This is a genomic window from Reyranella massiliensis 521 (assembly GCF_000312425.1).
In the GTDB taxonomy this organism is placed as follows: domain Bacteria; phylum Pseudomonadota; class Alphaproteobacteria; order Reyranellales; family Reyranellaceae; genus Reyranella; species Reyranella massiliensis.
This window is the reverse complement of the sequence record NZ_HE997181.1, coordinates 4771092-4828762: the sequence shown is the minus strand read 5'-3', so window position 1 is coordinate 4828762 and position 57671 is coordinate 4771092. Positions and strand designations below refer to the sequence as shown.

The following is a 57671-nucleotide window of genomic DNA, read 5'->3' as shown; positions in this document are numbered from 1 at the left end:
AGGTCCTGGTCAAGATCGACGACAGGGTCGCCAAGCTTCGGGTCGGCGCGCTGCAGTCGCAGGTTCAGGAGGTTCAGGCCGAACGCGCCAAGCTGCGGGCCGAATGGCGCCTGAGCGAGAGCCAGATGGATGCCCTCACCCGCACGCGCACGTCGGCTGTGGTGGTGCGCGAGAAGGCTCTGGCGGCGCTGCGGTCGGATCTCGACCTGGCCCGCCTGGAGCTGGAGCGCAGCACCACCCTGTTCAGCAGCCGCGTCATCAACGAGCGCCAGCTTCAAGTGTCGCAGGCGGCGGTGTCGAAGCTCGAAAGCCAGATCCAGCAGCTCCAGGCCGAGCACGAGCAGGCGACGGGCAGCCTCGAGGAAGCCAAGAGCGAGAGCTACAAGCTCGGCGTCATCGACGCCCAGATCGCCGCGCTTGCCCATCAGGAGGCCAACCTCGAAGCGCAGCTTTCCCAGCAGCTCGTCGATGTCGAGGATCGCACCATCAAGAGCCCGGTGCCGGCCGTGATCGACCGCACCTTCGTGCTGCCGGGCGAATACGTCGCCTCGGGCCAGCGCATTCTGCTGCTGCACAATCCCGACGAGGTCTGGGTCGAGGCCAACATCAAGGAGACGCAGGTCGGCAAATTGAAGCTCGGCCAGTATGTACGCGTCTCGGTCGACGCCTATCCCAGCGACACTTTCGAGGGCAAGGTCGCGCGCATCGGCAGCGCCACGACGGCCCGCTTCGCCCTGCTGCCGACGCCCAATCCCTCGGGCAATTTCACCAAGATCACCCAGCGTGTCCCGGTCAAGGTCGACATGGTCAAGATGCCGAAGCCACTGACGCCCGGCATGATGGTCGAAGTCGAAATTGACATCCGATAGCCCCCTCCAGACGGCGGCGGCGCTCTCGGAACGTTACGGGCCGGCCTATCGCTGGCTGGTCACCGTCACCGGCATGGTCGGCGTCGTCTCGATGGTGCTGGCGATGACCACGGTCAACGTGGCGGTGCCCGACGTCATGGGCGCCTTCGGCATCGGCCAGGACAAGGCGCAGTGGATGTCGTCGGCCTACATGGCGACGATGACCGCCGGCATGCTGATCAACGCCTGGCTGACCGGCGTGCTGGGCGAACGCCGCACTTTTGTCGGTGCGCTCTTCTTTTTTTCGCTGGGCGCCGTGATGGGCGGCAGCGCGCCGACCGAGGATGCGCTGATCTTCGCCCGTGTTCTCCAAGGCTTCAGCGCCGGGGTGGCGCAGCCTCTGGTCATGGCCACGATCTTCACGGTCTTTCCCGCGGACCGCCGTGGCATGGCGATGGGCGTGTTCGGCCTCGGCGTCGTCTTCGCACCGGCCATCGGCCCGACCCTGGGCGGCCTGATGATCGAATACTTTTCCTGGCGCTACGTCTTCTTCATCTCGCTGCCCTTCTGCGTGATCGCCGCCGTCATGGGGCTGGTCTTCATGCCGACGCGACCGATCCCGCGGGTCATCCCGCCGTTCGACTGGCTGGGCTTCGTTCTGCTGTGCCTGGCGCTGTTCGGGCTGATGACCGGCATTGCCGACGGCCAGCGCGAGGGCTGGGCTTCCGACGCGATCGTCCTGCGTCTGGTCGGCGGCGCCGTGGCGACGGTGGCCTTCGTCGCCTGGGAGCTCTACACGCCGCGCGCGCTGCTCGACGTGCGAATCTTTGGCAACGTCGAGTTCTCGGCGGCGGCGCTGATCGCCTTCATCTTCGGCGCCGGCATGATGGGCTCGACCTACATCGTGCCGGTGTTCGTCCAGACCATCATCGGCTTCACGCCCCTGCTGGCGGGCCTGATGATGATGCCGGCCGGCATCATGCTGGCCTTCATCTTTCCGCTGGCCGGCCGCCTGTCGGACGCCATGCCCGCCTCGACCATGATCATCGGTGGGCTGCTGCTCTTCTCCCTGGGCTTCGTCTGGATGGCAGCGGCCGACATCGACACCACCTTCTGGACGCTGGTCGCCATGGTGATGGTCTCGCGCCTGGGGCTGGGCTTCATCAACCCCAGCCTCAACGCCTCCTCGCTGAAGGCGCTGCCGGCCGACAAGGTGCGGCAGGGTGCCGGCGTCGCCAACTTCATGCGGCAGCTCGGCGGCGCCTTCGGCATCAACCTGATGGTGGCCTTCTTCGAGGTCCGCACCCGCTTCCACGCCGACGCGCTGACCGGCACGCAGGATTGGGGCAACCGCACCACCGAACATCTCCTTACCCAGCTTGAGAAGCTGATGCAGAAGAGCGGCCTGCCCTTCCAACAGCAGAAGGCCGGTGCGCTGGAATATCTTGGCGCCATCGTGCACGGCAAAGCCCAGATGTTGGCATTCTCCGATACCTTCATCATTGTAGGTGTCGTGGCCCTCGTCGCTCTCGTCCCGGCGGCCATGCTGTCGCGCTCGCAACGGCGTGCGCGCAAGCTGGCTTGGAACTGAGGGCTCGTTTCTGGAGTTGAGTGATGCTCGATGCTGCCGTGAAGACGAAGATCATGAACGAGGTCGATCGTCGGTTCGACGATCAGACCAAAGTGCTGGCCGATCTGGTGAAGATCCCGTCGACGCGGTTTCGCGAGGCGCCGGCGCAGGACATGATGGCGCGCCTGTTTAAGGAAGACGGGCTCGGCATAGACCGCTGGCAGATCAAGATCGATGATCTCAAGCACCTGCCGGGCTACTCGCCGCACAGCCAGGATTACGACGATGCGTGGAACGTGGTCGGCGCCTGGCGGCCGTCTTCGCCCAAGGGCCGCTCGCTGATCCTCAACGGCCATATCGACGTGGTGCCCGAGGGGCCGCACGAGATGTGGAGCCGCAATCCCTTCGAGCCCGCGGTGAAGGACGGCTGGCTGTACGGCCGCGGTTCGGGCGACATGAAGGCGGGCCTGATCCTCAACGTCTTTGCTTTGCGCGCGCTGAAGGCTCTGGGCTGGCAGCCGGCGGCCGACGTCTACCAGCAGTCGGTGGTCGAGGAGGAATGCACCGGCAACGGCGCACTGGCCTGCCTGCAGCGCGGCTACCGCGCCGACGCCGCGTTGATCCCCGAACCCTCGTCGGGCGTGCTCACCATCGCGCAGGTTGGCGTGATGTGGTTCCAGGTCAAGGTCACCGGCCATCCGGTGCACGTCTACAAGGCCGATGCCGGTTCCAACGCCATCGAATCGGCGTTCCGCCTGATCCAGCAGCTGCGCGAGCTGGAGAAGAAGTGGAACGCCAGGAAGGCGCATGACAAGCACTTCTGCGACCACCATCACCCGGTCAACTTCAACGTCGGCAAGATCGCGGGTGGCGACTGGGCGAGCTCGGTGCCGGCCTGGTGCACCTTCGACATGCGCGTGGGCGTGCTGCCGTCCCAGAACCTCAAGGAGTGCCGGCAGGAGATCGAGGACCTGATCCGCCATGCCGCGGCCAACGATCCGTTCCTCGGCAACAACCCGCCGAGCGTGACCTGGGAGGGCTTCCAGGCCGAGCCTTTCGTGCTGAAGGGCCACGAGCAGGTGCGCGACGTGCTGGCAGAGGCGCACAAGACGGTGTTCGGCGCGGCACTGGAGGACAAGACCTCGACCGGCACGGCCGACAACCGCTTCTTCGGCCTCTATGCCGGCATCCCCGCCCTGGTCTACGGCCCGCAGTCCGACGACATCCACGGCTTCGACGAACGCGTGAATCTGGAATCGGTGCGCAAGATCACCCAGGCGACGGCCCTGTTCATCGCCGAGTGGTGCGGCCTGCAGAAGGCTTAGCGGAGGGCCTTTTCTGTCATTCTGAGCGCAGCGAAGGATCTCATGCCGGTGGCAAGCGGCGATGAGGTCCTTCGCTTACGCTCAGGACGACAGGGATTGCTGCCCTGATATAGAGCCTCCTCCCTCTCGCGAAGCGCGGGGGAGGAAGAGGACTACGCCGCGATTGCTTCGTCCGCCGGCGAGAAGGGCAGGCCGAGACTCTCGGCCGCCGCCCTGTGCGTGAAGCGGCCGCGATGGATGTTGAGGCCGGCGCGGAGATGCGGATTCTCGGCGACCGCAGCGAGGCCCTTGCGTGCCAGGGCGAGGCCGAAGGGCAGCGTGGCGTTGTTCAGCGCCTCGCTCGACGTCAGAGGTACGGCGCCGGGCATGTTGGCGACGCAGTAGTGGATCACGCCATCGACCTCGAACGTCGGAGCGGCGTGGGTCGTCGGATGCGAGGTCTCGAAGCAGCCGCCCTGGTCGATGGCCACGTCGACGATCACCGCGCCGCGCTTCATCGACTTCAGCATCGCCCGCGTCACCAGCTTCGGCGCGCTGGCGCCGGCGATCAGCACGGCGCCGATCACGACATCGGCCGAGAACACTTCGGCCTCGACGGCTTCGAGAGTCGAATAGCGGGTGCGCACGCGGCCCTCGAACAGCTCGTCCAGCTCGCGCAGGCGCGGCAGCGAGCGGTCGAGGACGGAAACATCGGCGCCGAGGCCCGCGGCCATGCGGGCGGCATGGGTGCCGACCACGCCGCCGCCCAGTACCACGACCTTGGCTGGCGCCACGCCGGGCACGCCGCCCAGCAAGAGCCCGCGTCCGCCTCGGTGACGTTGCAGCGCATTGCCGGCGGCTTCGATGGAGAGTCGGCCGGCGACCTCGCTCATCGGCGCCAGCAGTGGCAGGCCGCCATGGGCGTCGGTCACGGTTTCATAGGCGATAGCCGTGCAGCCCGACGCAAGAAGGCCGCGTGCCTGTTCAGGGTCCGCGGCCAAATGCAGGTAGGTGAACAGGATCTGGCCCGGCCGCAGGCGGACCCATTCGTTGGGTTGCGGTTCCTTCACCTTCACGATCATGTCGGCGGCGGCGAAGACCTCAGCGGCCGTGCCGGCGATCGTGGCGCCGGCCCTGCGGTAGACTTCGTCGTCGGCGCCGATGCCGGAACCGGCCGTCGTCTCCACGACCACCTCGTGGCCCGCATGGACATATTCTCTGACCGCGCCGGGCGTCAGCCCGACGCGATATTCATGCGTTTTGATCTCCTTCGGCACTCCGACGCGCATCGAATGGGTCCTTCTGTGTCAGTGTGCCAATTTATCAAGGGCTCTGGTTTGAGTTTCTGCAATCTGGCGGTGAAATGATAGGATTACACCAGATATCCGCGGCCAGGAGGCAAATGGCGCAGAATTCAAAACGAGTCGACATGGACCGGGTCGACGGCCTCATCCTGTCGGAACTGACGGCCAACGCGCGCGTAAGCCAAGTCGATCTTTCCGCCCGCATCGGTCTGTCGAGCACGGCGATCGCCCGTCGACAGCGGGCGCTGGAAGAGGATGGGATCATTCGGGGCTATCAGGCGGTGCTCGACCTTGGTCGGTTTGGTCTTGCGGTCACGGTGATTGTCAGGATCACGCTGGAAAGCCAGAGCGACGACGCCCTCAAGGCATTCGAGGCGGGCGTCATCGATTGCCCGTCGGTCGTGCGCTGTTTCCTGATGTCGGGCAGCGACGACTACATCGTTACCGTGCTGGCGCGCGACATCGAGGATTTCGAACATATCCATCGCACCGAGCTGTCGCGGCTGCCGCGCGTTGCCCGCATCGAATCGAGCTTTGCCTTGCGCGAGGTGGTCAGCCGCGCGGTGCCGCCGGTGGTCTTCAGCGCATCCGCCGCGCCGAAGCATAAACCCCCGTCGCCACGCCGCCCAACACGACGATAATGCCCAGCAGACGCACGCCTCCCACCGGCTCGCCGACCAGCAGGGCGGCGAAGGTCAGCGCGGCACAGGGCACGAGGAGCGATACGGGGCCGATCTTCGCGGCGGGATAAGTGCGCAGCAGCGTGCCCCAGATCAGGTAACCCAGCCACATCGCCGGCACGACCGTATAGAAAAGCACGAACCAGCCGCGCCAGGTCGGCGCCAGCAGCGGCGAGAGCAGCGCCGTCGGCCCGTCGATCACCAGGGCGGCAATACCGAGTGGCAGGGGCGGCAGGACGCTTGCCCAGACCGTCACCGCGAACATCGACACGCCGCGGGCCGAGCGAAAGAAAAGATTGCCGGTTGCCCAGGTGAGCGCCGACAGCAGCGCAAGCCCGATGGCGAAGAGACTGGCCGAACCCTCGACCGTCCGGGCGATCAGCGCGATGCCCGCGACCGCGATGGCAAGCCCCAGCCACTGGCCGCGCGTCGCGTGCTCGCGCAGGAAGAGGGCAGCCAGCACGACCGTGAGCGGTCCCTGCATCTGCACCAGCACGGAGGCGAGGCCGGGCGGCAGACCTGCTTCCATGGCGAAGAACAGGAAGACGAACTGGCCGGTGAACATGAAGCCGCCGATCCCGGCCAGGGTGCCCCAGGAGATCGCGGGCTTCGGGACGAACAGGATCGGCAGCGCGCCCAGCACGAAGCGCCAGGTCGCGAACGTAAAGGGTGTGAACTCGTCGAGGCCGAAGCGGATGACCGTGAAGTTCAGCCCCCACATCGCCACGATGAGGAGGGCCGCAGCGACGTGGAGAGGCGTCAAGCGACTAGAGCCAAACCCAGGGCCGTACCGTCTTGTCCTGCGCCTGCCACGCAGCGATCTCGTCCTTGCGCGCCATGGTCTGGGCGATGTCGTCCAGACCGTTCAGCATCGCATGCTGGCGCCGCGCGTCGATCTGGAAGGGAATGACGCGCCCGGTGGGCGAGACGACCTGGCAGTTCTCGAGATCGATCGTCACGCGGGCATTGCCGGGCGAGGCCTTCATCTCGTCGGCGAGCTGCTCGATCTCGTGGATCGGTAACGCCACCGGCAGCAGGCCGTTCTGGAAGCAGTTGTTGTTGAAGATGTCGCCGAAGTAGGGCGCGATCACCGCGCGGATGCCCATACCCTTCAGCGCCCATACCGCACCCTCGCGGCTCGATCCACAGCCGAAATTCTCGCGGCTCAGGATGATGGGCGCGTCTCGATAGGGTTGCTGGTTGAAGATGCAGTCGGGGTCTTCGCTGCCGTCCGGCTTGAAGCGAAGCTGCTCGAAGCAATACGGCCCGAGACCGTCGCGGGTCACATTGTCTACCAGCCGTTCGATGCGGATGATCAGGTCGGTATCGACGTTCTGGCGCATCAACGGCGTCGCGACGCCGGTCACCTTGGTGAATTTGTCCATGATCAGATCTTCCTGACGTCGGCGATGGTGCCCTTGATGGCGGCCGCCGCCGCCATGGCCGGGCTCGCGAGATGGGTGCGCGCGCCGGGGCCCTGACGGCCGACGAAGTTGCGGTTGGACGTCGAGACGCTGCGCTTCCCGGGCGGCACGCGTTCGCCGTTGGAGGCAAGGCACATCGAGCAACCGGGCTCGCGCCATTCGAAGCCGGCGTCGAGGAACACGCGGTCCAGCCCTTCGGCCTCGGCCTCCTGCTTGATGCGGACGGACCCGGGCACGACCCAGGCCGTAACGTGATCCGCCTTGTGTCGTCCTTTCACGATGGAGGCCGCAGCGCGCAGGTCGGAGATGCGGGAGTTGGTGCACGAGCCGATGAACACCCAGTCGACCTTGGTGCCCTCGATGGGCTTGCCGGGTTCGAGGCCCTGATACTTGAGCGCCGCTTCCCAGGCCCCGCGCTTTTCCTCAGGGCCGGTCCTGGGATCGGGAATGGCGCGGTCGACGACGATGACATGTTCGGGGCTGGTGCCCCAGGTGATCTGTGGCGCGACATGCTGCATGTCGACCGTGTGCTCGCGATCGAACTCGGCGTCGGGATCGGATGGCAGCGTGCGCCAGTGCGCCACGGCGCGCTCCCACATCGCGCCCTTCGGCGCATAGTCGCGGCCGTTCAGGTATTCGTAGGTCGTGTCGTCCGGCGCCACCATGCCGGTGCGTGCGCCCATCTCGATGGTGAGGTTGCAGAGCGTGAGGCGCGCCTCGACCGGCAGGGCGCGTACGGCCGAGCCGGCATACTCGACCGAGTAGCCCGTGCCGGCGGCGGTGCCGAGTTCGCCGATCAGGTGGAGGATCATGTCCTTGGCGGTGACGCCGGGCATCAGCTGGCCCTCGAAGCTGGCGCGCATGCGCTTGGGCTTCCGCTGCACCATCGTTTGCGTGGCGATCACATGCACCAGTTCGGAAGAACCGATACCGAAGGCGAGCGAGCCCATGCCGCCATGGGTGGAAGTGTGGCTGTCGCCGCAGACGAGCGTGGTGCCGGGCAGGGTCAGCCCTTGCTCGGGCCCCATGACATGTACGATGCCCTGTCCGTCCTGGCCGAGATCGAACAGCTTGATGCCGTAGGCGCGGGTGGTCTCGCGCATCGACAGGATCAGCGGCTCGCCCGGCGGATGCGTCTTCTCGGTCCGGCCCGGCTGCGTCGACATGGTGTGGTCGGGCGTGCCGTAGGCCAGGCGCGGCTGTGCCGGCGGATAGCCCTTGTCGATCGCTTCCTTCAGCGCCTTGCCGCCGGACATGTCGTGAAGCAATAGCCGGTCGATGTGCAACAGCACGAAGCCGTTGCCGAGGTCGGTGATGACGTGGCTGTCCCAGATCTTGTCGAACAGGGTCTTGCCCATGGGGTTGGCCTTTGGGTTGAGTTTCCGCCGCAGGAGGCGGATATCAGCACCCGGCGAGCCGCGCCGCCAGTCCCTCGCTGTCCTCGTCATGCAGCAGTTCGGCAGACGCATACCAGGATGTTGTTCCGAGCCTCGGTCCCCAGAGCCAGTCTGCGATACGCGGCACAAGAAACAGCGTCCTGATTCCGAGCGATGCCGCAAGATGCGTGGGCCAGGTGTCGTCTCCGACCACGAGGCGACAGCTCGCCACGCGCGCCGCATCACGCTCCACGTGAAGGCCGGCCGGTGGCTCGTGGTGGCTGAACCAGCCGATGCGCGACGACGGGTCGGCCTGCCTCTTCAACGCGACGGGCGGCGGTAACGTGTCGAGCGACCAGCCCAGCAGATGCGGCAGGCTGCGCAACGGCGCTGCGGCGGCAAAGCTGTCCAGCGGCTCGCCGCGCGAGATCGTCGGCGCGGCGACAAATCCGGTGAGGGCGGGCGCACATTGAACGACGCCCTCGACGCGCGCGAGCATCAGCACGTCACGCAGCGCCCCCTCGCTCTCGATATCGGCCTGTTCGGGATAGATCAGGAGGCGGCCATCGAGCGGTTCGCCCTGCCAACTTGGCAATTCGGGGGTGTAGCGTTCGCCAGGAATTTCCAGCCGGGCTTCGTGATCGGCAAGGCCGCGCCACCAGTCGCCCTGGCGCAACAGCAGTTCGCCGCGCCGCAGCCGCAATTGCGGATCGCTCGGCCGGCTGACCAGTGCGGTATCGAGATCTGCCAGGGCGCCAGCCCATTCGCCGCGCGCCGCCAGCAGGGCCGCGCGGGCGCTGAGGCTCGGCAACAGGCGGTTATCGAGGGAAAGCGCGAGATCGTAGGCGCGCTCGGCCTCCTCGGCACGGCCCAGCGCTTCGAGTGCGCGGCCGGTATTGTGGGCGATCGCGGGATCGTTCGGCTTCAGCCGCGCGGCCCGCGCCAATGCCTCCAGCGCCGGCTCGTACTGGCCAAGCTGCATCAGGCAGCCGGCGAGATTGGTCTGCGCCGTCGCTTCGCGCGGCAGGAACTTGGCGGCACGCTCCAGCGGCTCGCGCGCATCGGCGAAGCGGCCGAGCTTCAGCCGGATCTGCCCCAGGAGATGGAGGGCCTGGCCGCCATTGGGCCGTTCGTCGACGATGCGGGCAAAGCCTGCTTCGGCGCCGGCAAAGTCGCCCGCCGCGGCTCGTTGCAGGGCCTCGCGGCCCAGGGTCTGTATTTGTTGTTCGGAAAGCGCCACGCGCGGGCTCTAGCAGAGGCCGGGGCGCGGTCAAAGAGAAAGCGGCGGTAAAGAAAAAGCCGGCGGTCGACAGGGAGGCAGAAGATCGACCGCCGGCCAGTGTCCGGAGAGGGAGGGCCCGCGCAGGGTAAAGACGGGCCCGCTCCGGATTTCGATATCAGCCGCGCCAGAAAGGCTTGTTCACCTCGAACTGGATTTCCGTCGGGCTGATCCCCAGATCACGCGCGATGCGCGGGTCGATCTGCGCGAGTTCGCGGCGCTCCTTGGTGCGCTGGCGCCAGGTGGCGAGGATCATGCCAAAGGCCGCGAAGGTGCCGGCAAGCGGGGCGTTCGAACTGTAGTGAAGCGAGATGTTGGCCATGGGACTTCTCCCAAAAATGTTGTCGTGTGCTGGGCGTGATGTGCGCTTCGTGGCCCCCCTTTACAAATGACCCTTTGTCCTGTTTTGATTAAAATACCTCATGCGATAGGAACCCCATGAAGCGAAGCCTTCCGCCGCTCAACGGCTTGCGTGCTTTCGAAGCCGCTGCCCGTCACATGAGTTTCACAGATGCCGCTCACGAATTGAGCGTTACCCAGGCGGCTATCAGCCACCAGGTGAGGGGCCTCGAGCAGCGTCTCGGATTAAAATTATTCGTGCGGCGCAATCGCTCGCTTCTACTGTCGGAAGCGGGCCAAGCCTATCTGCCGGCCGTGCGGTCGGCATTCGACCAGCTCAACGAGGCCACCGAGAAGCTTCTGCAGAAGGATCGCGGCGGTCACCTCACGGTAACGACTACCTCCTCCTTCGCCATGAAGTGGCTGGTCCCGAGGCTGGGCGGCTTCCAGCGCGCCAATCCGGAGATCGACGTCCGGATCTCCACCGGAACGTCGCTGGTCGAGTTTTCTCGCGAGGATGTCGATATCGGCATCCGCTACGGCCGCGGGCAGTGGCCGAATCTGGTGGCGGAACGGCTGGTCGACGAAGACGTGATGCCGGTCTGCGCGCCGTCGCTGGTCAAGGGACCGAACGGGCTCAAGAAGCCTGCCGACCTCAAGCGCTTCACGCTCCTGCACAGCATCAACTTCCCCGACGACTGGCAGGTCTGGTTGACTGCGGCCGGTGTGAAGGGCGTCGATGCCTCGCGCGGCCTCTCCTTCGACTTTGCGCTCGCGACCTATCAGGCCGCCATGGACGGGCTGGGCGTCGCGCTCGGCCGAAACCCGCTGGTCGAGCCCGATCTCAAGGCCGGCCGCCTCGTCGTGCCGTTCGAGTTCAAGCGGTCTTCCGACTTCGCCTACTATCTCGTCTACCCGCCCGAGGCGATCCGGCGTCGCAAGATCAAGGCTTTCCGCGACTGGGTCGTGTCGCTCTCGGAGGTCGCGTCGCCGGTCGCCGGGTCCTGATCACTTAAATGAGAACAAGTTATTTGCATTTGCAAGTAACATGAGAGGAGTGGATGATCGCCGAAAAGGGAGGCGATCATGCAATTCGGCTACTTCACGCTGAGTGACAACCGCTATCCGGGAAATACGCGCTCGGCCGAGGACTTCCTCAAGGACATCTTTGCCGAGGCGCTGTGGGCGGAGAAGGTCGGGCTGAACTCGGCCTGGATCGGCGAACATCACTTCAACCTGCTGGGCGTCAACGCCTCGCCGCTGGCCATGCTGGCGCAGCTCGCCGGCGCCACCACGAAACTGCGCCTGGCGCCGGCCGTTACGCTCCTGCCGGTCCACCATCCGCTGCACGTCGCCGAGGAATGGGCGACGCTCGATCTTCTTTCCGGCGGGCGCGTCGATTTCGCCGCCGGCCGCGGCTACGACCGCAAGGAGTACGAGCCGTTCCAGGCGCCGTTTGAAGAATCCGCCGAGCTGTTCGCCGAGGGGCTCGAGATCGTGTGGCGGGCCTGGACCGAAACCGGCAAGTGGTCGCACAAGGGCAAGTTCTACGAATTCAAGGATGTCGAGGTGCGGCCGAAGCCGGCGCAAAATCCGCTTCGGCCCTACGTCGCCTGCTTCTCGCGGCCTTCGATGGAACTGGCGGCAAAGAACGACTGGAACGTGATCTATGCGCCCTTCGCCGCGGCCATGGTCTACGGCTCGCTGGCGGACGCCGTACGCGTCTATCGCGAGACCTGTGAGACGAGATTCAAGCGGCCGATGCGGCGAGCCATGTGCTCCTACTTCGTGCACATCGCCGCGACCCCGGAAGAGGAGCAGTACGGCAAGGAAGCGCTGGTGCGCTATTTTCAGGACGCGCTGATTGCAGCCTTCCCCTCGTCGTCGGGCGAGAAGGTGCCGCCGACCTACAAGTACTTCGTCGATATCGTGAACATCCTGCGCGACATGCGGCCGGAGAAGCTGACCGACAAGTCGATCCTGTGCGGCAGCCCGCAGCACATCGTCGACACTCTTAAACAGGTCGAGGCGGCCGGCGTCGCCGAGGTGATCCTTTATTTCAACTACGGGCAGAAGCCGCACGCGCTGGTGAAGGAGCAGATGGAGCGCTTCATGCTCGAGATCGCGCCGCATTTTGCGAGCTGAGCCGATGGGGCCGCTCGATTCCTATCTGCCCTATTTGCTCAATCGCGCCGGCGCGCGGATTGCGACTGCTTTCGGCGAGGAGGTTCGCCCGCTGGGCGGCACCTTGCAGATCTGGCGCGTTCTGGCCGCTCTGCGTGAAAGCGATGGCCGGCGCATGGGCGATCTCTCGGCGACGACGTCGATCGATGTATCGACGCTGACGCGGCTGGTCGACAGCATGGAGAAGAAGAGGCTGGTGGCCCGCCGCCGCGATTCCGCCGACGCTCGCGTCGTCGTCCTGCATGTCACGGCAGAGGGCCGCCGCCTGACCCGGCGCCTCCTGCCCATCGCCGAACGCTACGAGAAGGTGGCGCTGCAAGGTTTCGCGGCCGCGGAAGCGGCGCAGCTCAAGGAGGCGCTGCGCCGCCTCTACGCCAACATGGATGCGCTGGAGAGGCCCCATAAGGCGCGCGGTTGAAACCCGGCGCCTTGTAGTCGATTGTGCTGCAAACGATTCTTAAAGGGAGCCCTGCCTCATGGCGCGCCTGAGTTCTACGGACGATCTTCGCCGCATCATTGCCGAGCCGCGACCCGCGACGCGCAGCAAGATTCTCGATGCGCTGGACGAGCAGTCGATCGACTTCCTGAAACGGTGCCCGTTCGCCCTGGTCGGCACGACGGCGGCCGACGGTACGATCGAGGTCTCGCCCAAGGGCGACGAGCCGGGCTTCATCCGCATCGAGGACTCGCGGACCCTGCTGATCCCAGAGCGGGTCGGCAACAATCTGGCCTTCGGCCTCAGCAACATCCTGGCGACCGGCAAGGTCGGCATCATTGCGCTGGTTCCGGCGACCGGCGAGACGCTGCGCATCTCCGGGACGGCCGAACTCTACGACGATGCCGACCTGCTGGCGTCGCTGAGCTCGCTCGGCAAACCGGCGCTGCTGGCGACCCGCGTGCACATCAAGCACTGCTATTTCCACTGTGCCCGCTCGATCGTGCGCGCCAAGCTCTGGGATCCCAAGGCGTGGCCGGCGCCGGGCCGCATCTCCTTCGGAAAGATCATCGCCCCGCGCATCGGCGAAAGCGCCGAGGTGGCCGCCCAGATCGACGCCAACGTCGAGAGCGCCTATACGACGAGGCTCTGGCAGAATAGCTAGAAGCGCTAAAGGAGGCGCGCTCGCGTCGGGATGAAGCGCAAGGCCGGTTTGTTCCTGCTCGCGGTGCTGGTGATCGCGAGCTTCGCGACGATGATCGTGGCGTCGCTGGCCATGTACCGGCTGGTCGCGGACGCGCAGGCCGAAGAACTGCGCAAGATCGAAGCGAGCCTCAGCGAGCGGTTCGCCGTGTTCGAGCGCATGCTCCAGAGCGAGAACCGGCGCAATCATCGGCATATGGAGACGGTGCTGCCGCAGATTGCAGCGGACGTCGAACGGGCCGGCCGCGATCCGCGCACTTTGTCGTCGGCCGAGATGGACGCGCTGGCGACCCGATACGGCATCGGCCACCTCTACTTCATCGACCGCGACCACCGGGTGTTCCAGACCAACCTGCCCTCGGATCTCGGCATGGTTTTTCCCAAGGGGCGGCTCACGGACTTTCTCGACAGGGTGATGGGCAGTGGCAGGGTATGGAGCGCCGGTATCGATCTGTCGGCGTTGACCCACACGCTCAAGACTTACAGCTACTTCGGTCCGGCCGACCGCGACTACATTATCGAAGCCTCGACCGATGTCCGCGAGACGCTGCAGCAGAGCGATTTCGCCTGGATGGCCCGGTACTTCTTCGAGGAACTCTTCGCCGACGCCATGGACTCCAATCCCTATGTCCGAGACGTCGATGTCTACCTGGTCAGCAGCACAGGCGCCTGGTCTCTGATCCATATCGGCGAGCAACTCGATCCCGTCATCGCCGAGAGGGTCCTTGATGCCGGCCACTACCTGCCATCCGATGCGCCCACTCGGCTGGCAACCCGGTACAGTGTCTTCAAGGCCGCCGGGCCGGATGGCAAAGGCGATGGGCCTGGGGCGATGGTGATGATCCGCAAGGTGGTCTTCGATCTCGGCCTTGCGCGCCAGGCAGTCGTCCACGTGTTCGTGAGCTCCATGGTCGTGCTGGCCCTGATGCTGCCGCTCATCTATTGGCTCGCCGCGCGGCTGCTGCAGCGGCAGGTTCTCGATCCGCTGTTCACCTTGCGGCGCGAAGCCGGCGCCATTGCGGAGGGCGATCTCGAGCAGCAGATCGCCAATGTCGCGCGGCGCGACGAGATCGGGCAGCTGGCGCGCAGCTTCACGTCCATGCGCGACGCCGTGCGGACAACCATCACGGATCTCAAGGAAACCAATCTGTCGATCGAGCGATTCGTGCCGCGCGCCTTTCTCGCCAAGATCGGCCGGCCGAACATCCGGTCGGTCGTGCTGGGCGACAACAAACGTCAGGACATGACCATCCTGTTCGCCGACATCCGCAACTTCACTGCCCTGTCCGAGCGGATGTCGCCGGACGACAACTTCGCCTTCATCAATGCCTATCTGGCGGAGATGGGGCCGGTGATCGCCCGGCATGGCGGCTTCATCGACAAGTATATCGGCGACGGCATCATGGCGCTGTTCGAGAAAGCCGATGACGGCGTGCACGCGGGCCTCGCGATGCTGGAGACCCTCGAGCGTTTCAACGCGGCGCGGCGGGCGGCCGGCGCCGAGCCGGTCGCCGTCGGGATCGGCCTCAATTCCGGCTCCCTGATGATGGGCACGATCGGCGAGCAGCACCGCATGGACGGCACGGTGATCTCGGATGCCGTCAATCTTGCAGCAAGGCTGGAGAGCCTGACCAAGGACTATCGTGTGCCCTTGCTGGTCTCGCAGTTCGCTGTGGACCGGCTGGACGACGCCCGGGCCTATGCCTTGCGCCCTGTCGACACTGTGGTGGTGAGGGGCAGGACGCAGCCGGTGGCGATCTTCGAAGTGCAGGCCCGCCGGCCTTCTGTTCGTCAGCCGCCCACTGACCTGGCGTAGATCGCGTCGACATGGATGTCGGCGCAGTCGATGATGGGAAAGCCGGGGTCATGACCGGCGAAGGCCAGGAAGAGGTCGGTGCCGCCCAGCACGATTGCCTCGGCACCATGGTTGCGGCAAAGCTCCGCACCGATCTCGAAGAACAGGCTGCGCTGCGCCTCCGTCACATGGCCGGGAACTGCCATGGCCACGTAGGCATCGTGAACCTGTCCCAGCTTCTCGCCCTCGGGACGGATGACCTCGACCGAGGTAATGCCGCCATAGAGGCCGCTTTCCATGACGTTGCGCGTACCGATGATGCCGATCCGCTTGAGGCCACGCGCGCGCAGCGCCTCGTTCACCACGGGAATGGCGTTGACGAGAGGCAGCGGCGAGATCGCTTCCAGGTCCTTGACGCAAAAGTGCCCGCCCATCGAGGTTACCGCGGCCGCTTCGGCGCCGGCCGCGGCCATTCGGTGAACGAGCCGCGCGAAGATGTCGGCCTGGGTCTTGGTGTCGTTGATCGCCAGATTGCCCGTCATCTGGCGTGCATCGGCATGCGCGATGGTGAGGTCGAGTGTGGTGCCGGCTTTGGTGTGCCGGTCGATCAGGCCGCGATAGTAGAAATCCGTTGCGGCGGGACCGATGCCGCCGATCAAGCCGATGTGCATTTCTGGCGACTTTCCTCGATGGGGAGGGACGGCAATCCTACCGCAACATTGCGAAGCGTGGCGAAAAGCGTTCCTACGGGTGGACAGTTGCAGGCGCAGCCGGTCCATCTTGGTGATGGCGCACTTTCCAGCACCTCGATGGCCATGCCTGCGGCAACGCAGTGCGTCTGGTGACGGGCGGATGACTTCTGTCGACGACCGGCACCCATTCGCTCACAGGGTCCAGGTCAACCGGCGCGTCATGCCCCTCCCCATATGAATGGAGAGGCGGCAATCAGTCCGCGGCCTTCACGGTCGGCGCGGGAGCACGCACACCACCGCGCGCCAGCATGGCGTCGACGTCGCCGGCGCTGTAGCCCAGCTCGCGCAGGATATCGGGGCCGTCCTCGCCGATATGCGGCGCGTGCTGCTGCGGCGCATGCTGCGAGGCCGGCGGCAGGCCCGCTATGTTGGCGACCGGCATACGGCCGAAGCCGTCCTGGTCGATCCAGTCGAGCGCGCCCGACTCCTTGACGTGCGGATGGTCGAGGTAATCCTGGTAGTTGTTCACCCGCTCGCAGAACACGTCCTTGGGCTGCAGGATCGCGATCCACTCCTCGGTGGTCTTGCTGGGCATCGTCTCGTTCAGCGCCTTGATGATCTTGGGCGCGTTCTTGATGCGATCCTCGTGGCTCTGCAGGTCGGGATCGTTGGCGATGTCGTCGCGGCCGATCAGCTCGAACAGCAGGCGGAAATGGTGCGGCCGCATGGCGCTTACCATGATGTAGCCGTTGCTGGTCTTGTAGCTGCCGGCCGGCATGTAGAGCACCGGCGGCGCGCCTTTGGAGAACACCCATTCCATCAGCTTGGCGCCCTGGAAGGCGGCGGCAGCCTTCATCAGGCTGGAATCGATGTAGGAGCCCTCGTTGTAGCGGAACTGGCGCATCAGGGCGGTCGACAGGGCCTGGAAGGTATAGAGGCCGGTGGTCACGTCGACGGCGATCATGCCCTGACGCCACGGCGTGCCGTCGGGCATCTTGTTCATCACCATCATGCCGCTGAAGGCCTGGATCAGCCCGTCGACCGTGGGACGCTTGCTGTAGGGGCCGGTCTGGCCGAAGCCCGATACCGAGCAGTAGATCACGCTCGGGTTCAGCTTCTTCATCTGTTCGTAGCCGAAGCCCAGCCGCGAGATCACGCCGGGCCGGAAGCTTTCCATGACCACATGGGCCTTGGCAGCAATCTTCTGCACGACGGCCGCACCATCCGGCGACTTGAGGTCGAGGGCGATCGAGCGCTTGCCGCGGTTGAACGCGACGGAATGGGCGCAGTGGTCGCCCTTCAACTCGCCCAGAGCGCGACCCCAGTCGCCTTCCGGCGGTTCGATCTTGATGACGTCCGCGCCATGCAAGGCGAGCAGCATGGAGGCGTGCGGTCCCGCAATGCCCTGCGTGAAGTCGAGTACGGTAATGCCGTCGAAAGCGCCCTTGATCGTCACTGAATCCTCCCGAGGGCGCTGAACGTACGTTTACCAGTGCCGATCGTGCAAGGCCGCGTCTGCAGACAAGCCATGCATGAAGAAAAGTTACGTAAATTCGCAGGCAAGTTCGTTTGAGACGTGCGGCGCGGGAGCGCAGATAAGTGCAGTTGCACTTATCGGGAGTTTGCCATGGCGACGCTTCCCCTGCCCATCGCGGCCCTGGCTGCCGCAAGCTATGTCGTACCCGGCCTGGTCGCGCCGTTCTTCCGGCGGATGATGCTGACGCCGCGGCGCCATGTGCGGCCGCCGCCGGTGCTGGCCGTCCCCGACGCTGACGAGCGCATCGATCTCGGCGACGGGCTGGTGGCGTGGCGCTGGGGCGACAATGATCCGGCAATCTCCCCTGTCCTGCTGGTCCATGGCTTCGAGGGCAATCGCGCCCAGTTCGGCGCAATTCTCGAGGCGTTGCGGGCGCGCGGCCTGTCCGTCGTGGCGCTCGACGTGCCGGCTCACGGTGACTCGCTGGGCGACGAGCTGACAGCCGTGAAGTTCATCGCCGCCATCGAACGCACGCTCGACCGGATCGGGCCGGTCCATGCGGTCGTCGGCCACTCGATGGGAGGCGCCATGAGCCTGTTCTCCATCGCCCGTCGCGGCGGGGCGCGTCGCGTGGCTCTGGTCTCGGCGCCGTCGTCGCTGAAGCGCGAGCTGCAGCGGTTCGCCAAGGCCGTCGGCCTGTCGAAGCGCGGGGCGCGGGCCTTCATCGCTTCCGTCGAGAAGCATGTCGGCCGGCCCGCTGCCGATTTCGACGTTCGCCACGTCGCTGGCAAAGTGAAGATGCCCGTGTTGATGATCCACGATCAGACCGACCGGCAGGTGCCGGTGGCCGAAGCGGCGCGGTCGGCGCACATGCTGCCGGCTGCGCAGCTGATCGTGACACGCGGGCTCGGACACAATCGGCTTCTGGCCGACCCCGCGGTCGTGGCAGCCATCGTCGACTTCGTCTCCGATCAGGAGATGACCGGCAGCGCCTCGATCTCGTAGGCGTGGCTGATCTTGCGGCCGAGGACGGGGTCGTCGAGTTCCATCTCGAAGCGCGGCGAGGGCCGGATGGCGCCGATGGCCGGCATGGTGCCGCAGAACATTACGGCGCCCATCGGTAGGCGCTTTTCGTCCTTCCAGCCGAAGATCAGCTCGCGAGGATCGCGGATCTTGGCGAGCGTACCTTCCTGGTAGAGGACTTTCCTGCCGTCTTCCTGGATGAAGCTGCGCAGCATCAACCTGTCCCAGTGTGGCTCGACTTCCTCGAAACGCCAGGCGGTACGGCCAATCGGCTTGGCGCACATCTGCTTTGAGACGGCGATGCCGTAGCTCTCGACCTTGCGGTCCGTATGATCGGCGCCGACCGTGACCCAGAGGCGATTGTCGGCGCCCACCAGCACGGGCTCGACCTCGCCGGAGCTGTCGTCGCCCAGCACCTGGATGCGGTCGGCCTGCGTCAGCATCTGCGCGGAGGCCCGATAGTAGATCGGCACGCGCGACGGCGGCTGCACGCCGATCGCTTTCAGCTCTTCGATATGATGATTGAGCGCCGTCACGTCGCGGCCAGTCCAGCCGGCGATCACCAGATCCTTGATGTCGACCGCGACCTTCTCGATCGCACCCTTGGCGTAGCCGTCGAATTCCAGCCGCGCCATCGTCAGAGAACGGCGAGGCGCGAGTTCAGCAGGTCGGTCACCAGCATGTGGCCTGGGGCGTGGGTGATGCAGAACTCTGGCTTCACCGTCGCCACGACCGACTGCGGAGTGACACCGCAGGCCCAGAAGACCGGCAGCTCGTCGTCGTGCACCGGCACGCCGTCGCCGTAGTCGGGCTTGGCGATGTCCTTGATGCCGATCATCTCGGGCTTGCCGAGATGCACGGGCGCGCCGTGTACCGAGGGAAAGCGCGTCGTCACTTGCACCGCGCGGATCGCATCCGCCGGCTTGAAGGGCCGCATGGAGACGACCATCGGCCCGTGGAACGGTCCGGCCGGCGCGCATTCGATGTTGGTGCGGAACATCGGGACGTTGCTGTTGCAGGACTGGTGCCGCAGCTCCAGCCCGTTCTCGATCAGCGCTTCCTCGAAGGAGAAGGAGCAGCCCAGCACGAAGGAGACGAGATCGTCGCGCCACACCTTCTTGAGATCGGTCACTTCCTCGATCAGCTCGCCCTTCTTCCAGACGCGGTAGAGCGGGATGTCGGTACGGATGTCGAGATCTTCGCCGAGCATCGGCAGGCGCCAGTCGCCGGGCTCGGACTGGCCGAGCAGGGGACAGGGCTTGGGGTTGAGCATGCAGAAGCGCGTAAAATCCGCGGCAAGCTCCTTCGGGAGAATTGCGAGGTTGCCCTGCACGTAGCCCGGCGCCATGCCCGATGTCGGCAGTCGGTGACCGCCAGCGCGGATGCGGCGCCGTGCGTCGCGGCCGGTTTCGCCTTTGAGAGTGGTCATCGTGTCCATGGCGAACTCCTAAACGTGCTGGCCGCCGTTGATCTGGATCTCGGCGCCGGAAACGTAGCTCGATCCCTTTTCGCAGAGGAAGTGGATCACGTCGGCGACTTCGTCCGGTGTGCCGAGGCGGCGCATCGGGATCTGCTCCTCGACGATCTTCTCGGTGCCTGGCGACAGGATCGCCGTGTCGATCTCGCCCGGCGCGATCGCATTCACGCGAATGCCGCGCGGCCCGAAATCGTGGCTCATCTCGCGGGTGAGTGCCGCAAGCGCCGCCTTCGACGTGGCATAAGCCGAACCCGCGAAGGGATGCACGCGGCTGCCGGCAATCGACGTGACGTTGACCACGCAGCCCTTTGCGGCCGACAGCTCGTTCATCAGGCCGCGCGCCAGAGCGACGGGCGCGAAGAAATTGACGTTGAAGACCTGGCGCCAGAGATCGAACGGCGTGTCGATGGCGCCGAGCCGCGAGCCGCCCGGCCCCTTGGGCGAGATCGCTGCATTGTTCACGAGCGCATCGAGCTTTCCACCGGCAAGCCGCGTGCGGATCTGCTCGATGCCGCGGCCGATATCGACCGGATCGGCGAGATCGAGCTGGACATGGTTCTCGCCGCCGCTCGGCCAGGGGCAGAGCGCGCTGAAGGGCTGGCGCGAAATGGTGATGACCCGCCAGCCGTTGGCGCTGAACTTCTTCACCGTTGCGTGGCCGATGCCGCGGCTCGCGCCGGTCAGTACCAGGGTCCGAACATTGTCGCGAGAAAGAGGTGCATTCATGCCGGCGATCCTACTCTGCCTTGCGCGTCAGTTCGCGGTCGATGTTTCGACCTCGCGGTTTCGCTGCGAGCCACGATCTATGGTGTGTTCGTCTGAAATCATCACATGATCTATTAAGTTATTGTGATTAAAAGATTTTTATTGAGATTTCGCCATATTTAAGCCTATATTTCCGCAGGTTTGGTCCAATTTTCGGGCCGCCCGGTCATCCGGGTTCCAACCGCGCTGTTTTGTTGAAGCAATAATGGAGTGGTCCGCCATGCCGGACGAACGTCGGGCGCCTGCGCCTAGCCCCTTTCTACACACCAGACCCGCGACCATGCTGACGGCGATCTGCCTCTGTTTGCTGGTCATGATCATGCAATTCGTGCCGGAAACCCGCGATTCGGTCATGCGTGTGTCCGCGGTTGGATCGGTCAGCACACAGTAGTCGCAGCCGCACCTGCTGAGGGCGCTTGTGTATGAGCTCGGGAACGCGCATCTAGAGGCTAAGGTTGCGCGTGCCCATGACAGCAGAACATGAACAAGCCCTGCCGGTCGGCACGCGACTTGGTGATTATCGCCTGGATGCGGTGATCGGCCACGGCGGCTTCGGCATTACTTATCGTGCGTTCGACACGCAGCTCGCGAAGTTCGTCGCCATCAAGGAATACCTGCCGGTCGAGTTCGCCACGCGCCGCCCCGACGGGCAGGTCGTGCCGCGTGGGTCACGTTTCGCCGACGACTTTGCCTGGGGCCGCGAGCGCTTCCTCGACGAGGCGCGAGCATTGGCGCGCTTCCGTCATGTCCATATCGTGCCGGTGCTGCGCTACTTCGAAGCCAACGGCACGGCCTATACCGTCATGGAGTTCGAGGACGGCAGCAGCGTCGCGCAGCTCCTGCGCCAGCCGAACCGCCGGATGCAGCCCGACGAAGTTCGCCGCTTGGCAGACGGCTTGCTGGCGGGCCTCGGTGCCGTCCATGCTCAGGGTTTTCTCCATCGCGACATCAAGCCGTCGAACATCATCGTGCGGCGCGACGGCGTGCCGATCCTGATCGACTTCGGCGCGGCCCGGCATGCAATCGGCGGCCGTACGCGTACCCTCACGGGAATTCTGACGCCGCAATACGCACCGATCGAGCAGTATGCGCTCGACGGCAAGCAGGGCGCGTGGAGCGACATCTATTCGGCAGCCGCCGTGCTGCATCACGCTATTGCGGGCTTCCCGCCACCCGATGCGGCGAGCCGGGTCGGCACAGATCCGTACCGGCCGCTCGCCGTGACCCAGGCTGACCGCTTCGATTCGTCTCTTCTGGCGGCGGTTGATCGCGGACTGGCCTTCGCACCGGACCAGCGGCCGCAGACGATCGAAGCCTGGCGTGTTCTGTTCGGCACCGCGCTGCCCATCGTCGAAGATGCACCGACCGAGCGCTTGCCTGGCGCCGTTCAAGCGGCCCAATCGAATGGACCCCGCCTCGGCGGCGTCAGCCGCAACAACGATGAACTTCTTCCTCTTCCGAGCGCAGGCACTGTGAGCACGGAGCCGCCGGCGCGACGGTCGCGTGTCGGCATGGGGCTCACCCTGGCCTTCCTTGCGATTGCTGCGGTGGGATTGTGGAACTTCCAGCCTCAGATTCGCGAGCTGGTTGCCGGCGCCCCCAAGGTCGAGCCGCAAGCCGAGCAGCCGGCTCCAATTCCCATCGGCCAGTCGAGCGAAGCGGCTCAACCCGTTATGCCGGCACCGGCGCCAACACCCACTCCCACACCTACACCGACGCCAGCGACTCCGCAGACCAACCCTGCCAGTTCGGCGCAGAAGGCGCTGACCGACCAGGCGCAGCGGGCAGCTACCGAGGCTCGGGCGCAGTTCGAGCGTGCCGACGAAGCCGCCAAGGCTGCCCGTGCAATGGCCGGCGAAGCGCGCATCGCGGCTGCTCGTGCGGCGCGGCCCGATCTCGAGAACAGCGAGCGCCTGACCTACGATGGCGGGGCGAGTTATGTCGGCCAGGTCGCGAACGGCAAGCGCCAGGGGTTGGGTGTCGCCGAACTCGGCAACGGCGAACGGCAGGCCGGCGAATGGGCCGACGACCGCCTGAACGGTCTCGGCACCGTGCGACTTGCCGACGACACGCGTTACTCCGGCCAATGGCGCGATGGCCAGTCGACGGGCCTTGGCTTGCGCGAAAAGCCGGGCACCGAACGTGCGGAGGGCAACTTCGTCGCGGGCCGCCTCGAAGGGCTGGCCATCCGTCGCACACTTACCGATCCGAACACTGTCCAGGGCGGCGAGTTTCATGCCGACCTGCTCGAAGGTCCGGGCGTCGAGCGTGTCGGCGAGCGCGAGCGCTATGAAGGCGGCTTCAAGGGCGGCAAGCGCAACGGCTACGGCCAGGTTACCGATGCAGCCGGCAAGATGCAGTCGGGCCGGTGGACCGACGGAAAGCTCGTCGAATCGGCGCCTTAGTCGCGAGGACAATCACACCCGCAACTCGTCGAGGCGGGACGCGTCGTGCGCCTGAAAGGCGGCGACCCCCCTTGTGCTCGGCCACGGCAGACGGTCGTCATTTACACGGGCGTAAATACGCTTAGTATGATTCCAAGCCAGCTTGTCGCACGTGGCCTGTCGTTTTCGGCGCCGGTTGCCTCGCTCGAGAAGGGGACCATGATCGGCAGCATCGCATGGTCGGTGCGTTGGCGAACATAGAACGCCAGGCAAATAAGGCAGACTGCAACGGTCCCACACTTTGCGTGATAGGTGAGGTTGTTGGTCTAGCCCTTTCCAGAAACCGAGAAATTCGCTTTGAGTCGGGAATGAGTCTCTGATATCTATGTCTGTGACATAAATGCAACAACTTCGGGGCAGGGATGCGCAGCGTAGTGTTGAGCTTGGCGGCGTTACTGGCATTTGCCGGAACCGCCGCCGCCCAGACCAAGCCCGCAGACACACATCGCGGGACTACAGCCACCTCTAAGAAGACGCCCGTCGGCGCCAAGGCGCCGGCTCCTACCAGGGCGACCAGTACGAACGTGCAGAGGGCCGCGGCGCAGCAGAAGCCGGCTGCCCAGCAGAAACGCACGGTCACGCCACAACAGCTTCGGGCGTCCCGATACGGCGGCTTCGCGCCGCAACAGGAGCTGCCGCCGCCGGAACTCGACCTTGCAAGCCCGCGCAGTCTCAGCCTGGTAAACTACAACACCAAGGAAGAGATTTCGGTCACCTATTGGTCGAACGGTGCCTATCACCGCGACGCGCTGAACCAACTCAATCACTTCCTGCGCGACAGCCGCGAAGGCGCAGAAACCGAGATGGACCCGCTGCTGTTCGACGTGCTGTGGCACACGACGCGAATCGTGGGCTTCGGCGGCTCGATCGAGGTTCTGTCGGCCTATCGCTCGCCCACGAGCAATGCCTGGCTGGCCAGCGTCAGCCGCGGCGTGGCGCGCGACAGCCAGCACATGAACGGCAATGCCATGGATATCCGCTTCCCCGGCGTCCCCGTCTTCCAGATCCGCCAGGCCGCGCGTTCGCTGAACATGGGCGGCGTCGGCTTCTATCCGCGCTCCGGCTTCGTCCATCTCGATACCGGCCCCGTTCGCTACTGGTAAGAAATGAGCGGCATCGAAATCATCGAGGGCGACATCACGCGCCTCGATGTCGATGCCATCGTGAACGCCGCCAACGAGAGCCTGCTGGGCGGCGGTGGCGTCGATGGCGCGATTCACCGCGCCGCCGGGCCCGAGCTTCTCGCCGAATGCCGTACGCTGGGTGGCTGCCCTACGGGCGAAGCCAAGATCACGAGCGGCTATCGGCTGAAGGCGCGGCACGTGATCCACACGGTCGGTCCGATCTGGCGCGGCGGCACCGCTGCCGAAGCCGACCTGTTGGCGCGTTGCTATCGCAACAGCCTCGCTCTCGCGATGACGCACGGACTCGCGAGCATTGCCTTTCCCGCCATTTCCACGGGCGTCTATGGCTACCCAAAGGAAGCGGCGACGGCGATCGCCGTTCGCGAGGTGATGGCGGTGGCGGCGCCGGAGCGCGTGATCTTCTGCTGTTTCGGCGCGGAGATGGCGGAGATCTACCGCGCCGTCATTGCCCGAATCGATCGGCTGTCTTGAGATAGTCCAGCTCGTACTCCGTGCACGCGCGGCCCAACACCTCGTTGCGGTGCGGGAAGCGACCGAAGCGGACAATGATGTCGCGGTGGGAGATCGCGTACTTGTCGTAGTCCTCCCGGCCCAGGGTCGCGAAAAGGGCGCAGCTCAGCTCCTGGTCGGCCAGTTGTTCACTGTGCTCGAACGGCACGTAGAAGAAGACGCGCATCGGGATCGGGTAGGCCGCGGGATAGCAGCGAGCCAGCGCGATCCGCGCCGTTTCGATCGCCTTGGCATCGCCTGAAAAAGCGCGGGCCGAGCGCCGGAACATGTTCCGTGGGAACTGATCGCAGAGCAGGGCAAGCGCCAGTGCGCCGTCCGGCGACTCGCGCCAGTGATCGAGGGCGCCGGCGCATGCCGGTTCCAGGAGGCTGCTGAAACGCTCGGCGATCTCGGCGTCGAAGGCGGGCGTGCTGTCGAACCAGATGTCGCGTTCCTTGCCATGGTCGGGATGGCCAAGGGGCAGAAACCAGAAATCGAGGATGTCGCGGATGGAGGAGATTGCAGTCATGTCCTCCAGTCTAGCACGCACTTTCTGCTAAGCTTGGCGAAACGGCGGGAGGAACTGGTCGCGTGGGCAAAGTCCGTAACGTTCTCTTCATCATGTGCGACCAGTTGCGCGCGGATCATCTCTCCTGCGCCGGCCATCCGCATCTGAAGACGCCGGCCATCGATTCGCTGGCCAGGCGCGGCGTCCGTTTCCCGCGGGCCTATGTTCAGTCCGGCGTCTGCGGCCCCTCGCGCATGAGCTACTACACCGGCCGCTACGTGACGAGCCACGGCGCCACCTGGAACCGCGTGCCGCTCTCCCTGCGCGAGAAGACCCTGGGCGACTATCTTGCGCCCGCCGGCGTCAAGGTCGCGCTGGCCGGCAAGACCCATGTGCTGCCCGACCTCGAAGCGTTGGAACGCTACGGCATCGAAGGTGGTTCCGCGCTCGACGCACTGCTGCGCGCCGGCCGCTTCGAGGAGGTCGACCGCTATGACGGCCATTCGCCGCCGGGCAAAGAGAGCGGCTATGGCGATTATCTTCGCCAGCAAGGTTACAACTCCGACGATCCCTGGACGGATTACGTCATCGCCGCCGACGGCCCCGACGGCACCACGCTCTCGGGCTGGCACATGCGCAATGTCCATCTGCCGGCCAAGGTTGCCGAGGAGCATTCCGAGACCGCCTACATGACGCGCGAAGCCATGCGCTTCATGGACGATATGGGCGACAAGCCCTGGTGCCTGCATCTGAGCTACGTGAAGCCGCATTGGCCCTACATGGCGCCCGCGCCCTATCACAATATGTACGGTGCCAAGGATTGCCTGCCGCTGAATCGCGACGAGCAGGAGCGGGTCGGCGAACATCCCGTGCTGGCCGCCTATCGCGAGCACGAAGAGTCGGTTTCCTTCAGCCGCCCCGACGCGCCCGGCATCGTGCGGCCGGCCTATATGGGCCTGATCCGGCAGCTCGACGATTGGCTGGGTCGCCTGTTTGCACACATGAAGACCTCGGGCCGGCTCGACGATACCTTGATCATATTCACGTCGGATCACGGCGATTTCCTGGGCGACCACTGGCTGGGCGAGAAAGAGATGTTCTACGAGGAGGCGCTGCGCGTGCCCTTCATCGTGGTCGACCCCGATCCTGCCGCCGATGCGACGCGCGGCACGGTCGACGAGCGCTTTGTCGAGGCCATCGACGTCGTGCCCACCATTCTCGCCGCGCTCGACCAGCCGCCCAACGACCATCTCGTCGAGGGCCGCTCGCTTCTGCCCCTGCTGCGTGGCGTGAAGACCGAGACGTGGCGCGACGCCGTCTTCTCGGAACTCGACTATTCCTTCCGCGAGGCGCGCAAGATCCTGAACCGGCGGCCTTCCGAGTGCCGCGCCATCATGGTCCGCACCGACCGCTGGAAGTATGTCTGGTGGCAGGATTTCCGGCCCATGCTGTTCGACCTGGCGAACGATCCGAAGGAGCGCCGCGACCTCGGCGCCAACGGCAACTATGCCCATGTCTTTGCCGAGATGGAGGCGCGGCTGGCGGCCTGGCTGAAGGCCCGCAAGACACGGGTGACGGTCGACGATGCCTATGTCGATGCCCGCACGGCCAAGCATCGCCAGCACGGCATCTTCTTCGGCCAGTGGTGAGCTGGGGCGTGATCACGCTCTATTCCTATCCCGGGCTGTTCGGCGTTGCCGACAACAACGGCTACGGTCTCAAGGTCTATGCCTGGCTCAGGCTGGCCGGCATCGCCTTCACCCACCGGCATCTGTTCGACGCGTCCGCCGCGCCGCGCGGCCAGCTCCCCTACATCGTCGACGGGGACGAGACGATCGGCGACAGCGACGCCATCATCGCCCATCTCGCGCACAAGTATCGTCCCGCGATCGACGAGGGCCTGACGGCACAGCAGCGCGACACCAACCTCCTGGTCTCCCGTCTGCTCGACGATCTCTATTGGGTGATGTCCTATTCGCGCTGGAAGGACGAGCGCTGCTGGCCGGCCTTCCTCGCCGCCTTTCGCCGCGAGCACCCGCAGATGACCGAAGCGGCCCTCCTCAAGGCGAAGGAGTTCAACGCTCAGCGTTATCATTTCCAGGGTATCGGCCGCTACACGCCGGAGGCAGCCTATGCCCGCGGCCTTGACGACCTGCGGGTGCTGGCCGACCTTGTTCCCGCCGACGGGTTTGTGCATGGCGCGAAAGCCGGCAGCGTCGATTGCGCGATCTATGGCTTCGTCGCCAACATCTGGTTCTACGACATCGACACGCCGCTGAAGCGGTTCGTCGCCGCGCATCCCACCTTGGTGCAGCATTGCACGGTCCTGCATGCCATGGCGATGGGACGGGGCTAGCGGCGGCAAGGGAGGCTGACCATGAGCAGGACTTACGACCGCACCGCCGAGGATGTCGGCAACATCGTCGCCCTCGAGCACGTCAATCTCCGGGTCGAGGATCAGGGGCTGGCGACGCTGTTCTATATCAGCGGGCTTGGCCTCACGCGCGACCCCTACATGATGACCAGCACCGACAATATGTGGGTCAATGTCGGGCGCAGCCAGTTCCACCTGCCGACGGGCGGGCCGGCGCAACGCCTGCGCGGCCGCGTCGGCCTGGTGATCGACGATCGCGAGTCGCTGGTGCGGCGCCTCGGCAATATGCGCAAGGCGCTGGGCGACACGCGCTTCGACTTCGTCGAGCAGGCCGATCATGTCGAGACGACCTGTCCCTGGGGCAACACGATCCTCTGTCACGATCCGAAGCCCGGCGACGCGATGGTCCTCGGCATGGCCTATGTCGAGTTCGACGTGCCGGTGGGGGCCGCCGGACCCATCGCCGAATTCTACCGCCGCACCTTCGGCACCATGGCGCGCGTCGACGAAGCAGGTGCCGCGCCGGCGGCCCGAGTCTCGGTCGGCATGGGGCAGGAGCTGGTCTTCCGCGAGACCGAAGCCGAAGTGCCGGCCTACGACGGCCATCACATCCAGGTCTATGTCGCGAATTTCTCGGGTCCGCACCGTGCGTTGCTGGAGCGCGGTCTGATCACCGAGGAAAGCAACCAGCACCAGTATCGCTTCGAGCAGATCGTCGACCTCGACGGCAACCGCCCGCTGTTCCAGATCGAGCACGAGGTCCGCAGCCTGCGCAACCCGATGTATGCGCGGCCGCTGGTCAACCGCAATCCGCGCCAGAACAACCGCGCCTACGTACCGGGCCGCGACGCCTGGGTGCCCGAACACATCGCCGTCGAGATGGACAATCCGCGACAGGCCGAGCGCGAGCGGCGCTACGGCACCTTGCGATAGATCGGCGTGCGCTTCTTTACGGGATCGAGCAGCGACCAGTCGCCCTGCTCGACGACATGGCCTTTCGGGAACGGTGAACGCGGTTCCTGGCCCAGCGAGCGCATGACCCTGTCGTCGCGGTAGTAGCAGAGCAGCACCACGCGATTGAGCGCGAACAGCGGCGCACCGCCCTGGTCCTTAAAAGTGGCTGCGACCTCGGCGCGGCGGTCGGCGGAAAGGCCGGCGAAGGAGCCGCCGCTCATCGTGGCGAGTTGCTTCAGCGACGTGCGCACATCGTCGGTGTCGCGTTCGAGGCTCCTGAGGATGTCGGCAAAGATCAGGTCGTCGTCGGCGCCGGGCACCTTGTAGGTCGTGCTGGCGGGGATCATCAGGCCGACGAGCGCGCGCAGGTCGCGGCTTTCGGCGTCGGTGAGGGTGGTCTGCGGCGTGGCTATCATGGCGTGGCTCACTCGAACAGGGTCGCGTTGGCGAGGCGCTGCTTGATCGCGTCGGCAATGTAGAGCGCCAGCGCCTGGATGGTCGATGTCGGGTTCACGCCGCCGCTCGTGACCCAGATGCTGCCGTCGACGATGAACAGGTTCTTCACGTCGTGGCAGCGGCCCCATTCGTTCACCACCGAGCGTTCGGGATCGGTGCCCATGCGCGCGGTGCCGAGCAGGTGCCAGCCGCTGTTGGGCACATGTTCTCGGAAGACGGTGTGGGCGCCGGCTTCCTTCAGGATCTCCTCGGCGCGGGAGTGGGCGTGTTCCAGCATCTTCCGGCTGTTTTCGCCCAGCGTGTAGTCGATCTTCGGAGCGGGAATGCCGTCGGAGTCCTTCAGTGCGGGATCGAGCGTGACGCGGTTGTGCTCTTCCGGCAGGTCCTCGCAGATGCCCGCGAGATAGATTCGGTGGTTGAGCAGGCTGCGATAGACCTTGTGATGGTCCTCGCCCCAGGGCAGGCGGCCGGCGGCTGTGCTGCTGATGGCCTCGACGATCGAGCCCATGCCGCGGCCGAACTGAAAGATGTAGCCGCGCACGAAATCGCGCGCCTTGTCGGTCTCGTAGAACTCGTGGCTCCACAGGCAGAGCGGTGGGCCGTGGTTGCCGTCCAGCGGCTCGTCGACATAGCCGTAGGTGAAGGCATAGGGGTGGAACATCAGGTTCTTGCCGACGAGCCCGCTCGAATTGGCGATGCCGTTGGGAAACTTGCCCGACTGCGAGTTGAGCATCAGCCGCGGCGTGCCGACGCCGTTGCAGGCGACGATCACCATCTCGGCCGCCTGGAACTGCTCCTTGCCCTCGGCATCGTAGTAGACGACGCCGGTCGCCATGCCGTTGTTGTCGACGGTGATCTCGCGCACGCGGGCGCGGGTGCGCAGCTCGACGCCGGCGCGCAGGGCCAACGGCCAGTAGGTGATGTCGGTGCTGGCCTTGGCGCCTTGCGCACAGCCCGGCGTGCAGTGGCCGAGGTTGAGGCAGCGGCCGCGGCCTTCGTAGTCGACCGTGGCGATCGAGGTGTCCGACGGCCACCAGTGCCAGCCGAGCTCGTTCATCGCCTTGCCGAAGCGCTGGCCCGACTTGCCGAGGGGAATCGGCGGCATGGGCGGCTGCTTGGCCGGATAGGCGGGATCGCCGGCGAGGCCGGAGACGCCGGTCATGCGGTCGTTCTCGGCGAAGAACGGTTCCAGCGTCTGGTAGTCGATCGGCCAGTCGTCGGCGACGCCGTCGAGCGTCTTCACCTTGAAGTCGCTGGGATGCAGGCGCGGATAGTGCGCCGTATACATGATCGTGCTGCCGCCGACGCCGTTGAAGTTCACCACCTTGATCGGCGAGTTGGCATCGTTGATCGGATAGTCGGTCTCCCGGGCGCGCCGGTTGGGATTGATGGCGAAGTCGCCGAACAGGCGCGCCTCCCAATCGCGGCCGTTGCTGGGATAGTCGGTCGGCTTCACCCAGTCGCCCTGCTCCAGGCAGAGGATGCGCATCCTGGTATCGGCGAGGCTCCACGCCACCGCGGCTCCCGACGCCCCGGAACCGATGATCAGGACGTCGACTTTCTCGTTCATGGCGCTTTTCTCCCGTGCGGCGGCGGCAGAGACTAAGCCGCGTGGCGAGCGGACGGCAAGCGATTGGCGTGACGCTCTGGCGAGCGGCTGTTAGCCTTTGCGTCAACGGGGATTGGGAGGAAACATGTTCAACAAATCTGTTCATCGTCGCCGTTTGCTCGCCGGTGCGGGTGCCGCACTTCTCGCGCCGTCGCTGGTGCGCGCGCAGGACGCGTATCCGAACAAGCCGATCAAGTTCGTCGTGCCGTGGACGCCGGGTGGCGCGACCGACAATATCTCACGCATCATCACCGCCCGGATGTCGGAGCTGCTGGGACAACAGGTCATGATCGACAACAAGCCCGGCGGCGGCGGCACGATCGGCACCGATGCCATCGCCAAGTCGGCTTCCGACGGCTACACGGTCGGCCTCATCACGGTGTCCATGTTCACCATGGCGCCGGCGCTCTATTCGAAGCTGCCCTATGATCCGGTGAAGGATTTCTCGCCGATGGCGGGCATGGCGATGTGGCCCAACATGCTGGTCGTGCATCCCAGCCTGCCGGCGAAGACAGTGCCGGAGCTGATCGCCCTCCTGAAGGCCAACCCCGGCAAGTACAACATGGCCTCGTCCGGCTCGGGCACGACGATCCATCTCGCGGGTGAGATGTTCAAGCAGAGGACCGGCACCGACATGGTGCATGTCCCTTACAAGGGCAGCGCCGGTGCGATGCAGGACCTGATCGCGGGCCAGACCCAAATCATGTTCGACAACATGCCGAGCTGCTGGCCGCATGTGCAGGCGGGCAAGCTGCGGGCGCTGGGTGTCACCAGCCGCCAGCGCAGCAAGGCGGCCCCCGACGTGCCGGCCATCGTCGAGTTCGTGCCGAACTATGTCGTCGAGGTCTGGATGGGCTTCGGTGGGCCGGCCGGCGTGCCTCAGCCGATTGTCGACAAGCTGGCCGCTGCCGGAACCAAGGCTCTGGAGGCTCCCGAAGTGAAGGAGAAGCTCGCGGCTCTCGGCAGCGATCCCTGGCCGATGGCTCCCAAGGGGCTGCATGACCGCATCGTCAGCGAAATCGCGGTCTGGGCGCCGATCGTCAAGGCGTCGGGCGCCAAGGTCGACGGCTGAAGACGGCCCGCGATCCGATCGTGAGGCCGATCCTTCTCGCCGCATCGGTCCTGCTCGCGATGGCTGCGCCGGCTGCCCTGCCGGCGCAGGATCTCGACGCGATCCTGGAGCGCTTCAACGCCGCGCGGAAAACGGCGCCGGCGGAAATCGCGGCCTACATGGATCGCGCCGAAGGCTGCTGGCATTTCGCGGGCGAGGAACCGTACGACGCCGCCCGTCGCGCCGAGATCAATCGGGCCCTGAGCGAGCTCAAATGCACGACGCTCAAGGCCGATGGACAGGCGCTGCGCCGGAAATATGCACGATCAGCGCCGGCGCTTGCAGCCCTCGATGCCGCAGCTGCACTGGAATGAGCCGATAAAGATCGTATTCGCGCCGCGACTCCCTATATAGAAGGCCATGGCAAGCGACACATTGGGCAAGCATATGGTGTGGACGGTAGATCCGCGCACCAACAACGAAATCGGCATCGGCTATTCGACCCTTGCGGAAGCAGAGGCGGAAGCTGTGAAGCTGGCGGACGTGGGCTATAAGATCCTGCGGATCGTTCCCACGGCGCTGCCCAAGCCCAACTCCTGAGGCTTGCAGGGCCCCGGAGGGCCCTCCTACAGCTCGTAGGCGTCGATCAGCCACGGTTCGTGCGCGGCGGCGTCGGCCCATTCCTTCATCGCAGGATGGGCCAACACGGCGGCGCAGTAGGCGTCTGCATCCGAATCGAGTGTGACGCTGTAGGTTTTGAAGCGTGTCACGACGGGTGCGAACATCGCGTCGGCGGCGCCGAAGGTGCCGAACAGGAAGCCGTCGTCCTTCGGGAAGGCACCGGCGAAGCGCTTGCGGCAGTCGCGCCACAGGCCGGTGATGCGTTCGATGTCGGCGCGCACGCCAGGCGTCATGCCTTTGCCGGGGAACGATGCGCGGATGTTCATCGGCATGTTGTTCCGAAGATCCATGAAACCTGCATGCATCTCGCAGGAGATGGCGCGGGCATGCGCGCGTGCCGCCGCCGAAGGCGGCCAGAGGCCCGCTTCGGGTTTGAGGTCGTTGAGGTATTCGGCGATCGCCAGCGATTCCCACACGGCCAACCCGCGATGAAGCAGCACCGGCACTCGACCCGAAGGTGAGTGCTTTCGGATGGCCGCCTGCGTTTCGGGCCGGTCGAGCGGCACCACGATCTCGTCGAACTCGATACCTGCGATCTTGGCCATCAGCCAGCCGCGCAGCGACCATGACGAATAGTTCTTGTTGCCGATCACGAGGGTGAAGTCGGCCATACGCCCTCCATCTCACTGAGCTTGCCAGTGCGAGAGTTTCGCCGGCAATCTTAACCGTTGCACTAAAGGATTGTGAGCATGGCTATGTCGTTGCCGTTCGTCGACCGTTCTTCTTCTTCTTTGCCCCTGCAGTTTGTGGGTCAATCGACATGGCAAGGATGGCTGAAAGAGCAAAGTGTTGCACGGCGCGGTTGGATCGAATCCCTTGGCATTGCCGGTGCGCCGGGCGACCTCGTCGTGTTGCCGGGCGGTGACGGCAAGGCGGCCGGCGCAGTCCTTGTGCTTTCCGCCAAACCGACTCTCTGGGACTTCGGTGCATTGGCGACCAAACTGCCGCCCGGCACGTGGAAATTCGCCGGCAGGTTCGCTGCCGACATGGCGCCGGTCTCGCCGACCGATGCCGCCGTTGCGATCGGGCTCGGCGCCTGGCGGTTCGAACGCTACCGCAGCAAGAAGGGCAAGGCGGGACCGCGTCTCGTGTGGCCCGAGGGCGTCGACAAGGCGCGCGTGACGGCGATGGTCGAGGCCATCTCGCTGGCCCGCGATCTCATCACCACGCCGTCGTCCGACATGGGACCGGCCGAACTGGCCGCCGCCGTGCAACAGGTGGGCAAGAAGAACAAGGCCAAGGTGAAGGTGATCGCCGGCGATGCCCTCCTGAAGCAGAACTTTCCCATGGTGCATGCGGTGGGGCGGGCATCGGCGCGTGCGCCGCGCCTGATCGACCTCGTTTGGGGGCACGCGCGCGATCCCAAGGTCACCCTGGTCGGAAAGGGCGTGTGTTTCGATACCGGCGGCCTCGATCTCAAGCCCTCGACCGGCATGCTCATGATGAAGAAGGACATGGGCGGCGCGGCGACCATGCTCGCTGTCGCGTCCATGGTGATGGCGGCCAAGTTGCGGGTACGGCTGCGGCTCTTGATCCCCGCGGTCGAGAACTCGGTGTCGGGCAATGCCTTCCGGCCGATGGACGTCGTGCCGACGCGCAAGGGCATCACGGTCGAGATCGGCAATACCGATGCCGAAGGCCGCCTGATCCTGTGCGACGCCTTGTACGAGGGCGCTTCGGAAAAGCCCGCGATGATGATCGATTGCGCCACCCTGACCGGCGCGGCGCGCGTGGCGCTGGGCACCGATCTGCCGGCGCTGTTCTGCAACGACGATGCGTTGGCGGGCGACCTGCTCGAGCAGGGAGAGGCTGTGACCGATCCGATGTGGCGCCTGCCCCTGTTCGCAGGCTATCGCCGTCTGCTCGACAGCAAGGTGGCCGACATCAACAATGTGTCGGCCGGCGGCTTCGGCGGCGCCATCACGGCCGCGCTCTATCTCAAGGAGTTCGTGCCCGACGACGTACCGTGGGCGCATTTCGACATGATGGCCTGGAACAACACCAGCCGCCCAGGCCGCCCCGAAGGTGGCGAAGCCCAGGCCGCCCGCGCGATCTTCGCCACCATCGAGAAGAAGTTCGGCTAGCCGATCAGTATCCGGTCTTGGGATCGACGCTGTGGATGAGCGCCTGGCCGGCGCGCATCCGCTTGATGTTCTCGATCACGCCCGGCGAGGCGGTGCGTGGATTGGTGGCGCCGGCGATGTGCGGCGTCACATGCACTTTGGGGTGTGTCCAGTAGGGATGGTCCTGTGGCAGCGGCTCGACGTTGAAGACGTCGAGTGCCGCGCCGCTGATCTGGCCCGATTCGAGTGCTGCCAGCAGCGCGTCGTCCACGACATGGCCGCCGCGCGCCATGTTGATGAAGTAGGCGCCCCTGGGCAGGGCGGCGAACGCCTTGGCGTCGAGCAGACCATGCGTGTCGCGCGTCAGTGGCAGGACGTCGATCAGGATGTCGGTGCGTGCGAGGAAACGCTGGAGTCCGTCGGCGCCATGAAAGGTCTCGATCCCGGGCAGGTTCTTGGCCGTGCGGCTCCAGCCTGCGGTGGGAAAGCCGAGGGCGGCGAACTTGCCGGCCGTGTCCTGGCCGATCGACCCCAGGCCCATGACACCGATGCGGCGGTCGATGGTGTCGACGAAGTCCTCGGGCTTCCATTGCCGGGCGCGCTGGCTGGCGGCGTACTTGTCGATGTCGCGGTGGTGCCGCAGCGCCCAGTAGATGGCATATTCGCTCATCTGGCCGACCAGCCCGTCGTCCATGATGCGTACGATCGGCACACCGGCGGGCAGCCGGTCGTCGGCCAGCAGATGGTCGACGCCCATGCCGAGCGACACGATCAGTTTGACGTTGGGAAAAGAGGCGATCAGCCCGGCCGGCGGCTTCCAGGCCAGCGCGACCTCGATGTCCTCCTTGTTGCCGAGGCTGTCGAGGGGGCGGAAGTCGACGGGTCCGAGCCCCGCCTCGAGCACCTTCTTCCAGTGAACGCCGTCGGTATCGCGGCTGATGTAGGCGATAGCGCCGGCCATGAAATCCTCTCTATTGGATAGGTCTATTGGGGAATGGTCGCGGGATCTAGCTTGATCCCCTTCTCCTTGTAATAGCGCACGGCACCGGGATGGAAGGGCAGGAATGTGTTGCGCGTGGCGTTGGCGGCGATCGTGTCTTTTGCGGCGGCATGGGCCCGCAGCATCGCCGCGTTGTTCTCCAGCACGGTCTTGGTGACCAGATAGGCAAGGTCGTCGGTCATGTCCTTGCTGGCGATCGCGAAGTTATAGAGGCCGACCGTCTTCTGGTCCGTTGTCTGCTGCTTGTAGGTTCCCTTGGGGATTGTCGAGTCGGTGAATTCCACCATCGCCTTGCGGATGCGGGCGATCTCGTCGGGTGTCCAGGTGTAGAAGACAACCTGCTGCTCGGCATCGAGTTCGGAGAAAGCGGGAACGGGCGCGCCGGCGCCGAAGCAGAAGGCATCGAGCAGCCCGTCCTTGAGCTGGTTGCTCATGTCCACGCTCTGACCGTTACGCACGGAGACTTTCATCGCCAGCGCGTCGAAGATCATCGGGAAATAGGTGCCGGCGGTGCCGGCCTTGGGCCCGATACCGACGGTTTTGCCTTCGAGCTGCTTGAAATTCGTGATGCCCGACTTGGCGAGCGACACGCATTGCATCGGCGTGTCGTACATCGGGAAGAGGGCGCGGATGCCCTCGTACTTTTTGCCCTTGGTCCAGGCTCCCGATCCTCGCATCGCCTGCAGGGCGACACCCATCGTCGTCATGCCGAGGCCCATCTTGCCGTCGTTGACCAGGATGACGTTCTGGTTCGGCCCTTGCGTCTGTTGCGGGGTGATCTGCAACTTGGCCTTGTCGCTCAGGATCTGTGCGACGACGCCTCCATAGACGTAGTAAGTGCCGCCGACCGACGCCGTTCCCAGAACCAGGCTCGTTTGTGCGGATGCGCCTGACACGCTCCCCATCACTGCAGTGAGCGCCAGCGCAGCGGCGTACAGGCCGCGGCGGAAACCGGTCATCTTGGCTCTCCCCTTCTTTCAGTGATTGCGCAAGCTTTTGGACGTGCGACAGCCTTCTCATAGGTTCGTCGCAGGCACCCCGCAAGCCCGTCGGTGCGTCTATTCAATCCGTTCAGGTAGCGACGGCGCGATTGTCGGCGCCAATGGCTTCCAGATTGAAAGCGGCGGCGATCAACGCCTGGGTATAGGGCGTCTGCGGCGCCTGAAAGACCTGGCTGGCGGAGCCGCGTTCGACGACCTTGCCGTGGCGCAGCACGACGACTTCGTCGGCCAGTGCCCGCACGACCTTGAGGTCGTGGCTGATGAAGAGATAGGCGAGCCTGTAGCGGGCCTGCAGGTCGCGCAGCAGGTCGACGATCTGCGCCTGCACACTCATGTCGAGCGCCGATGTCGGTTCGTCGAGCACGATCAGGCGCGGCTTCAGCACCAGCGCGCGGGCGATGGCGATGCGCTGCCGCTGGCCGCCGGAGAATTCGTGCGGATAGCGATCGCGCGCCGCGGCGTCGAGCCCGACCTCGCCCAGCGCACGCACGATCATCTCCTGGCGCTCCTGGTGCGTGCCGATGCGATGGACCTCCAGTCCCTCGCCGATGATTTCGCCGACCGACATGCGCGGCGAGAGCGAACTGAACGGGTCCTGGAACACGATCTGCATCTGCCGGCGCAGCGGCCGGAGATCGCGCTGGCTGAGCGCCTGCAGATCCTGCCCGTCGAAGTGGATACCGCCCTCGCTGCGTTCGAGCCGCAGCAGGGCGAGGCCGAGCGTCGTCTTGCCCGACCCCGATTCGCCGACCAGCCCGATCGTGTGGCCTTCGCGCAGCGCGATGCTCACGCCATCGACCGCCTTCACGTGGCCCACCGTGCGACGCAGCACGCCACGCTTGATCGGGAAGTGCACCTTGAGATCGTCGAGGCGCAGGATTTCCGGCGCCGCCGGATCGACGTCGGCCGGCCGGCCCTTGGGTTCGGCCGACAGGAGATGCTGCGTGTAGCTGTGCTGCGGATGATCGAAGACGTCGGCGACCGGCCCATGCTCGACGATCCGGCCCTTGGTCATGACGCAGACCCGGTCGGCCATCTTGCGCACGATGCCGAGGTCGTGGGTAATGAAGAGCAGCGCCATGCCGTAGCGCGCCTGCAAGCTCTTCAGCAGCTTCAGGATCTGCGCCTGGATGGTGACGTCGAGCGCCGTCGTCGGCTCGTCGGCGATCAGCAGGTCGGGCTCGTTGGCGAGCGCCATGGCGATCATCACGCGCTGGCGCTGGCCACCGGAGAGCTGATGCGGATACGCGTCGAGGCGCTTGGCGGCTTCGGGAATGCCGACCTGGTCGAGCAGTTCCAGGGTGCGCTTGCGGGCGGCGTCGCGCGACAGGCCCTTGTGCAGGATCAGGACCTCGTTCACCTGCCGCTCGATCGTGTGCAGCGGGTTGAGCGAGGTCATCGGCTCCTGGAAGATCATGGAGATGCGATTGCCGCGCACCTGCAGGAGCTCCCGGGTCGAGGCGCCGACCAGCTCCTGGCCCTGGAAGCGGATGCTCCCCGTGGGGTGGCTGGCTGATGGGTAGGGCAGAAGTTGCAGCACCGAGAGCGCCGTTACTGACTTGCCCGAGCCGGATTCGCCGACCAGCGCCAGGGTCTCGCCGCGGTTGATGTCGAAGCTGACGCCACGGACGGCCTGCACGGCCTGTTCGCCGGCGCCGAAGGTGACGGCGAGGTTGCGTACCGCGAGGAGAGGGGCGCCGCTCACGCCAGCACCTTGCGCGGATTGAAGGCATCGCGCACCGCCTCGCCGACAAAGACCAGCAGCGACAGCATCAGCGCGATGATGAAGAAACCCGTGAAGGCGAGCCACGGGGCGTTGAGGTTGTTCTTGCCCTGCAGCAGCAGTTCGCCCAGCGAAGGCGAGCCGACGGGCAGGCCGAAGCCGAGGAAGTCGAGCGACGTCAGGGTCGTGACCGAGCCGGCCAGGATGAAGGGCAGGAAGGTGAGGCTCGCGGTCATGGCATTGGGCAGAATATGCCGGAACATGATGCGCGCATCCATCATGCCCAGCGCCCGGGCCGCCCGCACATAGTCGAAGTTGCGCCCCCGCAGGAATTCCGCCCGGACGAGGCCCACCAGCGCCATCCAGCTGAACAGCAGCATGATCCCGAGCAGCACCCAGAAGCCGGGCTGGATGAAGCTCGCCAGGATGATCAGCAGGTAGAGCGTCGGCATGCTCGACCAGATTTCGAGGAAGCGCTGCATCAAGAGATCGACCATACCGCCGAAATAGCCCTGGACCGCACCGGCGGCGATGCCGATCACCGTGCTCAGGATGGTGAGGGCGAGGCCGAACAGGACCGAGATCCTGAACCCGTAGATCAGGCGGGCCAGCACGTCGCGGGCCTGGTCGTCGGTACCCAGCGGATGGGCCCAGGACGGCGGTAGCAGCGCCATGCGTCCTTCGCCCTTCAGCACCGTGTCGTAGCTGTAGCGGATCGGCGGCCACAGAATCCAGCCCTTCGCCTCGATCGACTTCTTCAGCTCCTCGTCGGTGTAGACCGCATTGGTTGGGAATTCGCCACCGAAGGTCGTTTCGGGATAGTCGCGGATCATCGGCGAGTAGAGCGCGCCGTCGTAGCTGATGAGGATCGGCTTGTTGTTGGCCAGCAGCTCGGCGAACAGCGAGACGAAGAACAACACGCCGAACACGACCAGCGAGATCATGCCCCGCTTGCTCGACTTGAAGGCTGCGAGACGGCGTCGGTTGAGCGGGTTCATCAGCCGCGCGCCTCGAAGTCGATCCGAGGATCGACGAACGTGTACATCAGGTCGCCCAGGATACCCATGACGAGACCGATCAGGCCGAAGAAGAAGAGCGTGCCGAACATGATCGGATAGTCGCGGTTGAGTGCCGCCTCGAAGCCCAGCAGACCGATGCCGTCGAGCGAGAAGATCACCTCGATCAGCAGCGATCCGGTGAACAGCACGCCGATGAAGGCTGCCGGAAAGCCCGCGATCACGATCAGCATGGCGTTGCGGAAGACGTGGCCGTAGAGCACGCGGCGCTCGACCAGCCCCTTGGCGCGGGCCGTCAGCACATACTGCTTATGGATCTCTTCGAGGAAGGAGTTCTTGGTGAGGAAAGTGAGCGTGGCGAAGCCGCCAATCACCATGGCGCCGATCGGCAACGCCATGTGCCAGAAATAGTCGAGCACCTTGTCGATCAGGCCGAGCGTACTCCAGTCGTCGGAGACGAGGCCGCGCAGCGGAAACCATTTGAAGTAGCTGCCGCCGGCGAACAGCACGACGAGCAGCAGTGCAAACAGGAAGCCCGGAATGGCGTTCAGCACGATGAGTGCAGTAGAGGTCGAGACGTCGAACCGCGACCCGTCGCGCACGGCCTTGGCGATGCCGAGGGGGATCGACACGAGATAGATCAGCAGCGTGGTCCACAGGCCGAGCGAAATCGACACCGGCATCTTCTCGATGACGAGATCGACCACGCGCTTGTTGCGAAAGAAGCTCTCGCCGAAATCGAAGGTAAGATAGTTCCCCATCATCAGGAAGAAGCGCTCGTGCATCGGCTTGTCGAAGCCGTACATCTTCTCGATGCGTTCGATCAGCTCGCGCGGCATGCCGCGGGCACCGCGATAGGTGCCGGAACTGTCGCTCGATCCGCGATTGACCGTCTCGCCGCCGCTGGAACTGCCGGAGAAACGTTCCGTCGCGCTGACCGCCGTGCCCTGGATCTGGGCCAGCATCTGCTCCACCGGACCGCCGGGAGCGGCCTGGATGATGAAGAAGTTGACCACCATGATGCCGAACAGGGTCGGCACCACCAGCATCAAACGGCGTAGAATATAGGCGAGCATCTCAGCGTGACTTCGCGATGACGCGCGTCACTTCTTCTCCCCGCGCTGCAGGGCGCGATCCTTGGCCTCGTCGATCCACCAGGTGTCGAAGGCCACGGGCGCATACTTCGCACTCTTGGCCGGTCGCCCGAAGCGGTTCCAGTAGGCGACATAGGCGGTGTTGCTGTGCCAGTTCGGCACGACGAAGTGGCTCCACAGCAGGACGCGATCGAGCGCCCGCGTGACGTTGATCAGGCTCTCCCGGTCGGGCGCGGCGATCAGGGTTTCGATGAGCTGGTCGATCGCGGCATCCTTGATGCCGATCGTGTTGCGGCCGCCCTTGTTGTCGGCCGCCTTGGAGCCCCAGAAGTCGCGCTGCTCGTTGCCCGGCGACAGCGACTGGGCGAAGCCTTCGACCATCATGTCGAAGTCGTACTCGTCTTCGCGACGCTTGAACTGTGCCGTGTCGACCGTGCGCACGCTCATGTCGATGCCGATGCGCTCCAGGTTCTGCTTGTAGGGCAACGAGACGCGTTCGAAGCTGGCGTCGTTCAGCAGCATCTCGAAGGCGAGCTTCTTGCCCGTCTTCACTTCCGTCATCTTGCCGTCCTTGATCTCCCAGCCCGCTTCCTTCAGGAGCGCCAACGCACGGCGTGCGAGGTCGCGGACATTGCCGGTGCCGTCGGACTCCGGCAGCTTGAATTCCTTGGTGAAGACTTCTTCGGGGATCTTGCCGCGGAACGGTTCGAGATACTTGAGCTCGGCGGGCGTCGGCAGACCCGACGAGGCGAGCTCGGAGTTGCCGAAGAACGAGATGTTGCGCTTGTACATCCCGTAGAACAGGTTCTTGTTGGACCAGGCGAAGTCGAACATCGTGGCAATCGCTTCGCGCACGCGCCGGTCCTTGAAGAAATCGCGCCGGATGTTGAAGGCGAAGCACTGCATGCCGGTCGGCAGTTCGTGCGGGATTTCGGCGCGCTGGATACGCCCGTCGCGCACCGCGGGAATGTCGTAGGCCGTCGCCCAGTTGCGCGCGATGTTCTCCTGACGGAGGTCGAGGTCGCCGGCCTTGAAGGCTTCAAATTGCACCGTGACGTCGCGGTAATACTCGTAGCGGATGACCTCGAAGTTGTTGCGACCCTTGTTCATCCAGAGGTCCTTGGCCCACCAGTCGGGGACGCGGCGATAGGCGATCGAACGGCCGACATCGAAGGAGTCGACCTTGTAGGGGCCGCTGCCCAGCGGAACCTCCAGCGAGACCTTCTCGAAGTCGCGGCTGGCCCACCATTTCGAGGGAAGGATCGGAAGCTGGCCGAGGATCAGCGGCAGCTCCTTGTTGGTGCTGTCGCGGAAGGTGAACAGCACCTTGCGGTCGCCGACTTTCTCCGCCTTGACCACGTCGTGATAGTAGAGGCCGTAGATCGGTGTGCCCTTGGTCTTCAGGATATCGAGGGAGAAAATCACGTCCTCGACGGTGATCGGGCTGCCGTCGTGGAAGCGGGCTTGCGGCCGCAGAGTGAAGGCCACCCAGGAACGATCCTCGGGCCATTCGATGGTCTCGGCGATCAGCCCGTATTCGGTCGAGGCTTCGTCGCGAGAGTTCCAGCACAACGTATCCCAGATCGCCGTGATGCCGGCGGCAGGAACGCTCTTTACGATGAAGGGATGCAGGGAATCGAAAGTGCCGCGGGCGCCGAGCCGGACGCTGCCGCCTGCGGGCGCGTTCGGGTTGAGATAGTCCGGCGGCCCGGCGTCGGCCTTGTACTTCGGTTCGCCATGCATGGCGAAACCGTGACTGACGTGGATCTTGCCCGAGGCTTGGGGTGACGTCTGAGCCCGCAGAATGGCCGGCGCGCCGACCCAGAGGGCCGCGCTGCCCAACAGTACGCTGCGCCGTTTGATCGCCATGCGGTGAGCTCCCCGTAACGAGCCTTGTTTCACTTCATATATAGCGTGCCCGAGTTGGGCGGCACTATGGCCGGCGGGTTACATCGCTGTCAGCCATCGGCCTTGATGCCCGCATCCTTCACCAGCTGGCCGTAGCGGGCATAGTCTGCCCGCCACATGGTCAGAATATCCGCCGGTGAACGCGGTGTAGGCACTTCGCAGCCGGCGCGGGTCAGGCGGCCCTGGGTGTCTTCGTTCTGCAGGGCCTTCATCGCCGACGCATGCAGGCGATCGACGATGGGAGCCGGCGTGCCGGTCCGCACCGAGATCACGTACCAGCTCATCACCTGGGCATTGGCGAAACCTGCTTCGGCGAAAGTCGGTACGTCGGGCAGCGTCGGCAGGCGCTTGTCGGCCAGGACCGCGAGCGCCCGCAGCTTGCCCGACATGACATGCTGGATGGCGAGCGGACCGGGCAGCAGGCCGACCTGGAGACGGCCTTCGAGCAGATCGGTCATTCCCGGCGGGATGCCGCGATAGGGCACCGAGATCATGTCGAACTTATACTGGTTCTTCAGCAGCTCGGCCGAGAGATGGATCGACGAGCCGTTGCCTGGATTGAGATAGTTCAGCTTGCCGGGGTTGGCCTTGCCGTACTCGACCAGCTCTTTCAGCGTTCTGATCGGCAGCTCTGGATTGACCACCGCGACCGACGTGGCGATCGCGACCAGGGCGACGGGCTGGAAGTCGGTGAGCGCGTCGTAGGGAACGGGCTGCAGATGCGGCACGACGACGTGGGAGAGTGTCGTCATCAACCAGGTGTAACCATCGGCCGGCGCCTGCGGGATCATGGCCGTCGCAAGCGTGGAGTTGCCGCCGGGCTTGGGTTCCACGATCACCGGCTGACCAAGATCGGCCTGCATCGGATCGGCCAGGGCCCTGCTCACGATATCGACGATGCCGCCCACGGGATAAGGCACGAGCAAACGGCTGGGCTTGCTTGGCCAGGCCTGCGCTCCAGCACGAGGTGCTGCCGCAAGGGCCATGCCGGCGGCCAGCGCCGTGCGTCGAGTCAGTTGCTTCATGGGAACTCCCTGTCTTCTCGTTGATTGGGCTGACGGCGCACCCGGCGCCTTGTCATCCGCTACGCGAATTTGACTTCACGCTATTGCAGCGCCAATTTTAAGGCATGTCTGACACGATGGATTTCGCACCGGCCTACGACGTGCCGCTTGAGTACATGAGGCGCACGCGTGAGTACTACCTCGCGCTGGGTTACGACAACCCCTACCGTTGGGCGCATTATGTCGATGCCCCCTTTCAACCGCTGAAGAAGCCGCTGAAGGACAGCACTCTGGCGCTGATCACGACGGCCGCTCCCTACCAACCCGACAAGGGCGATCAGGGACCGGGCGCGCTCTACAATGCCGGTGCCAAGTTCTACAGCGTCTACTCCGGCGACACGTCGGTCGATCACGACACGCGCATCTCCCACATCGGTTACGATCGCAAGCACACCACGGCTGCGGACAGCAACACCTGGTTCCCGCTGCCTGTGATGCGCGAGTTTGCAAATCAGGGACGCTTCAAGCTGGCCGCTCGCTTCCATGGCGCGCCGACCAATCGCAGCCAGCGTGTCACGCTCGAAACGGATGCGCCGGAGATCCTGGCACGTTGCCGGCAGGACGCGGTCGACGCCGCGCTGCTTGTTCCTACTTGACCCGTCTGCCACCAGACCGTGAGTCTGGTCGCCCGATACCTCGAAAGGAACGGCATCCCCACGATCGTGATGGGGGCGGCGAAGGATATCGTCGAGTATGCCGGTGTGCCGCGCTTTCTGTTCAGCGACTTTCCGCTGGGCAATTCCTGCGGCAAGCCGCACGAGCCCGACACGCAGCGTTTCACGCTGGACCTCGCCCTGAGGGTGCTCGAAAGCGCCGTAGGTCCTCGCACCACGGTACAGTCGCCGCTGCGCTGGACCGACGACGGAGACTGGAAGAACGACTACAACAACATCGAGCGCATGAGCCCCGAGGAAGTCGCCAAGCGACGTGCGGAGTTCGACAAGGTAAAGCAGGTCGCGCTCGGCCAGCGTCAGAAGGCCGGTGTCGCCTGAGGGTCCTTTCGTCATGAGTAAGCCGTTCGCGGGCATCAAGGTTCTCGACTTCACGCGCGTGCTGGCGGGGCCTTACAGCTCCTACCAGCTCGCCCTGCTCGGTGCCGACGTGATCAAGGTCGAGTCGCTCGAAGGCGACGACATGCGCTTCGGCAGCCGCGCCAACGACTGGGAGAAGCGCGGACTCGCTGCTCCTTGGGTGGCGGTGAACGCCGGCAAGCGTTCGATCACGCTCGATCTCAAGAAGCCCAAGGCGATCGAGATCATCAAGCGGCTCGTGGCCACGTCCGACGTGGTGGTCGAGAATTTCCGGCCGGGCGTGATGGACAAGCTCGGCATCGGCTACGAGACCTTGAAGGCGATCAACCCGAAGCTGATCTATTGCGCGGTGTCTGGGTTCGGCCAGGTCGGACCCGACGCCAAGACGGCAGCCTTCGACGGCATGATCCAGGCCATGTCGGGCCTGATGTCGATCACCGGCTTCGAGAACAATGGCCCGACACGCGTGGGCTTCGCCGGCGCCGACGTCATGTCGGGGGCCACTGCGGCGCTGGGCATTGCCTCGGCGCTCTTTCAGCGCACCCACACGGGCAAGGGCCAGCTTGTCGACGTCGCGATGATCGACGCGGTGATGGGCTATCTCGCCCAGCAATTCACCGAGCATCTGATGACCGGCCGCGTCCATGGCCAGGCCGCCAATCTCTCGGTGACACGCAAGCCCACAGGCAATCTCTTCAAGACCAAGGACGGCTGGATCGTGCTGGCTGTCATGACCGATCCGCAGTTCCAGCGGCTGATGAAAGTGCTGGGCCGCGAGGATGCGCTGGCCGATCCGCGCTTCGTCGACTGGCCGACGCGCATCCAGAACAACACGGCGCTGCACGAGATCGTCGAGGCGGCGATGAAGACCGAGACCTCGGCAACCTGGGGCGAACGCTTCGCCAAGAACGACATCCCGGCCGGCCGTGTGCTCAGCATTCCCGAAACCGCGCAGCTCGATCTCTTCAAGCATCGCACCGTGCTGCAGACGGTCGAGACCGAACACGGCCCCATCAAGGTCGTGGGCTCCGGCTTCCGCCTCGAACACGGCGGCGGTTCCGTCGAGCGGCCACCGGCCACGCTCGGCCAGCACACCGACGAAGTGTTGAAGGAAGCCGGCTATTCGCCGGCCGAGATCGCGGAAATTCGCAACAGCAAGGTCGCCTGAACTACCGCCTGAACCCCTTGAAGTTGACCTCGTAGTTCAGGATCACGCGGTAGTCGTTGATTTGCGCGTAAGCGCCGTTGAACCACTGGTCGACATGGGCCATGCGCCCGCGCAACCGCAGCGGCTTCAACCATTCGGGCGCGGATTTTGCCGCCACCTGATACATCAGGTCGAAATCGTACTCGTTGTTCTGTGGGAGCGGGAGACCCGTCACTGCGTCGAGCGCACCGCTGCCGAAGGTTCCCGACGCCAGAAAGGTGAGGCCGGGAATGCCGATGCCGATGAAGTCGTAGGTGATGCCGACCTGGAACGCGCGCTCGTTGGCGCGATCGAAATCCAGCACGATCTGCTTGGTGTAGCCGATCCACTGGCCGTAAGGCGTGCGGTAGGCGGCGGCGCTGCCGGTCTGGGTATAGGCGCCCCACAGCGAGAACTCCTTCCAGAGGAGATCGGTACGCACGCCTGCCGACCAGGTGCTGAAGGGCCGGCCGGTCAGCAGATTGAGCCCGTTGCTTCCCTGCACCATCACGTTGCTGGCGAAGCGGAACTTGAGGTCGTCGACGATCGTAAACGTCTTGACGATGTCGCCGTAGGTCGAGGTGAGAATGTCCGGCACGTAATAGACGGAGGCGCGCAGCCTGAGATCGTCGACCGCGCCGTATTTGAGGCTGAAGAGGCCCATGCCGGCATTGTGGTTCGGCGCGCCGGCGCGCTCGGCCATGTTGATGAAGGTCCAGTAGTCTTTCGGCTTGATCGCCGCGACATAGCCCGCGAAGTAGTCGATGGGCCCCAGTCTTCCACGTAGCGCGTAGGCTTCGAAGGTGATGGGGATCATGCGGTCGTCGTTGGGGTTCACCTCGAGCTCGTCGATGAGTTGACGATAGGCGGTGAAGGTCTGGCCCTTTGCGCGGACCGAGGCATAGCCCTGACCGAGGATGAAGAAGCCGTACTGCCCCGTCTTCAGGAGCTGGGTGCCGCTGGTGCTGGGTGGCGCCCAGAGCGGTTGCGTCGTGTAGCCGACGGCGCCGATCTGAAGCGTGTCGTAGAGCCAGCCGGACTGGTAGCCGATCCAGCCGCCGCCGGCCCAGGCCACGTAGTTCGGCAGCGTAGCGTTGGTGCGGTCCATGTAGAAGCTGCGCAGGTGCACGGTCGCTGTCGCGTCATCGTGTATGAAGCTCTTCAGTGCCTCGCCCAGCGATTGCGCCACGGCCGGCGTCGTCATCGCGAATGACGACAACGCCGTCAGGATCCAGAGCCGAACGCTCAGGCGCCGTGCATGGGCTGCGCGAGGGATACCATCCGAACATGGCCGATTTGCCGGGCTGGCGTTCATCTTCGCTTCCTCTCAGCGAGCCCGTATCCTATCCTTTTCTTGTCCAAGGGGGGTCCCGCAAGGGGCTGAGATACCGATGACCGTCTGACGGCGGTGGCGCGGTGACCCTTTGAACCTGATCCGGGTCATGCCGGCGAAGGGACTGGATATGCCTCCTTTGCACGACTGCGCCGGATCTCCGTCTGCCTACCAGCCACGGGAGATCCATCATGGACACGATCGTTACCAGCACAAACCCGCAAGCCACCCCGCCGAAGGTAACCACGGGGCCGCTGCCCTCTTCCCGCAAAGTCTATTCGGTACCCGACGCCGCGCCCGATCTCCGCGTACCCTTGCGCGAGATCGCGCTTTCGACCGACGCCGAACCGCCGGTGCGCGTCTACGACACGACCGGGCCCTACACAGATCCCGAGGTCGCGATTGACGTTCGCAAGGGCCTGGCGCGCCCGCGCCGTACCTGGATTCTCGAACGCGGCGGTGTCGAGGAGTATCAAGGCCGCGCCATCCAGCCGATCGACAATGGCAATGTGAAGGGCACGGCGCTGCGGCCGTTTCCCAACACGCCGCGACCGCTGCGCGGCCTCGACGGCAGGCCGATCACGCAGTTCGAATGGGCACGCGCCGGCGTCGTCACCAAGGAGATGGTCTATGTGGCTGAGCGCGAGAATATCGGCCGCAAGAAGATCCTGGCCGAAGCGGAAGCGCGGCTGGCCGATGGCGAGAGCTTCGGCGCCGCCCTGCCGGCCTTCATCACGCCGGAGTTCGTGCGGCAGGAAGTGGCGGCCGGCCGCGCCATCATCCCGGCCAACATCAACCACACCGAACTCGAGCCGATGGCCATCGGCCGGAACTTCCTGGTGAAGATCAATGCCAACATCGGCAACTCGGCCGTCTCTTCCTCGATGGAGGAAGAAGTCGAGAAGATGGTGTGGGCGATCCGCTGGGGTGCCGACACGGTCATGGACCTGTCGACCGGCCGCAACATTCACGATACGCGCGAGTGGATCGTGCGCAACGCGCCGGTGCCGATCGGCACGGTGCCGATCTACCAGGCGCTGGAGAAGGTTGGCGGCGACCCGACCAAGCTGTCGTGGGAGGTCTTCCGCGACACGCTGATCGAGCAGGCCGAGCAGGGCGTCGATTATTTCACCATCCATGCCGGCGTGCGGCTGGCGCATGTGCCGCTGACGGCAAGCCGTGTCACCGGCATCGTGAGCCGCGGCGGTTCGATGATGGCCCAGTGGTGTCTCACCGAGCATCGCGAGAGCTTCCTCTACGAACACTTCGGCGACATTTGCGACATCATGCGCAAATACGACGTGTCGTTCTCGCTGGGCGACGGGCTGCGGCCGGGCTGTAACGCCGACGCCAACGATGCCGCCCAGTTCGCCGAACTGGAGACCCTGGGCGAACTCACCAAGATCGCCTGGGACAAGGGCTGCCAGGTCATGATCGAGGGGCCGGGCCATGTGCCCATGCACAAGATCAAGGCCAACATGGACAAGCAGCTGCGCGAGTGCGGCGAGGCGCCGTTCTATACGTTGGGACCGCTCGTCACCGACATTGCGCCGGGCTACGACCACATCACCTCGGGCATCGGGGCCGCCATGATCGGCTGGTTCGGCACGGCGATGCTCTGCTACGTGACGCCCAAGGAGCATCTCGGCTTGCCCGACCGCGACGACGTGAAGGTGGGTGTCATCACCTACAAGATCGCCGCCCACGCCGCCGATCTCGCCAAGGGCCATCCGGCCGCCCGGCTGCGCGACGACGCCTTGTCGCGGGCGCGCTTCGACTTCCGTTGGCGGGATCAGTTCAACCTGTCGCTGGACCCGGCCACGGCCGAGAAATTCCACGACGAGACCATGCCTAAGGAAGCGCACAAGACCGCCCATTTCTGCTCGATGTGTGGGCCCAAGTTCTGCTCCATGCGCATCACCCAGGACATCCGCGATTACGCCAGGAAGGGCATGGACGAAATGAGCGCCAAGTTCCGGGAAGGAGGCAATTCTCTCTATGTCCCGGAAAAGGCCGCCGACTGAACGTCTACAAAGCGTAGACGAGCCCGATGAGGCGGGTTGCCTTGCGCCCGCCTTATCGGTGGGGGAGACTCGGGCGGTTCGGTTCGTAGTATATGTAACTGACCGCTTTCTAGGGTGTAACTAAGCGATGAAACGGCTGCGAACCCTGCTCGGGATCGGCCTCGGGCTGGCCATTGTTGCTGGCGCAGGCTGGTATATGTCGCAGCCCGGCTCGGCCCCGCCGGCCCGTCAGGGCGGTAGCCGTTTTGCCGCTGGGGCTGCCGTTCCGGTCGGCCTGGCAACCGCGGCCAAGGGCAATATCCCCATTACGATCAGGGCGTTGGGCACGGTGACGCCGCTGGCGACGGTCAACGTCAAGACCCAGATCACCGGCCAGCTCATGGACGTCTACTTCAAGGAAGGCCAGACGGTGAAGCAGGGGGATCTGCTCGCTCTGGTCGACCCGCGGCCCTATGACGTCGCCCTGCAACAGGCAATCGGCCAGCAGCAGAAGGACGAGGCGCTGCTCAAGAACGCCCAGGCCGACCTCGAACGCTACAAGAAGCTGGTGGCGCAGGATTCGATTGCCCGCCAGCAGTACGACACGCAGGTCGCCCTGGTGCGGCAGTACGAGGCCGCGCTGGTGATCGACCAGGCGCTGGTCGATGCCGCAAAGCTCAACGTCACCTACACGCGCATCGTGGCGCCGCTCACCGGCAAGATCGGCCTGCGCATGGTCGACAAGGGCAATTACGTGACGATGGGCGACGCGACCAGCATATGCGTCATCATCCAGGTCCAGCCGATCTCGGTGATCTTCACTATCCCCGAAGATACACTGCCGTCGGTGCGCAAGCGCCTGGCGGCTGGCGCCAATCTTGAAGTGCGCGTGTTCGACCGTTCGCAGAAGAACGAACTGGCGCTCGGCCGGCTCGATACGACGGACAATGTGATCGATACGACCACCGGCACGGTGCGCCTGCGCGCAGTGTTCGAGAACGCCGACGAAAGTCTGTTCCCCAACCAGTTCGTGAACGTCCGTCTCCTGGTCGACACGGTGACGGATGCGACGGTCGTGCCGATTGCCGCCATCCAGCGCGGCCAGCCCGGAACGTTCGTCTACCTGGTGAAGCCCGACGATACGGTGACGATCCGCGTCGTCGAGCTGGGCGCTTCGGATGGCGACAAGGTTGCCATCACGAAGGGCCTGCAGGTCGGCGACAATGTCGTGGTCGACGGCGTTGACCGCCTGCGTGACGGCGCCAAGATCCGCCGGCCCGGAACGACGCCGCGTACCGCCGGCGGGCCGCCCGTCGCCACGGCCGTGCCGGAGGGCAAGGCGCAGGAGCAGCAAGGTCAGGGACAACACGATCAGGGGCAGCAGGGCCAGAGGCAGCGCCAGCAGGCCAATGGCGGCGGCGGCGCTGCTGCGGCACAGCCGACGCCACCCCGCCAGTAATCAGGCCGCGACATGAATCCGTCGCGGATTTTCATCGAACGGCCGGTTGCCACCTCGCTGTTTATGGTGGCGATCATGCTGGTGGGCATCATTGCCTACCGCTTCCTGCCACTCTCCGCGCTGCCTCAGGTCGACTATCCGACCATTCGCGTGCTGACGCTCTATCCCGGCGCCAGCCCGGAGGTGATGACGACGTCGGTCACGGCGCCGCTCGAACGTCAGTTCGGGCAGATGCCCGGCCTCAATCAGATGACCTCGACCAGTTCGGCGGGCGCATCGGCCATCACCCTGCAGTTCGACTTGAAGCTCGGTCTCGATATCGCCGAGCAGCAGGTGCAGGCCGCCATCAATGCCGCGGGCAACCTGCTGCCGGGCGATCTGCCGGCGCCACCGATCTACGCCAAGGTCAATCCGGCCGACGCGCCTGTACTGACGCTCGCCGTCACGTCGCGCTCCGAGCCGCTGACCAAGATCCATGATCTGGTCGATACACGACTGGCACAGAAGATCTCGCAGATTCCGGGCGTCGGCCTTGTCAGCCTGGAAGGCGGGCAGAAGCCCGGCGTGCGCATCCGCGCCAATCCGACGGCGCTTGCCGCTTACGGTCTCAACATCGACGATCTGCGCACCGTCATCGCCAACGCCAACGTGAACACGCCCAAAGGCAACTTCGACGGGCCGGCGCGGGCGCTCACCATCAACGCCAACGACCAGATCACCGATCCCGACACGTTCCGCGACATCGTCGTGGCCTACCGCAACGGTGCGCCGGTGCGCATCCGCGACGTGGCGACGGTCGAGGAGGGGCAGGAGAACAACCGCATCGCGGCGTGGGCCGACAGCGTCCAGGCCGTGATCGTTAACGTCCAGCGCCAGCCCGGCGCCAACGTCATCGACGTCGTCGACCGCATCAAGGCGTTGATGCCGCAGCTTCGAGAGACCCTGCCGAACTCGCTCGACGTCGCCGTGCTGACCGACCGCACCGTGACGATCCGCGCCTCGGTACGCGACGTGCAGATCGAGCTCACCTTCGCGGTCATCCTGGTCGTGGCGGTGATCTTCGCCTTCTTAGGGGACGCCCGCGCCACGCTGATCCCGAGCTTGTCGGTGCCGCTGTCGCTGGTCGGCACGCTGGCGGTCATGTATCTCGCGGGCTTCAGCCTGAACAACCTGTCGATCATGGCCTTGACCATCGCCACCGGCTTCGTGGTCGACGATGCGATCGTCATGATCGAGAACATCGCCCGCTACATCGAGCGCGGCGAGGATCCCCTGGCGGCGTCCCTCAAGGGGTCACGGCAGATCGCCTTCACGGTGGTGTCGCTTACCGTTTCGCTGATCGCCGTGTTGATCCCGTTGCTGTTCATGAGCGACGTCGTGGGGCGCCTGTTCAGCGAATTCGCCGTCACCCTCTCCGTGACCATCCTGATCTCGGCCGTGGTGTCGCTGACCCTGGTGCCGATGCTGTGCGCGCAGCTTCTTCGCCGGCGGCCGCATGCGGCGGCCGGCCCCGAGACGACGACGGAAACCCGCACCCATGCCGGCGGCGAGGAGCAGGCGATGGGCGCGCGCTGGTTCGCCCGCCTGATCGATTTCTACGATCGTTGCCTGGTTGTGGTGTTCCGTCATCAGACGCTGACCCTGCTGGTCGCGGTCGGCACCGTGGCGTTGACGGTGCTCCTCTACGTCGTCGTGCCTAAAGGCTTCTTCCCGGTTCAGGATACCGGGTTGATCCAGGCCGTTACGGAGGCGCCGCAGAGCGTTTCCTTCGACGCCATGAGCAAGCGCCAGCAGGCGTTGGCCGAGGTCATTCTCAAGGATCCCGATGTCGCGAGCCTTGCGTCCTTTATCGGCGTCGACGGGACCAACCCGACGCTGAACTCGGGCCGCATGCTGATCAACCTCAAGCCGCGCGGCGAACGTTCGCTGTCGGCGACCCAGATCATCCGCCGGCTGCAGCGCGAAGCGGCCTCGGTCGTGGGCATTTCGCTCTACATGCAGCCGGTGCAGGACCTCACGATCGATTCGACGGTGAGCCGCACCCAGTATCAGTTCGTCCTGGAGAGCGCGAAGGCCGACGAATTCGACATCTGGGTGCCGCGTCTGATGGAGCGGCTTGGCCGCCTGCCCGAAATCGTCGACGTGACGAGCGATCTTCAAAACAAGGGCCTGTCGATGTTTATCAAGATCGACAGGGATGCTGCGGCCCGGTTCGGCATCACCGCCGCGACCGTCAACAACGTGCTCTACGACATCTTCGGCCAGCGCATCGTCTCGACCGTCTACACGCAGTCGAACCAGTATCGCGTCATCTACGAGGTTGAGCCGGCGCTGGGGCGTTCGCTGGAGGCGTTGAACAGCCTCTACCTTCCCGGCTCCCAGGCCGGCAAGCAGGTGCCGCTGTCGGCCATCGCGACGTTCGAGGAACGGGCAGCGCCACTGCGGCTCGACCGTTTCGGCCAGTTTCCGGCCACCACCATCTCCTTCAACCTGGCGCCGGGCTATGCGCTGGGCGCCGCGGTCAACGCCATCGTCGCGGCGCAGCAGGAGATCGGCATGCCGCGGTCGATCACCACGCACTTCCAGGGCGCGGCACTCGCCTTCCAGAAGTCGCTCGACAGCCAGCTCCTGCTGATCCTGGCGGCCATCGTCACCGTCTACATTGTGCTGGGCGTGCTCTACGAGAGCTACATCCATCCCATCACGATCCTCTCGACCCTGCCGTCGGCCGGCATCGGCGCGCTGTGGGCGTTGATGCTGGCGGGGAGCGAACTCAGCGTGGTCGCCATCATCGGCATCGTGCTGCTGATCGGCATCGTGAAGAAGAATGCGATCATGATGATCGACTTCGCCCTCGACGCCGAACGCAACGAGGGCAAGTCGCCGCGCGAAGCGATCCACCAGGCCTGCCTGCTGCGCTTCCGGCCGATCCTGATGACCACCGTCGCCGCCCTTGTCGGCGCACTGCCCCTGATGCTGGGCACCGGCACCGGCTCAGAGCTGCGCCAGCCGCTCGGCCTCACCATCGTGGGCGGCCTGATCGTGAGCCAGGTGCTGACGCTCTTCACGACGCCGGTGATTTATCTCGCCTTCGACCGGCTGGGCCGCCGCCTGCGCGGCCTGCCGCCCGATGCGCCGCTTTACCCGGTTCGCGGCGAGGTGGGCGAGGGGGCGCCGTGAATCTGTCCGCACCCTTCATCGCGCGGCCGGTCGCCACGACCTTGCTGACGATCGGCCTGGCATTGGCGGGCCTGGTGGCTTTCTTCAAGCTGCCGGTGTCGCCGCTGCCCAAGATCGATTTCCCGACCATTCTCGTCACCGCCAATCTGCCGGGCGCCTCGCCGGAGACGGTGGCGACCAGCGTGACCACGCCGCTGGAACGGCGGCTCGGCGCCATCGCCGGCATCAGCGAGATCACGTCGTCGAGCACGGTCGGCAATTCGCGCATCATCCTGCAGTTCGATCTGTCGCGCAGTATCGACGGAGCGGCGCGCGACGTGCAGGGCGCGATCAATGCGGCGCGCGCCGACATGCCCACCGATCTGCGCAACAACCCGCAGTATCGCAAGATCAACCCCGCCGATGCCCCGGTCATGGTGATCGCGCTGACGTCGAACACGCTGGGCCAGGGCCGCCTGTACGACGCCGCCTCCAACATCCTGCAGCAGAAGATCAGCCAGGTGAGCGGGGTAGGACAGGTCCAGCTGGGCGGCAGCTCTCTGCCGGCGGTGCGGGTGGAGATCAACCCGACGGCGCTGAACAAGTATGCCATCGGCCTGGAGAGCGTGCGCGCGGCCATTGCTGCGGCCAACGCCAACTCGCCCAAGGGCGCGATCGAGCACGGCGATCGCCGCTACCAGATCTATTCCAACGATCAGGCGACCACAGCCGACCAGTACCGCTCGCTGATCATCGCCTGGCGCAATGGCGCGCCTGTCCGGCTGTCGGATGTGGCGGAGGTGATCGACTCGACCGAAGACATCCGCAACGAAGGGCAAGCCAACGGCAAGCGCTCGGTGCTGGTGATCATCTACAAGCAGCCCAACGCCAACATCATCGAGACGGTCGACGCGATCAAGGAACTGCTGCCGGAACTCCAGGCGGCGATGCCCAACGATGTCGACGTCGAGGTGGTGGCCGATCGCACCACCACGATTCGCGCCGCACTCAAGGAAGTGGGTTCGGCGCTGGTGATCAGCGTCATCCTGGTGGTGCTGGTCACCTTCGCCTTCCTGCGCTCGGCGCGGGCCGGGTTCGTCGCGGCCGTGACCGTGCCGGTGTCGTTGATCGCCACCTTTGGCGGCATGTACCTGCTGGGCTACAGCCTCAACAACCTGTCGCTGATGGCGATGACCATCGCGGCGGGCTTCGTGGTCGACGATGCGATCATCGTGCTGGAAAACGTCTCGCGGCACATTGAAGAGGGAATGTCGCGAATCGAGGCCGCGCTCAAGGGCGCCCGCGAGGTCGGCTTCACCGTCGTGTCGATGAGTCTGTCGCTGATCGCCGTGTTCATCCCGATCCTGCTGATGGGCGGAATCGTCGGCCGCCTGTTCCGCGAATTTGCCGTCACCCTGTCGGTGGCAATCGTCGTTTCCATGGTCGTGTCGCTCACCGCGACGCCGATGATGTGCGCCTACGTGCTGCGCCAGCCGCAGGATCGGCCGCCGGGCTGGTTCTTCCGGGCGAGCGAGCGGGCCTTCGCGCTGCTGCAGGCCCTGTACGGCCGCAGCCTGGGCCTGGTGCTGCGCCATCCGCTGATCACCATCCTGGTCTTCCTGGGAACCGTGCTGCTCAACATCCATCTCTATGTCAGCATCCCCAAGGGCTTCTTCCCGCAGCAGGATACCGGACGCATCGTCGGCGGCATTCGCGCCGATCAGAGCATTTCCTTCCAGGCGATGCGGCGGAAGTTCCGTCAGTTCATCGAGATCGTGCGGTCCGATCCGGCGATTGCGAGCGTCGCGGGTTTCACCGGCGGCTTCCAGACCAACTCGGGCTTCATGTTCGCGACCCTGAAGCCGCTCGGCGAGCGCGACGTCTCGGCCGATCAGGTGATCGCGCGGCTGCGGCCCAGGCTCGCGCAGGTGCCGGGTGCAATGCTGTTCCTGCAGTCGGTGCAGGATATCCGGGTCGGCGGCCGGCAGAGCAATGCGCAATACCAGTTCTCCCTGCAGGCCGATTCGTTGCCCGACCTCTATGCCTGGGGACCGAAGCTGACCGAGGCGCTGCAGAAAGACACGTCCGTCATCACCGACGTCGACTCCGACCAGCAGCAACGCGGCCTGCAGATCAACCTCACCATCGATCGGGACGCGGCGAGCCGCCTCGGCGTGTCCACGCGCGCCATCTCGGCGACGCTCTACGACGCCTTCGGCCAGCGCCAGGTTTCGACAATCTACAATGCCCTCAACCAGTACCACGTCGTCATGGAGGTGGCGCCGCAATGGTGGGCGAGCCCGGAGACGTTGAAGGACATCTATGTCAGCACGTCGGGCGGGGCGCTGAGCGGGACGCAGACCTCCGGCGGCATCGCCGGTGCGCTGGCGTCGCCGGCCATCGGCGCCAAGGCGGCGATCGCCGCCGATCCCGCCCAGGCGCTGCGCAACGCCCGGACCAATCAGATCGCCATCGGTGGCCGCGGCGGGGCGTCGACCGGCGCCGCGGTCAGTACGGCCGCCGAGACGTTGATCCCGCTGACGCAGTTGACCCGCTACGAATACGGCACCACGCCGTTGGCGGTTAATCACCAGAGCATGTTCGTGGCCAGCACGATCTCCTTCAACCTGGCGCCGGGCAAGACCTTGAGCGATGCGGTCGCCTACGTGAACGAGACGATGCGCGAGATCGGCGTGCCGACCACGCTGCACGGATCGTTCCAGGGCACGGCGCGCGCCTTCCAGCAATCGCTGAACAACCAACTGCTGCTCGTGCTGGCGGCGCTCGCCGCGGTCTATATCGTGCTCGGCATCCTCTACGAGAGTTACATCCATCCGATCACCATCCTCTCGACCTTGCCGTCGGCCGGTGTCGGCGCCCTGCTGGCACTGCAGTTCTCGGGCGTGGAGTTCAGCATCATCGCCATGATCGGCGTTCTGCTGCTGATCGGTATCGTGAAGAAGAACGCCATCATGATGATCGACGTCGCCCTGGAACGAGAACGTCGCGAAGGTCTGGAGCCGGCGGTGGCCATCCACGAGGCGGCCGTGCTGCGCTTCCGTCCGATCCTGATGACGACCATGGCCGCGATCCTCGGCGCGCTTCCGCTGGCGCTGGGATATGGCGACGGCGCGGAGTTGCGCCGGCCGCTTGGCATATCGATTATCGGCGGCCTTATCGTGAGCCAGATCCTGACCCTCTACACCACGCCCGTCATCTATCTTTACCTCGACCGCTTCCGCCGTCGCGACCGCGACCAGCCAAGCCGTGTCGCCCGCGCCCTGGGCTCCTCCGGCGGCCCGACGGGAGTGCCGGCATGAAGCGCATCGCGGCGCTTCTTCCGGCCGTTCTTGTATCGGGCTGTCTTGTCGGGCCGAACTATGTCCGTCCACCGCCCGCGACCTTGCCGACGCAGGCCTACAAGGAGGCCGAGCCCGTCACGGGGGCCGCTGCCGTCTTCCAACCCGCACAGCCGCGCGATGGCGTCGACCGCGGGCCGTGGTGGCAAAGCTATGGCGATCCGGTTCTGGATAGCCTGGCGGCGCAGATCGATGTGTCGAACCAGAACCTGAAAGTGTTCGAAGCCGGCTACCGGCGGGCGCGGGCGCTGATCCGGCAGGACCAGTCGGCGCTTTTCCCGACAATCAGCGGAACCGGCGCGGCACAGCAGGCCGGCACTGGAGGGTTGCGCGGGACGACCGGCACGACCACGACCATCACGCGCGGCGACTCTTCGCAGGGTCAGTACACGACAGGCGCAACGCTTGCCTGGGAGATCGACATCTGGGGCAGGCTGCGGCGTCAGATCGAAGGCGATTCGGCTGCCGCGCAGGCTAGTGACGCCGATCTCGCCAATGCCCGGCTGTCGGCGCAGACCGATCTTGCGACGAGCTACTTCGGGCTGCGCATCTCCGACGATCGCAAGCGGCTCTATGAAGAGACCGTTGCCGCCTACGCCCGTTCCATGCAGATCGTGCAGAATCAGGTCGATGCCGGCATCGTCTCGCGTGTCGACCTGGCGCAGGCACAGGCGCAGTACGAGCAGACGCGTGCGCAGCTCGTCGGCGAAGCCATCAACCGGGCCTTGTTCGAACACGCGATCGCGCTGCTGGTCGGCAAGGCGCCGGCCGAAATCGGCATTGAGCCCTCCCGCACGCAACTCACCGTGCCCACCGTCGAGGCCGGCGTGCCATCGACCTTGCTCGAACGACGGCCCGACATTGCCGGCGCGGAGCGCCGCATGGC

50 protein-coding genes and 1 riboswitch (2 of these 51 cut by a window edge) are annotated in these 57671 nt (G+C 65.2%); of the genes, 27 read left to right on the top strand and 23 right to left on the bottom strand.

Annotation, left to right across the window (positions count from 1 at the left end; genetic code table 11):
- The 3 genes in view from BN60_RS23590 to BN60_RS23580 are tightly spaced (at most 23 nt apart) and all read left to right on the top strand, a layout consistent with a single transcriptional unit that may run on beyond the window.
- Window positions 1-869, top strand: partial view of an HlyD family secretion protein gene (locus BN60_RS23590; protein WP_051150179.1) — the 3' portion only. 334 nt of this gene lie to the left of the window's left edge; 869 of the gene's 1203 nt are visible here — the last part of the coding sequence; the start codon falls outside the window, past its left edge; its stop codon occupies window positions 867-869.
- Window positions 856-2439, top strand: coding sequence for a DHA2 family efflux MFS transporter permease subunit (locus BN60_RS23585; RefSeq protein WP_020698636.1), 1584 nt, complete (start codon window positions 856-858; stop codon window positions 2437-2439). The genes BN60_RS23590 and BN60_RS23585 overlap by 14 nt, the downstream gene beginning before the upstream one ends.
- A 23-nt stretch (window positions 2440-2462) precedes the next feature.
- Window positions 2463-3743, top strand: a complete 1281-nt coding sequence (locus BN60_RS23580) for an ArgE/DapE family deacylase (protein WP_020698635.1) — start codon at window positions 2463-2465, stop codon at window positions 3741-3743.
- 152 nt (window positions 3744-3895) lie between these two features.
- Here BN60_RS23580 and ald read toward each other — a convergent pair whose 3' ends face one another.
- Entirely contained in the window at window positions 3896-5011 is a 1116-nt protein-coding gene (gene ald / locus BN60_RS23575) for an alanine dehydrogenase (RefSeq protein WP_020698634.1), read from the bottom strand.
- A gap of 113 nt (window positions 5012-5124) precedes the next feature.
- Between ald and BN60_RS23570 the strand changes: the two genes are divergently transcribed.
- On the top strand, window positions 5125-5667 hold the full coding sequence (locus tag BN60_RS23570; RefSeq protein WP_051150178.1) for an Lrp/AsnC family transcriptional regulator: 543 nt from the start codon (window positions 5125-5127) through the stop codon (window positions 5665-5667).
- On the opposite strand, the gene BN60_RS23565 is transcribed toward BN60_RS23570, so the two are convergent.
- The 5 genes from BN60_RS23565 to BN60_RS23545 all read right to left on the bottom strand — a co-directional run bounded on the left by BN60_RS23565 (window position 5606) and on the right by BN60_RS23545 (window position 10107).
- The gene (locus tag BN60_RS23565; protein WP_020698632.1) at window positions 5606-6469 is read right to left on the bottom strand and encodes an EamA family transporter; all 864 of its coding nucleotides are present in this window, start codon (window positions 6467-6469) and stop codon (window positions 5606-5608) included. The two genes, BN60_RS23570 and BN60_RS23565, sit on opposite strands and share 62 nt — an antisense overlap.
- A gap of 4 nt (window positions 6470-6473) precedes the next feature.
- The gene (leuD, locus tag BN60_RS23560; RefSeq protein WP_020698631.1) at window positions 6474-7091 is read right to left on the bottom strand and encodes a 3-isopropylmalate dehydratase small subunit; all 618 of its coding nucleotides are present in this window, start codon (window positions 7089-7091) and stop codon (window positions 6474-6476) included.
- A 2-nt stretch (window positions 7092-7093) separates the two neighbouring features.
- The gene (leuC, locus tag BN60_RS23555; RefSeq protein ID WP_020698630.1) at window positions 7094-8488 is read right to left on the bottom strand and encodes a 3-isopropylmalate dehydratase large subunit; all 1395 of its coding nucleotides are present in this window, start codon (window positions 8486-8488) and stop codon (window positions 7094-7096) included.
- Between the two features lie 43 nt (window positions 8489-8531).
- The gene (locus tag BN60_RS23550; protein WP_020698629.1) at window positions 8532-9746 is read right to left on the bottom strand and encodes a tetratricopeptide repeat protein; all 1215 of its coding nucleotides are present in this window, start codon (window positions 9744-9746) and stop codon (window positions 8532-8534) included.
- 157 nt (window positions 9747-9903) lie between these two features.
- Window positions 9904-10107, bottom strand: a complete 204-nt coding sequence (locus BN60_RS23545; RefSeq protein ID WP_020698628.1) for a DUF1127 domain-containing protein — start codon at window positions 10105-10107, stop codon at window positions 9904-9906.
- 116 nt (window positions 10108-10223) lie between these two features.
- Here BN60_RS23545 and BN60_RS23540 point away from each other — a divergent pair, with 116 nt between their 5' ends.
- The 5 genes from BN60_RS23540 to BN60_RS29220 all read left to right on the top strand — a co-directional run bounded on the left by BN60_RS23540 (window position 10224) and on the right by BN60_RS29220 (window position 15262).
- Window positions 10224-11132 (top strand): transcriptional regulator GcvA, encoded by a 909-nt coding sequence (locus tag BN60_RS23540; protein WP_020698627.1) that lies wholly within the window; start codon window positions 10224-10226, stop codon window positions 11130-11132.
- 78 nt (window positions 11133-11210) lie between these two features.
- Window positions 11211-12269 (top strand): LLM class flavin-dependent oxidoreductase, encoded by a 1059-nt coding sequence (locus BN60_RS23535; protein WP_020698626.1) that lies wholly within the window; start codon window positions 11211-11213, stop codon window positions 12267-12269.
- 4 nt (window positions 12270-12273) lie between these two features.
- The gene (locus BN60_RS23530; RefSeq protein ID WP_020698625.1) at window positions 12274-12726 is read left to right on the top strand and encodes a MarR family winged helix-turn-helix transcriptional regulator; all 453 of its coding nucleotides are present in this window, start codon (window positions 12274-12276) and stop codon (window positions 12724-12726) included.
- A gap of 58 nt (window positions 12727-12784) precedes the next feature.
- Window positions 12785-13408, top strand: a complete 624-nt coding sequence (locus BN60_RS23525) for an MSMEG_1061 family FMN-dependent PPOX-type flavoprotein (RefSeq protein WP_020698624.1) — start codon at window positions 12785-12787, stop codon at window positions 13406-13408.
- Between the two features lie 30 nt (window positions 13409-13438).
- The gene (locus tag BN60_RS29220; RefSeq protein WP_020698623.1) at window positions 13439-15262 is read left to right on the top strand and encodes an adenylate/guanylate cyclase domain-containing protein; all 1824 of its coding nucleotides are present in this window, start codon (window positions 13439-13441) and stop codon (window positions 15260-15262) included.
- Here BN60_RS29220 and BN60_RS23515 read toward each other — a convergent pair.
- Together BN60_RS23515 and BN60_RS23510 are read right to left on the bottom strand one after the other, a co-directional pair.
- Complete coding sequence (locus BN60_RS23515; RefSeq protein WP_020698622.1) at window positions 15238-15912, bottom strand: aspartate/glutamate racemase family protein; 675 nt, start codon at window positions 15910-15912, stop codon at window positions 15238-15240. The genes BN60_RS29220 and BN60_RS23515 overlap by 25 nt on opposite strands.
- A 274-nt stretch (window positions 15913-16186) precedes the next feature.
- A complete protein-coding gene (locus BN60_RS23510; protein WP_020698621.1) occupies window positions 16187-17389 on the bottom strand; it encodes a CaiB/BaiF CoA transferase family protein in 1203 nt (400 codons plus the stop codon).
- Window positions 17390-17560: 171 nt separating this feature from the next.
- Here BN60_RS23510 and BN60_RS23505 point away from each other — a divergent pair, with 171 nt between their 5' ends.
- Window positions 17561-18415 (top strand): alpha/beta fold hydrolase, encoded by an 855-nt coding sequence (locus BN60_RS23505; protein ID WP_020698620.1) that lies wholly within the window; start codon window positions 17561-17563, stop codon window positions 18413-18415.
- Here the strand turns inward: BN60_RS23505 and BN60_RS23500 are convergent.
- From BN60_RS23500 to BN60_RS23490, 3 genes are read right to left on the bottom strand one after another with little or no spacing between them, the layout of a single operon-like run.
- On the bottom strand, window positions 18382-19068 hold the full coding sequence (locus BN60_RS23500; protein ID WP_020698619.1) for a DUF2848 domain-containing protein: 687 nt from the start codon (window positions 19066-19068) through the stop codon (window positions 18382-18384). The genes BN60_RS23505 and BN60_RS23500 overlap by 34 nt on opposite strands.
- A gap of 2 nt (window positions 19069-19070) precedes the next feature.
- Entirely contained in the window at window positions 19071-19871 is an 801-nt protein-coding gene (locus BN60_RS23495; RefSeq protein WP_020698618.1) for a putative hydro-lyase, read from the bottom strand.
- Between the two features lie 9 nt (window positions 19872-19880).
- A complete protein-coding gene (locus tag BN60_RS23490; protein WP_020698617.1) occupies window positions 19881-20636 on the bottom strand; it encodes an SDR family NAD(P)-dependent oxidoreductase in 756 nt (251 codons plus the stop codon).
- A gap of 506 nt (window positions 20637-21142) precedes the next feature.
- Here BN60_RS23490 and BN60_RS29215 point away from each other — a divergent pair.
- From BN60_RS29215 to BN60_RS23470, 3 genes are all read left to right on the top strand, one after another.
- On the top strand, window positions 21143-23080 hold the full coding sequence (locus tag BN60_RS29215) for a protein kinase domain-containing protein (RefSeq protein ID WP_051150177.1): 1938 nt from the start codon (window positions 21143-21145) through the stop codon (window positions 23078-23080).
- 563 nt (window positions 23081-23643) lie between these two features.
- A complete protein-coding gene (locus tag BN60_RS23475) occupies window positions 23644-24222 on the top strand; it encodes a peptidoglycan L,D-endopeptidase MepK (protein WP_020698615.1) in 579 nt (192 codons plus the stop codon).
- A gap of 3 nt (window positions 24223-24225) precedes the next feature.
- The gene (locus BN60_RS23470; protein ID WP_020698614.1) at window positions 24226-24735 is read left to right on the top strand and encodes an O-acetyl-ADP-ribose deacetylase; all 510 of its coding nucleotides are present in this window, start codon (window positions 24226-24228) and stop codon (window positions 24733-24735) included.
- Here BN60_RS23470 and BN60_RS23465 read toward each other — a convergent pair.
- Window positions 24707-25282 carry a DUF924 family protein gene (locus BN60_RS23465; RefSeq protein ID WP_020698613.1) on the bottom strand — a complete coding sequence of 192 codons (576 nt, stop codon included), beginning with the start codon at window positions 25280-25282 and terminating at the stop codon, window positions 24707-24709. The two genes, BN60_RS23470 and BN60_RS23465, sit on opposite strands and share 29 nt — an antisense overlap.
- A 62-nt stretch (window positions 25283-25344) precedes the next feature.
- Between BN60_RS23465 and BN60_RS23460 the strand changes: the two genes are divergently transcribed.
- From BN60_RS23460 to BN60_RS23450, 3 genes are read left to right on the top strand one after another with little or no spacing between them, the layout of a single operon-like run.
- Window positions 25345-26910, top strand: coding sequence for a sulfatase-like hydrolase/transferase (locus BN60_RS23460; RefSeq protein WP_020698612.1), 1566 nt, complete (start codon window positions 25345-25347; stop codon window positions 26908-26910).
- Window positions 26911-26918: 8 nt separating this feature from the next.
- On the top strand, window positions 26919-27617 hold the full coding sequence (locus tag BN60_RS23455) for a glutathione S-transferase family protein (RefSeq protein WP_043286586.1): 699 nt from the start codon (window positions 26919-26921) through the stop codon (window positions 27615-27617).
- 21 nt (window positions 27618-27638) lie between these two features.
- Window positions 27639-28568, top strand: coding sequence for a VOC family protein (locus tag BN60_RS23450; RefSeq protein WP_020698610.1), 930 nt, complete (start codon window positions 27639-27641; stop codon window positions 28566-28568).
- On the opposite strand, the gene BN60_RS23445 is transcribed toward BN60_RS23450, so the two are convergent.
- Together BN60_RS23445 and BN60_RS23440 are read right to left on the bottom strand one after the other, a co-directional pair.
- Window positions 28550-29005, bottom strand: coding sequence for a hypothetical protein (locus BN60_RS23445; protein WP_020698609.1), 456 nt, complete (start codon window positions 29003-29005; stop codon window positions 28550-28552). The genes BN60_RS23450 and BN60_RS23445 overlap by 19 nt on opposite strands.
- Window positions 29006-29013: 8 nt before the next feature.
- Window positions 29014-30615, bottom strand: a complete 1602-nt coding sequence (locus BN60_RS23440; protein ID WP_020698608.1) for a GMC family oxidoreductase — start codon at window positions 30613-30615, stop codon at window positions 29014-29016.
- Window positions 30616-30739: 124 nt separating this feature from the next.
- Here BN60_RS23440 and BN60_RS23435 point away from each other — a divergent pair, with 124 nt between their 5' ends.
- The 3 genes from BN60_RS23435 to BN60_RS30595 are packed head-to-tail and all read left to right on the top strand — an operon-like array spanning window position 30740 to window position 32305.
- Window positions 30740-31726, top strand: a complete 987-nt coding sequence (locus BN60_RS23435; protein ID WP_020698607.1) for a Bug family tripartite tricarboxylate transporter substrate binding protein — start codon at window positions 30740-30742, stop codon at window positions 31724-31726.
- Window positions 31727-31746: 20 nt separating this feature from the next.
- Window positions 31747-32079, top strand: a complete 333-nt coding sequence (locus BN60_RS23430) for a hypothetical protein (protein WP_020698606.1) — start codon at window positions 31747-31749, stop codon at window positions 32077-32079.
- Window positions 32080-32125: 46 nt separating this feature from the next.
- On the top strand, window positions 32126-32305 hold the full coding sequence (locus BN60_RS30595) for a hypothetical protein (RefSeq protein WP_148283513.1): 180 nt from the start codon (window positions 32126-32128) through the stop codon (window positions 32303-32305).
- A 26-nt stretch (window positions 32306-32331) separates the two neighbouring features.
- On the opposite strand, the gene BN60_RS23425 is transcribed toward BN60_RS30595, so the two are convergent.
- Window positions 32332-32997: a glutathione S-transferase family protein gene (locus tag BN60_RS23425; protein ID WP_020698604.1), complete on the bottom strand. Its 666-nt coding sequence runs from the start codon at window positions 32995-32997 to the stop codon at window positions 32332-32334.
- Window positions 32998-33075: 78 nt separating this feature from the next.
- On the opposite strand from BN60_RS23425, the gene BN60_RS23420 reads away from it, so the two are divergent.
- Window positions 33076-34470 (top strand): leucyl aminopeptidase family protein, encoded by a 1395-nt coding sequence (locus tag BN60_RS23420; RefSeq protein ID WP_051150176.1) that lies wholly within the window; start codon window positions 33076-33078, stop codon window positions 34468-34470.
- A 4-nt stretch (window positions 34471-34474) separates the two neighbouring features.
- Here BN60_RS23420 and BN60_RS23415 read toward each other — a convergent pair whose 3' ends face one another.
- The 7 genes from BN60_RS23415 to BN60_RS23385 form a co-directional block, all read right to left on the bottom strand.
- On the bottom strand, window positions 34475-35410 hold the full coding sequence (locus tag BN60_RS23415; protein ID WP_020698602.1) for a 2-hydroxyacid dehydrogenase: 936 nt from the start codon (window positions 35408-35410) through the stop codon (window positions 34475-34477).
- Between the two features lie 23 nt (window positions 35411-35433).
- A complete protein-coding gene (locus tag BN60_RS23410) occupies window positions 35434-36408 on the bottom strand; it encodes a TAXI family TRAP transporter solute-binding subunit (RefSeq protein WP_020698601.1) in 975 nt (324 codons plus the stop codon).
- A 112-nt stretch (window positions 36409-36520) separates the two neighbouring features.
- On the bottom strand, window positions 36521-38155 hold the full coding sequence (locus BN60_RS23405; protein WP_020698600.1) for an ABC transporter ATP-binding protein: 1635 nt from the start codon (window positions 38153-38155) through the stop codon (window positions 36521-36523).
- Window positions 38152-39171, bottom strand: coding sequence for an ABC transporter permease (locus BN60_RS23400; RefSeq protein WP_020698599.1), 1020 nt, complete (start codon window positions 39169-39171; stop codon window positions 38152-38154). Before BN60_RS23400 ends, BN60_RS23405 begins: the two co-directional genes overlap by 4 nt.
- Entirely contained in the window at window positions 39171-40265 is a 1095-nt protein-coding gene (locus BN60_RS23395) for a microcin C ABC transporter permease YejB (protein WP_020698598.1), read from the bottom strand. The genes BN60_RS23400 and BN60_RS23395 overlap by 1 nt, the downstream gene beginning before the upstream one ends.
- A gap of 27 nt (window positions 40266-40292) precedes the next feature.
- Window positions 40293-42152, bottom strand: a complete 1860-nt coding sequence (locus BN60_RS23390) for an extracellular solute-binding protein (protein WP_020698597.1) — start codon at window positions 42150-42152, stop codon at window positions 40293-40295.
- Between the two features lie 89 nt (window positions 42153-42241).
- Complete coding sequence (locus tag BN60_RS23385) at window positions 42242-43216, bottom strand: Bug family tripartite tricarboxylate transporter substrate binding protein (RefSeq protein ID WP_020698596.1); 975 nt, start codon at window positions 43214-43216, stop codon at window positions 42242-42244.
- Window positions 43217-43320: 104 nt separating this feature from the next.
- Here BN60_RS23385 and BN60_RS31360 point away from each other — a divergent pair, with 104 nt between their 5' ends.
- Together BN60_RS31360 and BN60_RS23375 are read left to right on the top strand one after the other, a co-directional pair.
- Window positions 43321-44247 carry a glycine/sarcosine/betaine reductase selenoprotein B family protein gene (locus tag BN60_RS31360; protein ID WP_083856255.1) on the top strand — a complete coding sequence of 309 codons (927 nt, stop codon included), beginning with the start codon at window positions 43321-43323 and terminating at the stop codon, window positions 44245-44247.
- 13 nt (window positions 44248-44260) lie between these two features.
- A complete protein-coding gene (locus BN60_RS23375; RefSeq protein WP_020698593.1) occupies window positions 44261-45454 on the top strand; it encodes a CaiB/BaiF CoA transferase family protein in 1194 nt (397 codons plus the stop codon).
- A 1-nt stretch (window position 45455) separates the two neighbouring features.
- Here the strand turns inward: BN60_RS23375 and BN60_RS23370 are convergent, their stop codons facing one another.
- A complete protein-coding gene (locus BN60_RS23370; RefSeq protein WP_215905934.1) occupies window positions 45456-46691 on the bottom strand; it encodes an OprD family outer membrane porin in 1236 nt (411 codons plus the stop codon).
- Window positions 46692-46823: 132 nt separating this feature from the next.
- Window positions 46824-46947: riboswitch (TPP riboswitch) on the top strand.
- 49 nt (window positions 46948-46996) lie between these two features.
- Between BN60_RS23370 and thiC the strand changes: the two genes are divergently transcribed.
- The 5 genes from thiC to BN60_RS23345 form a co-directional block, all read left to right on the top strand.
- Complete coding sequence (gene thiC / locus BN60_RS23365) at window positions 46997-48829, top strand: phosphomethylpyrimidine synthase ThiC (protein ID WP_020698591.1); 1833 nt, start codon at window positions 46997-46999, stop codon at window positions 48827-48829.
- A 127-nt stretch (window positions 48830-48956) separates the two neighbouring features.
- Entirely contained in the window at window positions 48957-50267 is a 1311-nt protein-coding gene (locus tag BN60_RS23360; protein WP_051150175.1) for an MdtA/MuxA family multidrug efflux RND transporter periplasmic adaptor subunit, read from the top strand.
- A 12-nt stretch (window positions 50268-50279) separates the two neighbouring features.
- Window positions 50280-53447 (top strand): MdtB/MuxB family multidrug efflux RND transporter permease subunit, encoded by a 3168-nt coding sequence (locus BN60_RS23355; RefSeq protein ID WP_020698589.1) that lies wholly within the window; start codon window positions 50280-50282, stop codon window positions 53445-53447.
- Window positions 53444-56746, top strand: coding sequence for an efflux RND transporter permease subunit (locus BN60_RS23350; protein WP_020698588.1), 3303 nt, complete (start codon window positions 53444-53446; stop codon window positions 56744-56746). The genes BN60_RS23355 and BN60_RS23350 overlap by 4 nt, the downstream gene beginning before the upstream one ends.
- On the top strand, window positions 56743-57671 hold the 5' portion of the coding sequence (locus BN60_RS23345; RefSeq protein ID WP_020698587.1) for an efflux transporter outer membrane subunit. 637 nt of this gene lie beyond the right edge of the window; only the first 929 of its 1566 coding nucleotides appear in the window; its start codon is at window positions 56743-56745; its stop codon lies off the right edge, out of view. The genes BN60_RS23350 and BN60_RS23345 overlap by 4 nt, the downstream gene beginning before the upstream one ends.

Bases quoted from the DNA above. Each gene is read 5' to 3' on its own strand.
- BN60_RS23580 (WP_020698635.1), top strand. From the start codon at position 2,463: ATGCTCGATGCTGCCGTGAAGACGAAGATCATGAACGAGGTCGATCGT.
- ald (WP_020698634.1), bottom strand. From the start codon at position 5,011: ATGCGCGTCGGAGTGCCGAAGGAGATCAAAACGCATGAATATCGCGTC.
- BN60_RS23570 (WP_051150178.1), top strand. From the start codon at position 5,125: ATGGCGCAGAATTCAAAACGAGTCGACATGGACCGGGTCGACGGCCTC.
- leuD (WP_020698631.1), bottom strand. From the start codon at position 7,091: ATGGACAAATTCACCAAGGTGACCGGCGTCGCGACGCCGTTGATGCGC.
- leuC (WP_020698630.1), bottom strand. From the start codon at position 8,488: ATGGGCAAGACCCTGTTCGACAAGATCTGGGACAGCCACGTCATCACC.
- BN60_RS23545 (WP_020698628.1), bottom strand. From the start codon at position 10,107: ATGGCCAACATCTCGCTTCACTACAGTTCGAACGCCCCGCTTGCCGGC.
- BN60_RS23540 (WP_020698627.1), top strand. From the start codon at position 10,224: ATGAAGCGAAGCCTTCCGCCGCTCAACGGCTTGCGTGCTTTCGAAGCC.
- BN60_RS23535 (WP_020698626.1), top strand. From the start codon at position 11,211: ATGCAATTCGGCTACTTCACGCTGAGTGACAACCGCTATCCGGGAAAT.
- BN60_RS23530 (WP_020698625.1), top strand. From the start codon at position 12,274: ATGGGGCCGCTCGATTCCTATCTGCCCTATTTGCTCAATCGCGCCGGC.
- BN60_RS23525 (WP_020698624.1), top strand. From the start codon at position 12,785: ATGGCGCGCCTGAGTTCTACGGACGATCTTCGCCGCATCATTGCCGAG.
- BN60_RS29220 (WP_020698623.1), top strand. From the start codon at position 13,439: ATGAAGCGCAAGGCCGGTTTGTTCCTGCTCGCGGTGCTGGTGATCGCG.
- BN60_RS23515 (WP_020698622.1), bottom strand. From the start codon at position 15,912: ATGCACATCGGCTTGATCGGCGGCATCGGTCCCGCCGCAACGGATTTC.
- BN60_RS23505 (WP_020698620.1), top strand. From the start codon at position 17,561: ATGGCGACGCTTCCCCTGCCCATCGCGGCCCTGGCTGCCGCAAGCTAT.
- BN60_RS23500 (WP_020698619.1), bottom strand. From the start codon at position 19,068: ATGGCGCGGCTGGAATTCGACGGCTACGCCAAGGGTGCGATCGAGAAG.
- BN60_RS23495 (WP_020698618.1), bottom strand. From the start codon at position 19,871: ATGGACACGATGACCACTCTCAAAGGCGAAACCGGCCGCGACGCACGG.
- BN60_RS23490 (WP_020698617.1), bottom strand. From the start codon at position 20,636: ATGAATGCACCTCTTTCTCGCGACAATGTTCGGACCCTGGTACTGACC.
- BN60_RS29215 (WP_051150177.1), top strand. From the start codon at position 21,143: ATGACAGCAGAACATGAACAAGCCCTGCCGGTCGGCACGCGACTTGGT.
- BN60_RS23470 (WP_020698614.1), top strand. From the start codon at position 24,226: ATGAGCGGCATCGAAATCATCGAGGGCGACATCACGCGCCTCGATGTC.
- BN60_RS23465 (WP_020698613.1), bottom strand. From the start codon at position 25,282: ATGACTGCAATCTCCTCCATCCGCGACATCCTCGATTTCTGGTTTCTG.
- BN60_RS23450 (WP_020698610.1), top strand. From the start codon at position 27,639: ATGAGCAGGACTTACGACCGCACCGCCGAGGATGTCGGCAACATCGTC.
- BN60_RS23445 (WP_020698609.1), bottom strand. From the start codon at position 29,005: ATGATAGCCACGCCGCAGACCACCCTCACCGACGCCGAAAGCCGCGAC.
- BN60_RS23440 (WP_020698608.1), bottom strand. From the start codon at position 30,615: ATGAACGAGAAAGTCGACGTCCTGATCATCGGTTCCGGGGCGTCGGGA.
- BN60_RS23435 (WP_020698607.1), top strand. From the start codon at position 30,740: ATGTTCAACAAATCTGTTCATCGTCGCCGTTTGCTCGCCGGTGCGGGT.
- BN60_RS30595 (WP_148283513.1), top strand. From the start codon at position 32,126: ATGGCAAGCGACACATTGGGCAAGCATATGGTGTGGACGGTAGATCCG.
- BN60_RS23425 (WP_020698604.1), bottom strand. From the start codon at position 32,997: ATGGCCGACTTCACCCTCGTGATCGGCAACAAGAACTATTCGTCATGG.
- BN60_RS23420 (WP_051150176.1), top strand. From the start codon at position 33,076: ATGGCTATGTCGTTGCCGTTCGTCGACCGTTCTTCTTCTTCTTTGCCC.
- BN60_RS23415 (WP_020698602.1), bottom strand. From the start codon at position 35,410: ATGGCCGGCGCTATCGCCTACATCAGCCGCGATACCGACGGCGTTCAC.
- BN60_RS23410 (WP_020698601.1), bottom strand. From the start codon at position 36,408: ATGACCGGTTTCCGCCGCGGCCTGTACGCCGCTGCGCTGGCGCTCACT.
- BN60_RS23400 (WP_020698599.1), bottom strand. From the start codon at position 39,171: ATGAACCCGCTCAACCGACGCCGTCTCGCAGCCTTCAAGTCGAGCAAG.
- BN60_RS23395 (WP_020698598.1), bottom strand. From the start codon at position 40,265: ATGCTCGCCTATATTCTACGCCGTTTGATGCTGGTGGTGCCGACCCTG.
- BN60_RS23390 (WP_020698597.1), bottom strand. From the start codon at position 42,152: ATGGCGATCAAACGGCGCAGCGTACTGTTGGGCAGCGCGGCCCTCTGG.
- BN60_RS23385 (WP_020698596.1), bottom strand. From the start codon at position 43,216: ATGAAGCAACTGACTCGACGCACGGCGCTGGCCGCCGGCATGGCCCTT.
- BN60_RS23375 (WP_020698593.1), top strand. From the start codon at position 44,261: ATGAGTAAGCCGTTCGCGGGCATCAAGGTTCTCGACTTCACGCGCGTG.
- thiC (WP_020698591.1), top strand. From the start codon at position 46,997: ATGGACACGATCGTTACCAGCACAAACCCGCAAGCCACCCCGCCGAAG.
- BN60_RS23360 (WP_051150175.1), top strand. From the start codon at position 48,957: ATGAAACGGCTGCGAACCCTGCTCGGGATCGGCCTCGGGCTGGCCATT.
- BN60_RS23355 (WP_020698589.1), top strand. From the start codon at position 50,280: ATGAATCCGTCGCGGATTTTCATCGAACGGCCGGTTGCCACCTCGCTG.